This is a genomic window from Paraburkholderia sp. BR10937 (assembly GCF_040965695.1).
GTDB lineage: Bacteria > Pseudomonadota > Gammaproteobacteria > Burkholderiales > Burkholderiaceae > Paraburkholderia.
Genome location: NZ_JBFRCL010000031.1, coordinates 1 through 57,671 on the forward strand (window position 1 = coordinate 1; position 57,671 = coordinate 57,671).

Sequence of the window (57,671 nt, forward strand, 5' to 3'; positions counted from 1 at the left end):
TACGGCTGGGACATGCTGGTCGTCGCGCTGGTCTCGCTGGTGTTCTATTACTGGGGCGTGAATTCGGGCTACCGCTCGCCGTACCTCGCGGAACGCCAGGAGCACGACGAAGTCCTCGAGGGCATCGCAGTCCATTGAACGTCGATCGCCTGTCGTGCGCGCGTGGTCATCGCCAGCAGAGATATCTCTGCTGGCGCTCTGAAATGCATTACAGGCTGCGAAGACGCGGGAGCATTGCAGGGGGCGGCGTCCATTGCATGGTCGAACGCTTTGACGCTGGCACAGCTCGAAGATCGGAGGAGGAAAAGGCGCGTCACGCGGGTGGGCATGACGCGCGAAGAACTTCCCTGGGGCGTGTATCAAGCGCCAGGAAATACCGATCTCGACCAGGCACGTAAGTCCGTCGTCCAGACCTGACGAGCACTCTCGCGGCGTCGCTCGGTAGTCAAAGTCTACCCATCGTCAGCATGGGACGGACAGTACTTCTGGGCATCACTGGATGAAACGTCGTAGCTCTACCGTGGACGGGCGGCCGAAGATGTCCTCGGGCGGTCCGCTTTCCCATACGCGGCCTTCGTGCATGAACACCACGTTGTCACTGACCGCGCGCGCGAAGCGCATTTCGTGGGTAACCATGATGAGAGTCATGTTCTCGCGCGCGAGGCTTTCCACGACGCCCAACACCTCGCCCACCAGTTCGGGGTCGAGCGCGGATGTGATTTCGTCGCAGAGGAGTACGCTCGGCTTCATGGCGAGTGCGCGCGCAATGGCGACGCGCTGCTGCTGTCCACCCGAGAGTTGATTGGGATATGCGTCGAATTTGTCGCCCAGACCAACGCGCTCCAGCATTCGATGCGCGTTGGCGCGCGCTTCCTTGCGCGGCGCCTTCTTGACAACCGTCTGTGCAAGCATCACGTTTTCGCTGGCCGTGAGATGCGGAAACAGGTTGTATTGCTGGAAGACCATGCCGACCTTCAGCCGCAGTGCCCGCAGGTCCGCGTGCCGTGCATCGACGTGTTCGCCGTCGATTTCGATCGATCCCGCGTCGATACTTTCGAGCCCGTTCAGCGCCCGCAGCAATGTGCTCTTGCCGGAGCCGCTGCGCCCGATGATGCTGACGACCTGGCCGCGTTCGACCGTAAGGTCGATTCCCTTCAGTACATGATGGGCGCCGAACTGCTTTTCGACGCCCTCGGTCTTAACAAGCGGCATGCCATCTCCTTTGCAGGGCCCGCGCATACCGCGTAAGCGGGTAGCACAGGGCGAAATAGACCAGCGCAACGAGTCCGTAGACGAGAAACGGGCGAAACGTCGCGTTCGAAATTTGGGTGCCAGCCTTCGTGAGTTCGGCAAAGCCGATAATCGACACGAGCGCCGTATCCTTGATGGCCTGCACACCGAAACCCACGGTGGGACCGATGGCGATACGCGCGGCTTGCGGCAGGATCACGTGACGTAACTGCTCGAAATAGTTCATGGCGAGACTGGCGGATGCTTCCCATTGACCTTTGGGCACCGCCTCCACGCAGCCGCGCCAGATTTCTGCCAGATAGGCACTGGTGAAGAAGGTAAGGCCAAGCGTGGCCGCCATCCAGGCTGAGACGTCGACACCTAGCAGTGGCAGGCCGAAGTACACGATAAACAGTTGCAGCAGCAACGGCGTGCCCTGGAACACTTCGATATAGACACGCACGAGAGCGCGCAGCACGCGCGAGCTCGATACGCGCATCACGAGCAGCAGCAAACCGACCATGCCACCGGTAACGAACGAAACGAGTGAGAGCAGGACAGTCCATCGCGCGGCCAGGAGCAATCCTGCGACGATCTGCGCGAATGTGAACTCGATCATCGCGCACCTCGCATGTTGCGCGTGAACAGTCGTCGGCCGGCGGCGGTGAGCGCGGCGCGCAGGAGTAGCGCCATCGCAAGATAGATCCCGGCGATGAGGAAATACGTTTCGAAAGCACGGAAATTGCGCGACTGCACGTAGCTAGCCGCATACGTGAGATCCGCGACCGAGATCTGCGAGACGACGGCCGAGCCAAGCATCGTGATGACGATCTGGCTCGCCAGCGCCGGGAACACCTTCGCGAATGCTTGTGGAAGCAGCACGTGCACAAACGTTTCGCGGCGCGACATCGCGAGTGCCGCAGCGGCCTCGTGATGGCCGCGCGGCACCGCTTCAATGCCTGCGCGCAGGATTTCCACGGCGTACGCACCGAGGTTCAGCGTCATGGCGAGCACGGCCGCGGTGTATTCGCCGATGTGCACGCCAAGGGCGGGCAGACCGAAGAACACGAAGAAAAGCTGGACGAGAAACGGCGTGTTGCGAATCGCCTCCACGTAGGCGTGGACGACTGCGCGCGGCGTCGCGCGGGGGCTCTGATATGCGGCGGCGCCCGCAACGCCGAGGCTGATGCCCAGCAGCGTTGAACTCGCCGTGAGCGCAAGCGTGACTGCGGCGCCGCTCGCGAACATGGTGGCATAGGCGGCGAGGTCGCCGAACTGAAGCTGATAGCTCATGAGGAAATGAAGGTTGCGTAGCGGAACTTGCCAGACGCGCGTGGTGGCAACGCGGGCGTCACAGATTGGCGGGCAACGGTTGACCGAACCACTTTTTCGACATCGCCTGAAGTGAACCGTCTTTCTTCGCTTGCTCGATGGTTGTGTTGACCCTGGTGAGCAGTTGCGGCTCGTTCTTGTTGAGGCCCACGAAACACGGCGAGTCCTTGATGACGAACTTCATCTGCGGTTCGCGCGGCGGGTGTTTTGCGAGGATCGCCGCGGCGACGATGTTGCCCGCCGCGATCAACTGCACCTGGCCCGAGAGAAATGCCTGGATGGTCGCGTTGTTGTCGTCGAAGCGTCGGATGGTGGCGTTGGGCGCCATGTTGGTGAGCGCGACTTCTTCGAGTGCACCGCGCGTAGCGCCAACCGTTTTGCCAGTGAGGTCCGCCGCTGTGTTGACCTTGATGTCGGCTGGCCCGAAAACGCCCTGGAAGTACGGAGCATAGGCCTGCGAAAAATCGATGACCTTCTCGCGCTCCGGCGTTCTGCCGAGCGAGGAGATCACGAGGTCGACCTTGTCGGTCTGCAGGTAGGGAATCCGGTTCGCGCTGTTGACGGGCACGAGTTGAAGCTTGACCTTCATCGATTTTGCGAGCAATGCCGCCATGTCGATGTCATAGCCTTGCGGCTGCATGTCGGGACCGATAGCGCCAAACGGAGGATAGTCCTCCGGGACGGCGACGCGCAGCGTGCCGCGCTTGGCGATGGCGTCGAGCGCATCGGCGTTGGCGGCCTGTACCGTAACGAGGGCCAAGGCTGGCGCTGCCAGCAGCGCGGCGAGCCAGCAGCGACGGTGAAATGAATTGGACTTGTATTCCATGCTGGATTTCCGAGGAGATTTGCCGCTCGCCATGGGTATCAAGCGCGAGCGTGCCATGCTCCAAGCAAGGACCGCGCCAATGCCGGCGCGCCAAGCCCGTGATCCTCCAGGCAGATGAAATGACTGCGCCAGTTTTGGCTCGATGTCGGGGATATTCACCAGATCGGTGCGTGCTGGCTTTTGCGGGGAATGCATCACGAGCACGCAGGTGCGTTTCGCGCGACGCCACGCGGGTAGTTCCGATTTGCCTACCGCAAATTCAGGAAAACCTGACAGCTGTCCCGTTTCAGTCATTGCGGCGAAACACCGTAAACATGGTGGTACCACCGGCTACGAACAAGTCGCAACGGCGAACCACGTGAGCGCCGGTCGCCCGAACTATCAGGAAGTCAGCATGCACAGCTTCACACAAAGTATCAAATTCAAGATCGTTCTTGCATTCAGTGTATGTCTGGTACTCATCGCTGCAATGGGTGTCTTTGGTCAGTTCGGGCTTTCGCGGCTGAATTCGAATGTAAGCGATTCCTATGAGGGGAACCTGCTTCCGATTCTTGATCTCGAGGACATGCGAGCCGCACTGCTCGAAATGCGCCTTCAGGTTCGTCGCGCCCAGTCTCTTCACGATGTGGCACAGACGAAAGCCGGCATCGGCAGGATTCGCGCGGCTCAGGATCGCCTCAGCAAGGGCTGGAGCGACTACTACCCAAACCGCGTCTCCAGCGACAAGGAGCGCGAAATCGCCGACACCATCAAGAATTTGTTGCCGCAGTTCGAGGCAGGCATTGATGCGGAGGTCTCGGCGCTGGAAGCTGGCAACTACGACGCCGTATCGACACTCGTTGACACGTATGGCGACGTGGCCAATGCGACCAGCAAATCGCTCGACGACGACGTTGACGAAAATCGGCGCCAGGCAAAGCAGTCTGTCGACGACAGCGAAGGCACTTTTGGCACGATTCGCTGGGTATCCATTGCGCTGATTGGCCTCGGTCTCGTAGGTGCCACGGGAGCCATGTTCTATCTTTCCCGGGCTGTTACGAAGCCGCTCGGCGAAGCGGTGGGCATCGCGAACCGGATCGCCATCGGCGAACTCGAAAACCGCATCACGGTGCGCACACGCGACGAATTTGGCCAACTGCTCGAAGCGTTGAATAAAATGGACCAGCAGTTGAGCGACACCGTGCGGGGCATCAAGTCGGGCGCCGAGTCGGTCACCGTGGCAGCGCAGGAAATTGCCGCCGGCAACGCCGACCTGTCGGCCCGCACCGAAGAGCAGGCGGCGTCGCTCGAAGAAACAGCATCAAGCATGACTGAGTTGACCGAAACCGTGAAGCAGAACGCCGAGAACGCCCGGCAAGCCAATGCGCTTGCAACCCGAGCCACCGATATGGCCGATTCAGGCAACGAAGCCGTACAGGGTATGGTCGGCACGATCGAGCGGATCAGCGGCAGTTCGACGAAGATTTCGGAGATCACCGGCGTGATCGAGGGCATCGCGTTTCAGACCAACATTCTCGCGCTCAATGCCGCAGTGGAGGCAGCGCGGGCGGGTGAACAGGGTCGGGGATTCGCGGTGGTCGCCAGTGAGGTTCGCAGCCTGGCACAGCGCTCCGCGGCGGCTGCAAAGGAGATCAAGGAACTGATCGGTTCGTCTGTGGCGATGATTCGGGACGGGGCACAGCAGGCGGGCGACGTAGGTGCGACGATGGGGGAGGTCAAGCAGGCGATCAAGCAGGTGTCCGACATCGTGGGCGAAATTGCGGCGGCGTCTGAAGAGCAGAGCCGCGGCATCGAGCAAGTCAATCAGGCCGTCATGCAGATGGACGACGTGACCCAGCAAAACGCCGCGCTCGTTGAAGAGGCCGCGGCAGCGGCGCATTCGCTCGAAGAGCAGGCAATGAGTCTTGCGGGTACGGTTGCGGTGTTCAGGCTTGCCGACGCAGGTGCACCGAATTCGCGCGTACGTATACCACAGGGTCAGACGCGCACGACCGCAACCAATGCAACGGCGCGAGTGACAAGCCCGGGGGGCAAGCCGGTCGGGAAACCACCCGTTAGCCATGCTGATCATATCCTTGCGGCTGTCGCGGGCTCTGTCCGCGAAGACTGGGAAGTGTTCTGATGCCCGGACTCGTCACTGCACTTCAGATGGAGGGCGTTGAGAACCATCTGGCACTGGCAACGACATTGCAGGATACAAAGAGAGCCTGATTGGAGTAGTGGTCGGCCCACAAACTCAGGAGTATTACTGCTGACGCTCGCGGACCGCTGGTGACCCTCAAGGAACATTCATTCTTGCCGGGAGGCCGCTCGCCTGCCGGGTACAGACGAAGGCCACCGCGTCGATTGTGTTGTCGCCGGCACGGCGATACGCTCGGGCGCCGAAGGCCCTGAATGTGCAAATATCAGGGCTTTCCCGTTTCCGTAAGCCAGAAGGGCCTCAGGTGTGCCGCTTCTCGAGGATCAGGATGATATGCAATGAGTCTGTGCGAAACGAAAGCACGCGCTCGTCGACCCTGAACCTCTCTACACTACCGCCAAACTCCAGTTCGATCAGGTCGCCGCCTTGCGGAAATGGATCTCCTGTCTCGTGCACAGCAAGGATGTTCGGACCGTCATATTGCGCAGCGAGTGCTTCGTCGGAGAATTCGATTTCGATGATCACTTTCATGTGCGCCTCTCTGGTGTGAGGGTTGACGAGATCAGAAACTTGATTTTCCCACCTACGGCGGTTCACGGTCCGATGGCTGCACATGCCCATTGTGCCCACCCAGGCCAAGACCGCACGTCCGATGCGTCTATTGAGAGGCTCGCGGTACCGCCCCGGGCGCGCGAGCGCCGATGCAGGCTGGGCGCAAAGCCGTAAGAGCCGCTCGTGGCACGAGCGGGGGACGGCGCCGCCGGGGAACGTCTGCGCGAGCGCGCCCTCGAGTGTGACCGCTGCTGCCGGCTATCGGTGCCCTTGCTGCTGGTTCTCGCCGCTTGCGCGTTGCTGTCTCCCGGCGTGAACCGTACGGTGTAGATCATATGCCCGGAGCAGCGTGTCGCAGACGGCGTAGGCTACCGATCAGGATGTACGGCAATACATTTCATGCGCGCATTTACCAGCGCAAAGCAGATAGTCGAAGACCGCTCCGACACTCTGCCCGACGTCAGTACCTTCGGTGTGCAGCAAAAGATGCGGGTTTTCCGGCCGATGGAAAGCGCGAGCCTCGCGCACGGAGGGGTGCAGGTTCGCTGCTGCCTGGGAACAACGTGCGCCAGCGAACCGCGCAATCGTGAGTGAGCCGGGAAAGGGACTCGCGGCTCAAGCACACCGCCGACGAGTACGTCTTTAATCAGTGGCGCCCTGCAACTGGAACGTGTTGACGACGTCGCGCAGCATCTGCGCCTGTTCCTGCATGGACTGTGCGGCAGCGGCTGCCTGTTCGACCATTGCCGCGTTTTGCTGCGTGGTTTGGTCCATCTGGGCAATGGCAATGTTGACCTGCTCGATACCGCGACTCTGCTCGTCGGAGGCGGCCGAGATTTCGCTGATGATGTCATTGACGCGCCTGACTGCCTCGACGAGCGAAAGCATCGTTCCGCCTGCCTGCTCGACGAGCGCCTTGCCTTGGCCGACCCGATCGACCGAGTCTTCGATCAGGCTCTTGATCTCTTTCGCCGCATCCGCGCTGCGCCGCGCGAGATTGCGCACTTCGCCCGCGACCACGGCGAATCCGCGTCCTTCTTCTCCGGCGCGCGCCGCTTCGACTGCTGCGTTCAACGCGAGAATATTGGTTTGGAATGCGATGCTTTCGATCACCGAGATGATATCGACGACGCGCGCCGAACTCTGCGCGATGCTCTGCATGTTTGCGACAACGCGCTGGACGACCTCTCCGCCTTCGCCCGCGAGTTGCGTCGCGCTGCGCGCCATCTGGTTCGCCTGCAATGCGTTGTCCGCGTTCTGCTTCACGGTGGCGGTCAGCTGCTCCATGCTCGCGGCGGTCTCGCCGAGCGACGACGCCTGTTCTTCGGTTCGTGCGGAAAGATCGAGATTGCCTGAAGCGATTTGCCCCGCAGCGACCGTGATTGTTTCAGTGCCGCCCCGAATTCGCCGGATCGCGTCAGCCAGCCGGGTCTGCATGCGCTGCATCGCGAACAGCATGCTTGCCTGGTCGTCTCGGCTCAGCGTTACGGGGCGCGAAAGATCTCCGTCTGCGATGGTTTCTGCCACGAGCGCGGCATACGACGGTTCACCGCCAAGACTGCGCTTCACATTGCGGATAATCAGCACGAGCGCAAGCGTGCTCACACTCCCGATCGCAAGAATGGTGACCAGATAATGCAGGAGATTGGCGTGGAAGGCGTCGTCGATATCGTTCACATAGACGCCCGAGATCAGGTACCAGTCCCAGGCATCGAAGCGCTTGACGAAGCTGATCTTCGGGACGTGTTCGGTTTTGCCGGGCAGTCGCGCCATGTAGTCGACGTAGCCTTCGCCTTGCGACTGCGCGAGCTTCACCATTTCGACGAACAGGAGCTTCCCGTCCGTATCCGCGTAGGTGGCGACATCCTTGTTGCGCAGGTCCGGGAGCGTGGGGTGCATGATGACGACCGGCGCCGCGGTCGTGATGATCATGTAGCCATTGCCCGGATAGCGCATCGCCGAGAGTCGCGCCATCGCCTGGTGCTTCGCCTGGTCGAGCGTCAGTTCGTGCTGTTCGACGAGCTTCGCGTAGTCAGCTACGATGCCATACGCGCTGTCGACGACGTTCTGCACTGCCGCCTTACGCTCCGAAAGCATGGTTGAACGAGACTGCCAGGCGGTCCAGCCGCCGAGACCCACCAGGCCAAGCCAGGTAATCAAAAGTGCGAGCCACAGTTTGGTGTTCAGGCTAAATCGGTTCACGCCGCCGTCTCCATCGCGGGCCGCCCGGCGGCGCACGTGCCGTGGACGGTGTTCAGCCGCCGTGGCGTCCCGATGGACGCGCGAGTTCCCGGCGGATATCTGTGGTTTACGGCACTGCAGCGTGGTACCTGAGTCAGGACGCATTGGGTTAACTGCGTATTGCTGCCTCCTGCGTCAATTGCGATTCCGATCCCCCCAACAAGATTTTCCCAAACATCAATATCTGGATGTAACGCAGCGAGAGCTACATGAAGCCATCGCCGCGCTCAACCTGTCCTGGTGAATGCGTTTGGCATAAATTTGGCCGGGTTCGTCGTTCGGCTCTACAGACTCGTGCGCAGATGCCGATAAGGAAGGGTTGGGCGAGAGAGGGCAACGGATTTCGGAAATTTGCCAGTGGTACTTTTTGTATCGACCAACCGCGGAAAGAGGAAGAAAGCAAGGAGAAGACAAGAATGGATCGGGCGATTTTATCGCGGCTGCGTCAAACTATTGACGACCTGGAACGCTTATCAGTGATTCTTCCCCAAAAGAATGAGGGAGCCATATTCCTCGCTCGGATCATTCATCAGTTGCAGATCCTTCAGGACACGGTCATTGCGGGGGATGCCCGCGAAACCTTATTTGTGTGCTCAGAGCAGATTGCGTCGATCGGGCGCTCGCGTGAGACGTTCGTGCGTGTCGCTGGCCTCGTCCTGTATGCTCAGGCCGTTGAGATTTTGACGGCGCTACAGAAGGAGGCGCACGTCTTCGCCGCCATTCAGCCGCAACATCACGGACCTGGCAAGATGATTCACGGGTAATGTGCGCGGGGCATCGAAGGCGTAAGCGGGAAATGAGCAGGATGATCCGCTCGTCGAGATTGCTGCGCTTCGCTCCGAGGATGACGCTATTGCCTCGCGTTCGATCACCGTCAGCTGCTTGGGCAATTACGAAAAGTGGGTCATCGTAGCAGCCGATGTGGTTGATGGGGACGAGCTAGAGCAGGTCTGGGTGCAGCAGTTCAGATGCGGCGATAGTGAATGGCGAGTGAGAACCGCCAATGCGACGAGATTGCGGTCGACAGACCACTGATAACGGAAAACAACGCAGGAAAGCGGCAGTGCCATCGAGCGGCCGGGTTCGAAGAACGTGAGAAATGGATTGAAGAGCATCGCCGTAGTGGCACTCCTAATCATCAGCACATCGTCGCTCTTGATTGCCTGCGGAAAAAGGACTGGGGACGAGTTCGTCGGATCGTGGAAAGTCAAGGACGATATCGACTCGACAATTATCGCTCGCAGCGGCTACGATTTTGTTGTTACGAACACCGGCGATACGTCGAGCAGGATGTTTTTTCGCTACGAGCACGGAATTCTCGTAATGAAGGGTTCCGCCGGAATGCTGGAGATACGCTACGACAGCATCCACGACGCGATCGTCGCATTCACCCCCGGTTTTCCGGTGGAAATCGTATTGCCCCGGGTCAAATAGGCGGGTGAGCGTCGTCATTGCGTGCGCGAAACAAGGGAAAAGGGGGAGGGCATGAGAACGCTGATCGCAGTGGGTTGCAAAGGAACACAGTCCGCGCAGCAGTTCAAATTCCGGACATTCGACCTGTAATGTCAATAAAGTAGCGAGACTACATCGCTGGAGGTGTGCGGAATGCCTGCAGCGTCGTAGACCAACGAGCGCGCGGATGGGAGTTCCTCCGTTCGATGCAAAAGCGAATGGGTCAAAGCGACCCGATTCGGCCAGTCAAGCATGCGCAATGCGGACGCTCTCAACGACGTTGCGCTGTCTATGTCTACTCCGGCCAATGGTTCTAGAATTGCTGCTCTCACCTCGAAACTGCTCCTGATGCTTACAATCCGCCCACTCACCAGCGAGTCGCACAGCGATTGCGCGAACGTGTTGCGCATCTTTCTGGAGGCACCTTCGTACACTGAACTCGTCGAAGGTCGGCTGCCCTCCGAGGAAGATGTTGACGATTTCTTCAATGGCAAGCCAACCAGTAAGAATTTGGCGGACAAATCAGTCTTCGGATTTTACGTTGAGCCAGACATGGTCGGCTGTGCTGACGTGATTCGCTCGTATCCGAACGATGACTGCGTATGGATCGGGTTGCTGCTTTTTTCAGGAGCGCATCAGAGTCGAGGCTACGGACAAACTGCGCTGGCTTTGATCAACGAGATGGCGCGTGAGTGGGGCTACCGGAGACTGCAACTCGCCGCTATTTCGACGAATCCGCGCGCGTTAGCGTTCTGGCAACGCGAGGGCTTTGAGACCGCCTATAGCACGACCAATCCGAGATTCATCGGCAACGTCATCGTGATGGAGCGACCAATCAGATAGCGCCGTCGAATGGCTCAAACTAGCCGGAGTTCACCCTTCGCGCCGCCGTGCAACTTGCTGCAAAGCGATCGAGCCGGCATCCAATTTGGATTGCGCATGCATCATGACGACCACGCCGAGTTTTGCAAAACGATTCGGTAGCCGTCGTGATCTTCAAATGTTCTACCTGACACGTCCCAATAAGGGTTGGGCGACGTCACGCGAACAAAGCCGTTCTCGGCGAGGCGATCGCAAGTCGACTCCCACTCAGCTCGCTCCGGGGCATAAAACACCAGCAAATCCTCACATGTTGGTGTTGGCGCGACCGGATGTTTGCGGCACTGTGTGAACTCGAAGTGATAGTCCAAGCCGGAACGTCCGAGCATCACCCCGTCGAACCCCTGATGGTCTTGAAATTTTGCCAGTACAACGAGGCTGAGCGCCGCGCAATACATACTTTCTGTCCTCGAAAGGTCGCTGACAGGTCTGGCAATTCTGAGATGTGCTTGCATTGGAATTCTTGTCGGGATCGTTGGCCAAGAGTGTCGAAACGTCGATCGCTAAGGATACGTCGAACGAAAATTGTCGCCAATTCTCACTGCCTCGCTGACTGACCGAAAGTGGCCGACCTGCGTCCCACGCGGCTTTGACTTGCGTAAAGGGTTGTGAATTATGCTGCGTGTGTAGATCGACCCTCAACAGCCGCTTGGTCCGGGATCAAGCCAACGGCAGCTTCCGAGGTCTAACGGCCTTTCACGAGCCGACCGCGCCACCCTCCGTCATCGTGCTGCGGGGTGATTCACCCCGGGCGGGCGCCCAATATCGAATCGACTCTCGGGTGTGACGAGCGCATAGGCCGATGGGCCGCCTGCCCGAAGAATGATACCGGCGCCGAAGGTGTCGAAGGTGCCGTCTTTAAGCAAGTCCTGGCGAATGTGAACAGCCACGACTTCTCCCAGCACGAGCCATGTTGTAATAGGCATGCCTTTGTGATTGCGAAGCTGAATCACATCGGCCAGCTTGCATTCGAAGTTAACACCACTCTCTGCCACGCGTGGAACCGTGACTTGCCGGGACGGAGCGGGGGTCAGCCCGGCCACTTCAAACTCGTCGACTTCGTAAGACACCATTGCGCACGTTGCATTCATCTTTTCGGCGAGATCGCGTGTGGTGAGGTTCCAGACAAACTCCCCCGTTTCTTGCACGTTGCGTAGGCTGTCCTTCGCGTCGATGCTCGAGAAGCCGATGATCGGCGGATGGTAGTTGAAGGCGTTGAAAAAGCTGTATGGCGCGAGATTTAGCATGCCGTTGCTGCCGCGCGTGGAAATCCATCCGACGGGCCTTGGACCGACGATTGAATTAAATGGATCATGCGGCAATCCATGGCCTTGTGACGGTTCGTAGTAGTGGTAGCGTGCATCAGTCATGGTTTTGATCGGAGATGTGAGCAATGGCAAGTCAGTGGCCGGAACTGCGCGTCAGGCTGCGCGTGCCGCCCGGGTCGTCAGCACGATCTTGCCGATATGCGTGCCCGAGTCCATCAGCGCATGCGCGCCGCGCGCATCGTCGAGATCGAAGGTCCGATAGATCACGGGCTTCACCGCGCCACGCCGGAAGTGAGGCCCCACCCATCGCTTGAGATCCTCGATCAGCTCCGCCTTTTCCTCGTGCGAGCGCGAGCGCAGCGTCGAGCCATTGTGCGTGAGGCGTTTCGTCAGCATCGGGAACAGGTCGAGTGCTTGCGCGGACCCCTTGATCACGCCGATCTGCACGATGCGGCCGTTCATCGCGGCCGCCGCGTAATTCCGCGCGACGTAATCACCGGCAATGATATCGACGACTACGTCGACGCCGCGCCCATCCGTCGCGCGCATGACCTCCTCGACGAAATCCTCGTTGCGGTAGTCAACCGCGACATCGGCACCGAGCGCGAGGCTTGCGGTGCGGTGTGCGTCGGAGCCGACCGTCGTGATGATCTTCGAGGCGCCGAACGCCTTCGCGAGCATCGTCGCCGTGGTGCCGATCCCCGATGCGCCGCCATGGATCAGCACGCTTTCGCCAGCCTTGAACTTGCCGCGCTGGAACAGGTTCAGCCATACCGTCAGAAAGGTCTCGGGGATCGCGGCTGCCTCGACCAACGTGAGGCCAGCGGGAACCGCAAGCGTGGCGCTCTCGTGCGCGACGGCGTACTCTGCATAGCCGCCCCCCGGGACCAGCGCGCAGACGAGATCGCCTACCGCGAACCGCGTCACATCGCGCCCGACGGACACGATCTTGCCTGCGACTTCGAGCCCGGGAATGTCCGACGCGCCCGGTGGCGGATCGTACAACCCTTTGCGCTGCAGCACGTCAGGGCCGTTCACACCGGCCGCATGAATGTGGATCAGCACTTCGCCGTCGGCCGGCGCGGGAACAGAACGCTGCACGGGTGCCAGCACGTCCGGGCCGCCCGCCCTCGTAATGTCGATAGCGGTCATCGCCGCGGGAATGCCTTTAGTTTCGTGTGACACGACATCATCCCTTCTAAAATGCCGGATGCGCTGCGGATTCGAGCGACTCGCCGAATCGCCGCATCGGTTGAAAAAAGTGTAGTCGCGCAGCCTGCGCTTGACGTGCAGCGAATTGCTGGTCGTATGATGCAAATTTGCATCACGCCGGGGGGCGACATGAACTGGGACGACGCGCGCATCTTCGTCGCGCTCCATCGGGAAAGGACCTTGCGCGCCGCCGCCCGCGCGCTCGACATCGATCAGGCCACGGTGGGCCGCAGGCTTGCGGCGCTCGAGCACGCGCTCGGCGCGACGCTGTTCCTGCGTACGTCGAGCGGCTATGAGCTCACGCCGGTCGGGAGGATCGCGATCCGTGCAGCCGAGGCGATGGAGGAGTCCGCACACGATCTCGTGCGCCACACGCAAGGCGTGGACAAGCGGCTCGCCGGCGAGGTGAAGCTCTCGACGACGGATGCGCTGGCCCACGAGTTCGTGATGCCGGCCCTCGAACGCCTGCATGCGAAGCATCCGGACGTGTCGGTGATGCTCGACACGACGACCATGCTCCTCAATCTCGCGAAGCGCGAAGCCGACATCGCGATCCGGACCGTCAAGCCGCGAAATCCGGATCTGCTCGCCCGCCGCCTGGCGCACTGGGAAGTGGGGCTGTTCGCGTCGCACGACTATGTGCGGCGCCATGGCGAACCGGTGCCGGGCGAGCGGTTCGCCGGGCATGATCTCGTCGTCTACCAGCCGTATTTCGCCAAGGCGCGGGTCCCGGCGTTCGTCGGGGAACCGCTGACGGACGGCCGCATCGTCGCACGGCTGAACACGAACCTGACGTTGCGCGCGGCACTCAAGGCAGGTCTTGGCATCAGCGAGATACCCGTGCCAATGGGCGAGCGAGACAGCCTTGTGCGGATCTGGCCAGACCGTACAAACGACGCGTCGTATGAGGTTTGGCTCGTCACGCATCAGGATCTGCGGCACACGGCGCGCATCCGCGTGACGATCGAAGAGATCGTCATTGCGTTCGGCCGATAGCAGCGAATACCCCGCTCGTGGCAGTGGAGGTTGTAACTTCTTCCCCTGAACTACCGGATCAGTCCGTTATCCGGGCGGAGCGGACGCACAAGTGTCCGTCTCAGTGCAAGGCGGGATGTCCGTAGTTGGCCGACTACACCCCATTCGCAATCGCTCTCCCCAGAGACCCCCGAAGAACCAAAAAAAAAGCGCCCCCCCAAGGGGCGCCCAAACGCAAACACCGGAAAAGCGGCGAATCACGACCGCTTGCCGCGCTGCTCCACCGGCGTGAAATCGAAGCTGGCGAAACTACCGCCCTGATACCGCTGCGCAGTCGCGTCGAGCGGATTCTGCTGCGCCAGAATTTCAGCGGCCCAGTCTTCCGAATTCTGCTTCGGCTCATAGCCAAGCCGCTTCGCGTCGTCGTGCGCGCCTTCCTGAATCCAGTAGCTGCGTGTGTTGTTCGACACGCCCCAGACCACGGCAAAGCCGATCTCATCGACATTGATCACACGATCGACGAGATGGAACAGGTCCTCATGGCCGAACCACGTGCTCAATTGACGGAACTCGGTGGGCTTTGGCAGGCAACTGCCGATGCGCACGTTCACGGTTTCGATGCCGTGCTTGTCCCAGTACAGGCGCGCGAGCGATTCGCCCCATGCCTTGGAAAGACCGTAGAAACCGTCCGGGCGAAATGCGCAGTCGAGCGTGAGCTTCTCTTCCACGGGGTACATGCCGATCGCGTGATTCGAGCTCGCGAACAGCATGCGCTTCGTGCCATGGCGGCGCATGCCTTCGTAGACTTCGACGAGACCGCGCAGGTTGTTCTCGATGATCTCGGGCAGGGGGCGCTCGACGCTCGTGCCGGCCATGTGGATCAGCACATCCACGCCGTCGAGCAGGCGGTCGACCACGGCGGGGTCGCGCAGGTCGCCGTGCATCACGTCTTCGCCCGCGACGAGCGGTTCGAGCGGCTTCGAGCCGGCCGCGGAACGCAGGTTCACACCGCGTTCGAGCAGGCCCTTGCGCAACACCGTGCCGAGCTGGCCGCCCGCACCGGTCAATGCAACTTTTTTCACTGTGATTGTCCTCACGTGGAAATGCCGAAAGCCGGCACCCTCGCGGGCGCCGGCCGGTGAACAGGGCGATCAGGCCTTCACTTTATGCGAGGACTGAAGCGCGAGGTTGTCCGCATTGTCCTTCTGCTCGTTCGAGATCAGTCGCCATGCCACGCAGGCGCCGATGATGTCGAACAGCATGAGGCACACGAACAACGGGTTATAACCGATCGTGCTGGCCACTGCGCCGACGATGAGCGAGAACACCGTCGCGCCGAGGTAGCCGAACATACCCGAGAGACCCGTGGCCGTGGCGACTTCGTGCTGGCCGAACACGTCCGACGCCAGCGTGAACAGCGCGCCGGAAATCGTCTGGTGTGCGAACGTGCCGACACAGAAGAGGGCGATGGCGGCGTAGGGGCTCGCAACGAGGCCCACGCAGGCCGGACCGACCATCAGCAGCGCGCCGGTCGTGATGACGAGCTTGCGCGAGGTGATGAGCGAGCAGCCGAACCAGCGGATGAAGAGCGGCGCGAGGTAGCCGCCCACGAGGCAGCCGAGGTCGGCGGCGAGGAATGGCATCCACGCGAACAGCGCGATTTCCTTCAGGTTCATGTGACGCACGGTGACCATGTACAGCGGAATCCACGCGCCGAAGGTCTGCCATGCCGGTTCCGCGAGCATGCGCGGAATGCCGATGCCCCAGAAGCGGCGCGTGTTGAGCACTTCCTTGAACGAGGCGCGGCGGCCGCGGGTCGACTTTTGCGCTTCGGTCTGGCCTTCGCGGATGTAGTCGGCCTCTTCCTGCGAGAGCCGCGGGTGTTCCGCTGGCATTTTGAAGAACACGAGCCACAGCGCCACCCAGATCAGCGCGCCGCCGCCGGTGACCATGAACGCGAACTGCCAGTTGAACTTGAGAATGCACCACACGACGAGCGGCGGAGCCAGCATCGCGCCGATCGAGGTGCCGGTGTTGAGCCAGCCGGTCGCGACCGAGCGCTCCTTGGCCGGGAACCATGCGCTGATGGCCTTCATGCCGGCCGGGAAGATCGCGGCTTCGGTCATGCCGAGCATGCCGCGGAAAGCCGCGAGCGCGGGCCAGCTGCCGGCGAGGCCGTGCAGCATGTTGGCAACGGCCCAGCCGAACGCGAAGATCGCGAAACCGATCTTGATGCCCACGGAGTCGAGCACGAAGCCGGCGATTGGTTGCGCGAGGGCATAGCAGGCCTGGAAGGCCGTGACCACGTACGAGTACTGCTGCGTGGTCATGTGAAGCGTTTCAGTCAGCGTGGGTGCGGCCACCGCGAGCGAGCTGCGCGCGAGGTAGTTGAAGATGGTGCCGATCATGACGAGGCCGATAATCCACCACCGCACCCCCTTGATTGTCTTGCGTTGCACTGCGCGTCTCCTGCTGTTGGCGGGCTCTGGCACGAAGCTGTGCCGGAAGGTGAACCCGAATGGCTGTGTTTCTGTGCGTGGCGCCCCGTGCTGGCCTGAGTCGCTTCAGGCGACAGCGGTGCTGGTCTCCCGCTGGCCGGGATGAAGGGCCGTGTCGGTGCACATCGGGTCCTTCATGTAAGACATCATTCTATTTTGGCTAAAGTTGTAAAGCAAATATGAGGCGCTGGGGATTTCCCTGGTGCGGGATCGGGGTCGGACGCCCGGCGCGGCCGCTGGACGGGCATTCGTTGAGCCGGGTCACATTTTCATCGGCCGCATCCGCGGGATCTGACGAGCGATTTCACGCCTGTCCGAAGACTGGTCGTCATACATCCCGGGGCGGCCCGCAGCGCAATGGCGGGTTGACAATTTCTGTGTTGTATTACAACAATGCGACCCATCCGCTCGACAGTTTTTCGAGCCGCCGCCCGCGCCACGCGCACCACGACACACGACAACGGACGAGACACGATGACTTCCCCCGCCATCCCCGTGAGCGATGCCGCGCTCGAACAGCTGCGCCACGTTTCCAACGCCACGCTCACCACGCAACTTTTCAAGCGCGGCCTGCGCAACGTCTTCCTGCAGGGCGTGAAGCCGCTCGCCGCGCCGGCGCCGGGCGCTCCCAATCTGGTCGGTCCGGCCTTCACGATGCGCAACATCCCTGCGCGCGAAGACCTCGACCAGCTGAGCGCGTTCCAGAACCCCGAGCATCCGCAGCGCAAGGGCGTCGAGACCGTGCCCGCGGGGGCGGTGCTCGTGCAGGACTGCCGCGGCGTGACCGATGCCGCCTCGATGGGCTCGATCCTCGCCACGCGCATGAAGGTGCGCGGCGTGGCCGGCATGGTCTCGGACGGCCCGGTGCGCGACAGCGCGACCATCGAGGCGCTCGGCATTCCGGTGTTCTGCGCGGGCGCCTCGGCGCCGCTCAATCTCTGCAGGCACCATACGGTCGACCTGAACGTGCCGATCGGCTGCGGCGGCGTGGCCGTGTTTCCGGGCGACATCATCGTCGGCGATGCGGACGGCGTGGTCGTGATTCCGCGTCATCTGGCCGAGGAAGTCGCGCGCGACGCCACGGAGCAGGAGACGCTCGAGCGCTTCATCACCGAACGTATCGAGGCGGGCGCAGCGCTGCCGGGCACCTATCCGCCGAACGAGGCGACGCTCGTCGCGTACGAAGCCTGGAAGAAGGAGCAGCGTTGAGCACGCAGCACGATGTGACGCTCGATGCGGTGTCGACGCCGCCGGTGCGTCCACTCGAGGCGCACGACGCGCGGCGCTCGTCGGTCGGCGAGTGCCCCGTGTGGCGCGCGGAGGAAAGCGCGCTCTACTGGGTCGATATTCCCGCGCAAACGCTCGTGCGCTATGCGGTCGATACGGCGCGCCGCACCGAGCGAGCCGCCTGATCCGGGCCTTCGACTACGCCATCGACGCCGGGGTGCGCGGCCTGCCCGAGCCCGCTTTCGCGGGTTCGCTGCGCGCGACCGGCTGACCTTTGCCCTTTACGCGTTGCCGATATGCCGCGAGGGCGTGGTGCGGGAGCTTCCGCTGCATGGCTTCGCGCGCGATCTGCCGTTCGCGGCGCAGGTCGAGCCGCAAGGCGACGGCGTGCGCATGGCGCTCACCGACAGCGCGTCGACGCGCGAGATGTACCCGTTCGGGTTTCGCTTCGAGGCGGCCTACCGGCTCACCGACGAAACGACGCTCGACGTGGAACTGACCACGACGAACACGGGCGACGCGCGCATGCCGTATTACGCGGGCCATCACTTCTATTTCGCGCTGCCGCACGCGCAGCGCGGCGAGGCGAGGCGACGATCGCGCTGCCGCGCAATCTCCAGCGCCGTCAGTTGCCGGACGGCACGACGACCGGGGCCGCGCCGGGCGCGACGCACTACCGCTTCGACGACGCGCGGATCATCGACCGCTTTCATTGCCTTGACGGCGAACCGGATGTGCCCGTGCGCATCGAGATGCCGTCGCAGCAGCGCGCGATCGAAATCGATCTGCGCCGGCCCGGTTCGGCGTCATGGTATGCGGTCACGACCTGGACGCTCGCGCCCGATTCGGACTTTTACTGCGTCGAGCCGTGGCTCGGCCTGCCCGACGCGATTCACACCGGCCTCGGCCTGCGCTGGCTGGAGCCGGGAGAGACGCAGAAAGCGGTACTGTGCATCCGCGTGAGTGCGCTGCGGTAGGGCGCGGCAGCGCAAAAGTGCAAGCGGCTCTAAATTGGCCGCAAATTGGTAAAGCGGGACGGAAAGGGCGGAAACACCCGCAAAATGGGGGCTGGCCGGGGGCAGGTGGACGCTATCGGCCCGCCATATGACTTACAATTGACGACACTCCTGACAACCCAAAGTGCACCGTCCGATCATGTCTGAGCAGAAAGCGCCGAATATGCCGGCGCGGATTTACAGCGACATCCTCAATCGCATCATCGAGGGCGAATACAAGGAAGGGGAGCGCCTGCCGACCGAGCACATGCTCGCGGAGCGCTTCGCGACCTCGCGCCCCACGGTGCGCGAGGCGCTTGCCCAGCTGCGCGCGGACGGCATCATCGCCACGCGCCACGGCTCGGGCACGACGGTCATGCGGCGTCCCGATCCGGACGTGCGCCGCTTCGCGCCGCTCGAAACGCTGTCGGACATTCGCCGCTGCTACGAATACCGCGTGGTGGTCGAAGCCGGGGCGGCCTCGCTCGCCGCGCAAAAGGCCGAAGACGAAGACATCGCCGCGATCCAGCGCGAGTGGGACAACTTGCAGACCATCATCGAGACCTCGGGCATCGGCGCGAAAGACGACTTCGCGTTCCATATGGCCGTGGCGCGCGCCTCGAAGAACCAGTTCTTCATCACGGCGCTCTCGGGCATCCAGGAGCAGATGGTGTTCAGCATGAACCTGTCGCGCAACCTCTCGCTCGTGAAGTCGATCGAGCGGCAGCGCCTCGTGCAGCAGGAACACCTCGAAGTGCTCGAAGCGATCCAGGCGCGCGACCCCGAACGCGCATCGACCGCCATGCGCGCGCATCTCGAGCGCGCGGTGAACCGCATGTTCGGCTCCTGAGCCCGCCTGCGCGGCGCGTGCCTTCATGGGTCAAACGCTCTGCGCCGGCTGGCTGTTGTGACTGTGGCGATCGCGGCGAGCGCGCCGATCGTTGTGCCGGCACCCGCACAGGCGCGTGCCGTGCGGCCCGTCAGCGTGATCGCCGACGCGCGCATGCCCGTCGATACCTCGCAAGGTCACGCGCAATTTCCGCTTTATCTGAGCGCGGACTGGAACGTGCCGCAGCCCGCCATCCAGCGCGCCGTGGTCATCGTGCACGGACGGCTGCGCAACGCCGATACCTACTTTCGCGCCGCGCAGCATGCGCGCGAGCTAGCGGGCGTCGATCCCTGCGCGCCTTGATGGCCAGCGCCGCGTTGCGCCGGACCGGCCAATAGCAAACGGGCGTGGAACTCGCATTGCACGAGATCCACGCCCGTCTTCAGTCCGGCTGGCGGCAGCTGTCGCCCCCGCCAGCGGAAAGTCAAGCGTAACGCTTAGGCAGCCTGCTTGGCGGCGCGCGCCGACGCTTGCGCGACGGCCTTCGTCGCGGCCTTGCCGGCGGCGTCGAAGTTGCTTTCTGCGAATTCCACAGCCTGCTTCGCAGCCTTGTTCACCGACGCGTACGCGTTGTTGGCGGCGTTCAGCGCCGACTTGACCGCGGCGACAGCGGCTTCCGAGCCGGCCGGGGCGTTCTTCACGGCGTTGTCGACGAGCGTTTCGAGCGCACGCTGCTGCGTTTCGTACTGCGACTGGGCGGCGGTGGCGAATTCGGCTTGCGTGGCCGAAACGATGCCGTAGACGCTGCGGCCATAGGCCAGCGCCTTTTCAGCGGCGGGCTGGGCGAAGCCGGCCTGCACGGCGAAGAAGCCTTGCGGGTCCTTGGCAGAGAGTGCGCGCTGGGCTTGTTCCTGACCTTCGGCGAACGCCGAGCGGGCCGTTTCGATATTGAGTTCGGCGAGCTTGACCGCGCCTTCGAATGCCTTGCTCGTCAGGCCAAAGAGGGCCTCGAGACCGGCTTTCTGGTTGGCGGCGAACTGTTCGGGGGTCGGCAGGTTCATGTCTCTTTCCTTTTGGGGGGACGCTACGCGTCGGTTTCGGTTACGAAAACAAACTTTCGGTTCGATCACCGGTTCGCGCAGAGAAGGTTTTGTGCGATGCAGCAATCGAGTTCATGGTAACCGATCCATAAAACGTGTCAAGAACTTTTTGTGCGCCGCAACAATTATGTAAACGCCTGATTTTGGGTGGAAATTTCCAACACGGCGACAGACGCCCCGCCGGGCCGCGCGGCGCGTGAACCGCTTGAGCGCAGCGCTTCGCGTCTGCGCGCAAAATGGCCATTCCCTCGGGCGAGCGCGGGTGTCGAAGGTCGGCACCGGCGCGCAGCCCGGGTTGGCCCCCCAATCTAGCGGTGGCGGCTCCGACTGCGGCTCGAACGCCCTGCAGGAGTCGAACGGGCGCGGCGCGCGCAGCCGCCATTCGCGAATCATCAGGAGAGCGGTAATGGGTGCATCGAACGACAAGTCTCTCGGTCATTCCACGACGAGCACGGGCGCGCCGACTGTCAGCGACCGTAACTCGCTCACGATCGGCCCCGACGGCCCGATCGTGCTGCACGACGTGCATTTCCTCGAGCAGATGGCGCATTTCAACCGCGAGAAGGTGCCCGAGCGCCAGCCGCACGCGAAGGGCGCCGGCGCGTTCGGCGAATTCAAGACCACCGAGGATGTGTCGCGCTACACGAAGGCTGCCTTGTTCCAGAAGGGCGCGAGCACGGAAATGCTGGCGCGCTTTTCGACCGTCGCGGGCGAAATGGGCAGCCCCGACACCTGGCGCGACGTGCGCGGCTTTTCGCTGAAGTTCTACACGACCGAGGGCAACTACGACCTCGTCGGCAACAACACGCCGGTTTTCTTCGTGCGCGACCCGATGAAGTTCCCGCACTTCATCCGCAGCCAGAAGCGTCTGCCCGACTCGGGCCTGCGCGACGCCCAGATGCAATGGGACTTCTGGACCAACAATCCCGAGTCGGCGCACCAGGTCGCCTATCTGATGGGCGAGCGCGGCCTGCCGAAAACGTGGCGCCACATGAACGGCTACGGCTCGCACACCTTCATGTGGGTGAACGCAAAGGGCGAGAAGTTCTGGGTCAAGTACCACTTCCACACGAACCAGGGCATGCAGTTCTTCACCAACGCCGAAGCCGCGGCAATGGCGGGCGAGGACGCCGACTTCCACAGGCGCGACCTGTTCGATGCGATCAAGCGCGGCGAATTTCCGTCGTGGACGCTCTCCGTACAGGTCATGCCGTACGCGGAGGCGAAGAAGTACCGCTTCAATCCGTTCGATCTCACGAAGACGTGGTCGCACAAGGACTATCCGCTCATCAAGGTCGGCACGATGACGCTCAACCGCAACCCGGAAAACTTCTTCGCGCAGATCGAGCAGGCCGCGTTCTCGCCGGGCAACACGGTGCCGGGCATCGGCCTCTCGCCGGACAAGATGCTGCTGGGCCGCGCGTTCGCCTACAACGACGCGCAGCGCGCGCGGATCGGCACGAACTTCAACCAGCTGCCGGTGAATCGTCCGAAGGTGCCCGTGCAGACCTATATGTTCGACGGCAACATGACCTACGAACATAGCGGCAACGCACCGACTTACGTGCCGAACAGCTTCGGCCGTCCGTGGGCGGATACGACGGGCGCGGCGGACGACGGCTGGGAGGCCGATGGCGACATGGTGCGCAGCGCCTACTCGCTGCATGCGGAAGACGACGATTTCGGCCAGGCGCACGATCTCGTGCGCAACGTCTACAACGACAAGCAGCGTGAGGCGCTGATCCAGCAGGTGGTGGCGAGCCTGAGCGGTGTGGGCAGCCCCGTGCGCGAGCGCGTGTTCGACTACTGGAAGAAGATCGACGCTGAAGTGGGCTCGCAGATCGAAAAGCAGGCGGCCAACGCGAAATAAGCCGCCGAAGCCGCGAAAGAACCGGAACGGGTTGCATAGCCCGTTCCGGTTTTTCTTTTGTACGCGTCAGTTTGCGGGGCGTCGCATGACGGCCGGCCGCCGCCAAACTGGCAGAACCGCCATCTGGCGGATTCTGCAGCGTCAGGGACGAGGGGGCATAATGCGCGAGTCGCCGTGTGGGCAGCATCGCGCAATCCCGCCGGCGGACCGCGCGCGGCGGGAATAAATTTGCCGCGCCGGGCGTTATCCCTACTGATCCGCAACGGCCAAGCCCACGTGAAAATTCCCCTTTCCGCCGAATCCCCGTTTGTCGGTGCCGACGCCGGCGCGCAGAAGTACACGCGCGTTGCCGTGCTATTGCACTGGTTGATCGCGCTACTGATCCTCACGAACGTCGCACTGGGCCTGATTGCCGCGCTGCTGCCCGACGGCGCGCTTTCGGACACCGCCATCCGCTTCGTAATCGATACGCACAAGTCGATCGGCATTACCGTGCTCGGACTCGCGATCCTGCGCGTGCTGTGGCGTCTCACGCATCGCCCGCCTGCGCTGCCCGCGGAATTCCCCGGCTGGGAGCGCGCGTCGGCCCACGCCGCGCACGTCGCGCTCTACGTGCTGATCTTCGCGATGCCGCTTTCCGGCTGGCTGCACGACTCCGCATGGGTCGCCGCCGCCTCGCATCCCATGTATCTCTTCGGCCTCGTGCAATGGCCGCGCATCGGCTTCATCATGAACCTCGATGCGGCCACGAAGGAGCAGTTGCACAACCAGTTCGGCGCGCTGCACACCGCGTGCAGCTATGCGCTCTATGGCGTGCTCGCGTTGCATATTGCGGGCGCACTCAAGCATCAATGGATCGACCGTCATTCGGTGCTGCGCCGGATGATGCCGTGAGCAACACGAGAAGGGTACGACTTGAAAAACACGCTTGAAGAGGCGCTCGCCCGCACGTCGCCGCGCCTCGTGCCGCCTCCCACGCCATTCGCGAGCGTCGCGATCCACCTGGGCGTCATGGCGCTCTGGTTCGTGCTGTTTGCGCGCGCGTTCTTCCTGCAAGGCGTGGTCGCGTGGTCCACGGGCATTGCCTATGTCGTCTACGACACGGTGTTGCTGCTGTTCGTCGCCTGGAAGGCGCGCGTGCTGCTTGCGCCTGCGGCAGCGCCCGCGGCCGCAGGCGCGGCGAAGCTGCCGACGCTCGGCGTGATCGTCGCCGCGCACAACGAAGCGGCCGTGCTGCCGATTACGCTCGACGCGCTGTTCGCGCAGACCCGCGCGCCGCAGCAGATCGTGATCGCCGACGACGGCTCGACCGACGGCACGGCTGCCTTGCTCGCGCGGCGTTATGGTCTGGCCGACCCGGGCGAAGGCCAGTTGAGCGCGCCTTCGCCGCAATATCCGAATCTGCGCTGGCTGAAGCTCGCACACGGCGGCAAGGCGCGCGCGCTCAACGCGGCGTTGCTTGCGATCGCAACGGAAACGGTCATGACCGTGGACGCCGATACGCTGCTCGAACCCGACGCATGCGCCGCGATGGCGAGCGCGTTTGGCCGCGAGCCGGCGCTGGTCGCGGCGGCGGGCCTGCTCACGCCGGTTTGCGACCATACGTTGAGCGGGCGCTTTTTCCAGTGGTTCCAGACCTACGAGTACATCCGCAATTTCATCTCGCGCTTCGCGTGGATGCGCGCCGACAGCTTGCTGCTGATCTCGGGCGCGTTTGCGGGCTTTCGCCGCGATGCCGTGATGGCCGTGGGCGGCTTCGATGCGGATTGCCTCGTCGAGGACTACGAACTGATTCACCGCTTGCGCCGTTATTCGGCACGCAAGGGCCTGGGCTGGGAAGTGCGCGTGCTCGGCACCGCCCGCGCGCGCACCGACGCGCCCGGTACGCTCACGACCTTCCTGCGTCAGCGCCGCCGCTGGTTCGCGGGCTTTCTGCAAACCCAGTACTGGTATCGCGACATGACCGGCAACCGCAAGTACGGCAAGCTCGGCCTCATGATGCTGCCCGTGAAGGCGTTCGACACCGTGCAGCCCATTTACGGACTGACGGCGTTCGCGCTGTTGATCGGCTTCCTGTTCGACGGCCGCTTCACGATCGTGCTGCCGGTGCTGGGCGTGATCGTCAGCAAGATCGCGATCGACCTCGCGTTTCATCTGTACTCCGTACATCTCTACCGGCGCTGGAGCGGCGACCGCACGCACTCGAGTTTCGGCATGGCGTTTCTCGCCGCCATCTTCGAGCCGTTCTCGTTCCAGTTGATGCGCCATAGCGGCGCGGCGCTCGGCTGGCTGCATTTCCTGCTCGGGCGGCGCAAGTGGGGCGTGCAAAGCCGCACCGGGCTGGCGGCGGCGCGCAGCCGCGAGAGCGCGGCGTCTCAATGATCTGATTTCCGTGGCATTCGACTTGCTCCTGGCTTAAAAGGGCCGCGCAAGGCGCGCGGTGCCGGCCTTTAAACCGGTCAGGGAGAGTCAAATGCATCGATTCAGCGTCCTCGCTTTACTATTGCCGCTCGCACTAGCCGGCTGCCTGTCGTTCAGCAGCAGCGATCCCAACCCGCCGCCGCCGCGGACCGTCGTCGTCCCGCAGCAGCCGGCCACCGAGGCGCCGCCACCCCCGCCGGGTGCGGCTTGTGTTGCGCCGTGCTGACCGATTCACCGACTTGCGGCAGCGTTGGGCATCGCGCCGTCCGGCGCTTTCGTGTCCAGCGCATGCCGCACTTCGCGCATCAGGCTGCGCGCGAACAACACGTCCGGTACATCGTCGAGACCCGCCGAGCGCAACGCTCGCGCGGTCCACGTGTTGCAGGTATGCAAGGCGTCGTAAGTCCCTGACGCCGCGAAGTAGACGCTGCCCGTATAGGGTCCGTCGGCGAGGCGGCGCGGTGCGCCATCCGCATCGGTTTCCAGCGAAGTGCGCAGATAGCGCTGAACGCTGGCAAGCCCGGCGTCGTCCACTGGCACCTCCACGACGTTCTGCGAGCCGAAGGCCGCCTCCGGGGCCGCGCGCAGTACCGTCATCAGCACGGTGGCCTGGCTCGGCATGAGCGCGCCGATCATCGTCAGCGGATCGTGGCGGCGTTCGACCACGAACTGTCTCTCTCCAAAGCCGAAACACAGAACGGTTGCGTCGTCGAAGCCGCGCGCAAGTGCGTCGACCCAGACCTCGGCGTCGTGCACACGCAGGCAGATGTCGGTGTGCCAGTCGCGCTGCACGACGGCAACGGACGTGCGCGGTGGGCCATCATCGGCCGCCGGTTCGATCGCGGCCGGCAAGGGGCCGGCCATGTTCGTGCATGCGCCGAGTGCGAGCGCGAGCACGATCGCGCAAAGCGCTTGCCAGGCAGCAATTCTCGTTGGACGCTCGTTCACGCAGGTCGCTTCGGTCATTGGAACTCAAGGCCCTCCAGTTGCATGCTGCGCCTGCATATAGCATGCCGCGCGAGCGCGTTGCACCAGCTTGAAGCGCAAATGCGGCGCCACATTGGCATGCCCCGTTTCGACACGGCCGATCCCACCCGCGTTGCACCAATCGAGCGCATGAAACCAGGCTCAGTCGATGGCATACGCCTTGCTTTTTAGCCTGTACCGCAGCGCGCAACGCATCTCGCCTCATTCATGAGACGAAACGCGGCGGCGCCGCTGACGCAGTTGCACTCACGCGCGAGAACGAACCGATGCAAGTCCATGACGAAATGCGCGACGAGGGCGCGGTGCGCCCGCACTACGAACGCTTCCAGCGGTGGCTCGAGAGGCAGACTGGCGAGACGATGGCGCGCAAGCGTGCCGAGGCGGACCTGTTGTTCAGGCGGGTCGGGATCACGTTCGCGGTGAACGGCGACCTCTCCGGCACCGAACGGCTCATTCCTTTCGACCTCATCCCACGCATCATTCCCGCAGACGAATGGGTTCTGCTCGAGCGCGGACTGCGCCAGCGCGTGCACGCGCTAAATCTGTTCCTGCACGACGTCTATCACGAGCGCAACATCGTGCGCGCCGGCGTGATACCGGCCGAGCAGGTCTACACCAATGCGCAGTACCGGCCGGAGATGCAGGGCATCGACCTGCCGCTCGGCGTGTATGCGCATATCGCGGGCGTCGACATCGTGCGCGATGGGCGCGACGGCGCGTTCTACGTACTCGAAGACAATTTGCGCGTGCCCTCCGGCGTCTCGTACATGCTCGAAAACCGCAAGATGATGATGCGGCTCTTTCCCGAGTTGTTCGTTCAGCACAAGGTGGCGCCGGTCGCGCATTATCCCGATCTGCTGCTCGATACGCTGCGCTCGGTGGCGCCAGAAGGCGTGGACGATCCGACCGTCGTGCTGCTCACGCCCGGCATGTACAACTCCGCGTATTTCGAGCATACGTTCCTCGCGCAGCAAATGGGCGTCGAGCTGGTGGAGGGCAAGGACCTCTTCGTAGAGGATAACTACGTATTCATGCGCACGACGCAGGGGCCGCGTCGCGTGGACGTGATCTACCGGCGCGTGGACGACGATTTTCTCGACCCCCTGGCGTTTCGCCCCGACTCCGCGCTCGGCGTGCCGGGGCTGCTCACGGCGTACCGCGCGGGCCGCGTCGTACTCGCCAATGCGATGGGCACGGGCGTGGCCGACGACAAGTCGATCTATCCGTATGTGCCCGACATGATTGAGTTCTATCTCGGCGAAAAGCCGATCCTGAAGAACGTGCCGACGTGGCAATGCCGCCGGCCCGACGATCTCGCCTGGACGCTCGAACATTTGCCGGACCTCGTCGTGAAAGAAGTGCACGGCGCGGGCGGCTACGGCATGCTGGTCGGTCCCGCATCCACTCGCGAGGAAATCGAGGCGTTTCGCACCCGGCTGCTCGCGCGGCCAGGCAATTACATCGCGCAGCCCACGCTGTCGCTGTCGGCTTGCCCGACCTTCGTCGAGGCGGGCATCGCGCCGCGCCATATCGATTTGCGGCCCTTCGTGCTCTCCGGCAAGACGATCCAGATGGCGGCCGGCGGTCTCACGCGCGTCGCGCTCAAGGAAGGCTCGCTCGTCGTCAACTCGTCGCAGGGCGGCGGGACCAAGGACACGTGGGTGCTCGAATGATTTCACTGGCCATACCATACGCACACGAAGAGGTTCGACCATGCTGAGCCGCACTGCCGATCATCTGTTCTGGATGGCCCGCTACATGGAGCGCGCGGAGAATACCGCGCGCATGCTGGACATCAATCTGAAGGCGCTCCTGCTGCCCGGCAGCGCGGACGCCGAGGCGCGCACGCATCGCGCGATGCTGCGGATCTCCGAACTGGAGCCCGCCTTCGATGCGCGCCACGAGGAAACGACCAGCAGCAACGTGCTCAAGTTTCTCGTGGCGGATCCAACGAACCCGTCGAGCATCTACTCGTGTCTGCAGGCGACCCGCGAGAACGCGCGCGCGGTGCGCGGCACGCTCACCACGGAATGGTGGGAAACGATCAACGACACATGGCTGCAATTCGTCGAGCTGTTGCGCGGCAGCGAGCTGGAAGCGCGTCCCGATGCGCTGTTCGAGTGGGTGAAGTTCCGCTCGCATCTGTCGCGCGGCGTGCGCCTCGGCACGGCGTTGCAGGACGATGCACTGTTCTTCACGCAGCTCGGCACGTTCCTCGAACGCGCGGACAACACGGCGCGCATTCTCGACGTGCGTTTCGTCGACGTGGAAAATGCCGACTCGCGTTCGGCCGCGCGTCAGCTCGAGGACTTCTATTACTGGACCTCGATTCTCAGCTCGGTTTCCGCGCTCGAAATCTATCGCAAGGTTTACCGCGACGTGGTGACGCCCGCGCGCGTGGTGGAGCTGCTCATCCTCAACCAGCAAATGCCGCGCTCGCTGCTGGCGTCGCTCGACGGCGTCTGCACGAATCTCGCGATGCTGCGCACCGATAGCTCGCGCGAAGTCGAGCGCACCGCGGGCAAGCTGCGCGCCGAGCTGCTTTATGCGGACCTGCGGCAGATCTTCTCCTTGGGCGTGCATACGTTTCTCACGCAGTTTCTCGCGCGCGTGTACGAGCTGGGCAATCAGGTGGCGCGCACCTATCTGATGTTGCCGGTCGGTTAGCGCGATCCCGCGCTCATCGAACTCCCAATCGCCTCGATGGAGGATTGACGTCATGCAACTCGCGGTCCGGCACGACACGGTGTACCGCTACGAAGCGCCCGTGCATTATTCGATCCAGCAGTTGCGGCTGTCGCCGCTCACCACGCCCACGCAGATCGTCAAGCAATGGCAGGTCGAGGCGCCGGGCAAACTCGACGCATGCCGCGACGCCTACGGCAACGCGCTGATGACGCTGGTGCTCACGCGTCCGCACAAGGAAATTCGCCTGCGCGTGCGCGGCGAAGTCGAGACCGTGGCGCTGCCCGACGGCCGGCTGCCCGAAGGCGAGGGCATGGTGCCGACGCACCATTTCACTTCGCCGACGCGCCTCACCGAAGCCGACGAGGCACTCACGGAATTCGCGTTCAGCCTGGCGTCGCTGGACGATACCGCCGCCATACTCGACGCGGCCTCGCGCATCACGGAGCGCGTGCGCTACGAGCCCGGTGTCACGGATGTGACACACACCGCGGCGGACGCGCTGGCGCTAGGCCGTGGCGTGTGTCAGGATCACGCGCATGTGATGCTGGCGGTGTGCCGCGCGCGCGGCGTGCCGGCGCGCTACGTGAGCGGCTATCTCGACCCCGGCGACGTGCCTGAAATGGCGAGCCACGCATGGGTCGACGTGTGGCTCGACAACGGCTGGGTGACGGTGGACGTCACGCACGCGTGTTTCGCGAGCGAAAAATATTGCCGGATCGCGGTGGGGCGCGACTACGACGCGGCCGCGCCGGTTCGCGGCCGCCGCGTGGGCGGGGCCGGCGAAACGCTTGATGTCAGCGTGCACGTGAGCGCGCAGCAGTCGCAGCAATAGTTTTGCCGCTATAACAAAACGAGCGGCGAAGTCAGGGACGGGCAGGGAGGCGCATGACGTACTGTGTGGCAATGGCAGTGGATGAGGGGCTCGTGTTTCTTTCGGACACGCGCACGAATGCGGGTGTCGATCACATCAGCACGTCGCGCAAGATGGCCGTGTTCGAGGAGCCCGGCGAGCGCGTGCTCGTGCTGCTCGTCGCGGGCAATCTGGCCATCACGCAGGCCACGTTGCAGGTGCTGACCGAGCCGCAGGAAGCGGGGCGCGCCACGCTGTGGAACGCGCCGACCATGGTCGAGGCCGCGCGCGTGGTGGGCGAAGCCGTGCGCGAGGTGCACCGGCGCGACGCGGAGGCGCTCAAGACCTTCAACGTCGACTTCAACTGCAGTTTCATTCTCGGCGGCCAGATCGGCGGCCATGCCATGCGGCTGTTCCAGATCTACGCGGCCGGCAATTTCATCGAGACGTCGAGCGTCAATCCGTATTTCCAGATCGGCGAGTCGAAGTATGGCAAGCCGATCATCGACCGCGTGCTGACGCCGGGCACGCCGCTCGACGAGGCCGCGAAATGCGCGCTCATCTCCATGGACTCGACGCTGCGCTCGAACCTCTCGGTCGGCCTGCCGCTCGACCTGCTCGTGTACGAGCGCGACGCGCTGCGTGTCACGCGATACGCGTCGCTCGACCAGTCGAATGCGTATTTCCAGATGATCCATTCGACGTGGGGCGAGCGGCTGCGCCAGGTCTTCGGCGAGATTCCCGATCCGCTCTGGACCGACGAAGGCGATGTGCCGCGCCGCGAGCGCACGACGTTGCCCAGCGCCCCGCGCGCCGCGCACGAGGGGCACGCGAGCGAACCGCGTCCCGCGCAAACGCTCGCGCAAGCCCAGCCGCACGGCGCCGCAAGCGCGCCGCGTATGCCGCGCGACGGCTAAAAGGGCGGCTTCAGTGCAGCGCTTGTGCGCTGCCTTTTTGCCTCGCCAACTGCGGAACCGGTATCCTGCTGCGTAATATTCGCGGTACGCCGCGCAATGCGCGTCCCCTCGACAAAGGAGGCAGGCTGATGAAGCAGAACGACGAACCCAGGAACGGGCGCCCAGACGAACCTTCCATTCCCGCCGGTCCGGACGACCCCGCGCGCCGCCGTGTGCTCGGCGGGCTGGCGGCGGTCGGCGTGGGCCTCGCGCTCGGCGGCTGCGAGACGCCGGCGCAGAGCGCGGCGGGCGCGCCGCGCAGCGCCGCCGACGCGCGCGTCGATGCCGCGTTGCGCGACCAGGTGCGCCAGATCGTGGTGATCTACGCGGAGAATCGCAGCTTCGTCAATCTGTACGGCAACTATCCCGGCGTGCAAACGCCGCTCGCGAATGTGGGCGCCGAGCGCTACGCGCAGCTCGATCGCGACGGCAAGACGCCCTTGCCGCAGCTGCCGAAGATCTGGGGCGGCCTCGTGCCCCAGGCGCAGGAGCTGGACGGCAAGCGCTACATGATCGCGGAGCACCAGATCACGGGGCTGTCCAACCGTCCGTTCCGTATCGTGGATGCGCACGGCAATCCGCTGCCGAACGGCATCATCACGCGGGACCTGATCCATCGGTTTTATCAGAACCAGATGCAGATCAATGCGGGGCGCAACGACCAGTTCGCCGCGTGGGGCGACTCGGGCGGCCTCGTCATGGGCTTCTACGAGAACTCCGCGCAGACGCTGCGGCTCTGGAATATCGCGCAGCAGTACACGCTCTGCGACAACTTCTTCATGGCCGCGTTTGGCGGCTCGTGGCTCAACCACATCTTCCTGATCTCGGCGCAGGTGCCGCAATACGCCGATATCCAGACGAGCGCCGCGAAGCATCTCGCCTCCGTCGTGGAGGGCGACGATCCCACCGGCACGCGCCTGAAGGTCGCGCCGAACTCGCCGGCCTCGGCGCTCGACGGGCCGCCGAAGTTCGTGAACGACGGCCTCTTCACGCCCGACGGCTATGCCGTCAACACAATGGCGCCGCCGTATCAGCCGAGCAACGTGCGCCCTTCGGTAGACGGCAACCCGGCGCTCGCCGATCCGTCCAATCCGCGCGTGTTGCGCCCGCAGACCTACGCGACGATCGGCGACCGGCTCTCGGCGAAGGGCGTCGACTGGGCCTGGTATAGCGGCGCCTGGCAGTTTGCGCTGGACCATCAGGACACGGGCGCGGTGCCCGACTTCCAGTATCACCACCAGCCGTTCAACTACTTTGCCAACTTCGCGCCGGGCACGTCCGCACGCGCGCGTCACCTGCGCGATGCGGGCCTCGGCGACGATCCGTCGACCAACCGTCTGCTCGCGGACATCGACGCAGGCCGCTTGCCTGCCGTGACGTTCTACAAGCCGCAGGGCAACCTGAACATGCACGCCGGCTATGCGGACGTCGAGTCGGGCGACCGCCACGTCGCGGCCGTGATCGCGCACATCCAGCGCGGGCCGCAATGGGCGAACACGATGATCGTCGTGACGCACGACGAGAACGGCGGCTGGTGGGACCCGGTCGCGCCGCCCGTGGGCGACCGCTGGGGTCCGGGCTCGCGCGTCCCCGCGCTCGTGATCGCGCCGTTCGCGAAGAAGGGCTACGTCGATCACACGTTCTACGACACGGTCTCGATCCTGCGCTTCATCAGCCGCGTGCATGGACTCGCGCCGCTCGACGGCGTGACTGCGCGCGATCAGACGTTCCTCTCGCGGGAGCAGACGCCGCCCGGCGATCTCACGGCGGCACTCGATCTGGCCTGAGTGCTGCACGCATGGATGCATCGAGGGAGAGCGGGCGGCGGCCGTCGCGAAACGTTTGCGCCGCCGCTCCCGGTTGCCCATCCGGAACGCAATTTGATGCATCCGCGACACAAGCGACGAACTCTCTATCCGATCAAGGAGTTGGCGCGCTCGCCAGGCGGTTATCAACAGGTTTGTCACCAAAAACTGTGGACAACTTTGCTGCGCAAAAAACATGCATTTTTCATGTCGTTTGCGAGCTTCCCGTTTCCATTCAAGGACTTGATGCGGATGTCCAGAAGTTGCTAACAGGGCTCTCAACAAAAACTGTGGGTAACTCTCGCCCGCAATGCATCAGGTCTTCGCTATACCGATCGTGGCTCGTTGATTGAGCCAGGGCGCTTCGGCGATCGGATACGCGGGCACCGAAGCATTACATCAGTCATCCCCTGTGATTTTTTCAGACGCGTCCGAGTGCCGGTTTCACCTGTTCGGGTGAAACTTGGCTCGCGACTCGCATTGGCTACCGCGGCTCATGCGCGATGGTGCTCCGGCGGTGTGTGCCGATGGTGCGCCATCTGGTCAGGACTACAGAACAGGGAATCCCCATGGCGGAATCGGACAAACCGGTGAGACTGGTGACGGGACGCCAGTCTGCCCATCTGGACATCATCCTCAAGGCTCGCAGGTACGAGCGCGATGAACGCAGCGAGCGGCGCGCGCCCGGGTTGTCGGTGGTCGAGTGGGACGTTCGCGAGGAGAGTTGCCAGCCGTACCGGATCAGGGCGCTGGTCTCGACTGCCGGGCCGGTGGCGCGCCGGGATATCCTGGGCCAGCTGGCCAGGTTCAGGTTCCAGGTTGACGAGGGGGCGGTGGTCCGGAAGTTCGCGGGATTCGTCTCGCGTTTCGAGTCGGTGTCGAACTCGCGTGATGGCTGCACCTATCGTGTCGAAATCCGCCAGCATCTTGCGGTGCTGGACGGCCCCAGCAACTGCGCGACATACCAGGGTAAAACGTCCGCAGACATCATCCAGGAAGTCATCGAGCGCAATGCCGTGCGGCCCTGGATTCGCGTGGTGCAGCGTCTGCGCCGGCAGCATCCGCAACACGCGTTCCGCTTCCAGTACAACATGGGCGACTGGGCGTATTGCCGGCTGGAGATGGAGCAGGCCGGGCTGTTCACCTTCACCGAGGAGGACCGGCACGGCGAGGTGGTGGTCATTGCCGACGACATCGACGGTTACACGCGCCCGTCCCTCTCGCTGAAGGACCGCCCTCCATCGGGGCTGCATACGTTCGAGGAGTCGATCTACTCGCTGAAGGTGCGCACTCGCACCATTCCCGCGTCGTTCATCGTCGCGGACTATGACGCCGACAACCACGCGATGATTTTCCGCGAGGAGGGACGCGCGCGCGACGAGTTCGGCACGGAGCAGCATGACGACACGACCATGGGCACGCCCATGGTGTGGGGCACGCATCACGGCGACGAGGCAGGGGCGAAGCGCGAGGCGACACTGCGGCATGAGGCGGCGCGTGCGCAGCAGGTCACCTGCAGGGGGAAGTCGACGATGCCCTCGATCCGGCCGGGTTGCATCGTGCAGCCCGATACGCTGGCCGGAACCGCGGACGGCACGCTTGACGCGAAGGAGGGCCTGTTCGTCTCGAAGGTCGTGCATCGAGGGGCGCGCAATGAGAATTACCGCAATACCTTCCAGGCGATTCCTGCCAGCCGGCCCTACCGGTTACCCATCGACGAATCGAAGTGGCCGCGCGTGCATACGCTGGGGTTCACGGTGACGTCACCGAATCACTACACATACCCCTACCTGGACGCGGAAGGACGTATTGTCGTGCGCTTTCACTGTGACTTCGGCAACTGGCCGAAGGGCGGCGAAAGTATCCCGCTGCGCATGGCCAGGCCCTTCGCGAGCCGAGACCACTCGGGCATGAACCTGCCACCGGTGGATGGCGACTTCGGTATCGCGGGATTCTTCGAAGGCAATCCCAACAAGCCGGTCGCCGTGGCCTTCATTCCGAATGCCCAAAACCCGGACCTCATCAACAGTTCACGCCGCCGCATGTCGCGCAGCGAGATACGCACGCGCTCGGGCAACAAGCTGTGGTTTGACGACTGGGAGCAGCAGCAGGGCATCGAGTTGAGTACGGAGCATTCGGGCCGCTCGCAGCTCAACCTGGGCTTCATTCCCGACCACGACCTGAACGAGCGGGGCATCGGGGCGGAGCTTCGCACGGGGGAGCATGTGGTCAATCGCGGTGGCGCTGGCGTGATGGTGACCGCCTACAACCAGCCAGGCGGTAGCGGGAAGGTGCTCGCCATGGATGAGACCAACGCGCTGTTCAAGGACCACCAGGCATTCGCCAGTACGCTCGCGCAGTCTGCCGAAGCGTCGAAGGCCACGCCCGCTGACCTCGACGCACAGAAGGGCATCAACGCTGGTCTGCATGAACTGAAGAAACCCGGTGTGCTCATGACCGGGCCTGGGCCGGTCGCAGTGGCGTCGGGCGATGGCGTGCAGCTTGCCGCCGATGGCTCGATCATCGGCACGGCGAAGAAGGGTATCCACTTCAGCACGCTCCGGCGGTTCACGGTGGCGGCAGGTGACTTGCTGTCGTTGTTCACGCAGAAGGGCCTGAGCCTCATCACGGCGGCGGCCGACTTCGTCGCGCAGGCCCAGCGTGGCAGGATGCAGCTCGCCTCGCAGGAAGGCATGACGATCGAGTCAGTCAGCGGCGCGGTTCACGTGAAGGCGGCGAAGGAGATCATCCTCAACGTGAACGGCACCTACGTGAAACTGAGCGGGGAAGGCGTCGAGATCGGCTCGCGCGGCGGGGTGCTGTACCGGACAAACGGCGTGAAGGGCACCGGTCCCGCGCAGATGGACCTGGGTGGCATGGCGTTCGCGCCGAAGTTCGTGCCGTACACGACCGACTGCGAGGTGTGGCGGACCAATCCGAAGTTCGTGGTGCCACCGCCGGCACCTGCGCCACTCCCGGCGCAATGGGAGGCACTGGCGAATACGGGAGCAGTCGCGCCTGCGCCTGAGTCCCGGCTAAACGACTTCTCGCCCTTCGATGGCAAGCCGTCGAATGTGGACTCAGGAGTGCGTAAGGCAAAGGTCACCTTGAACAGCGCTGATGATCAGCAGCAATCGTTTGTTGCGCCTGATCCCATCAAGTTGGTGAGCGCAGTTCCATGCGACTGGAAAATCTCGGACCTGAAGGCTGACGTAATGCAGCATGTTGAAGCGAGGTCGTATTGGGGTAGGTTGAATAACCGGACACCCTGGAAAAGTACGGACGGCACAGTGTGGTATCGGGGCGGTGGCACGCGAGATTCGCATTTTGAATTTGCGTACAGCGAGAAAGACAAGGCGATTACCTGCACGGTTCGCGTGATGCTGGTTCCGATGGACCTGTTTCCCGTCGATAGAAAAGGCGCACGTGATACGTCGGTCTCTGCTGACGAAGCAACGGTTCCATACGAGTTTTCCACCCATTCACAGATGACGCCCGGAATGGTGTTGCAGGGTGTAAAGATGGACTACCGCGATGCGGTCGGGCCTAAATTTGACGTCAGGGCGTTAGTCAGCCGTATCGAGGCGGTGCTAAATCAGGGCGGTTACAAGCTGATCCTGGACGGCTGTTCCAGGGGCGCGGCGTGCGGTTGCCGGGTAAGCGTCAGTTTTAAGGTCGATCTGCGCGTTTCTATCAAGGGTGCGCCGATTGACGGATTCAACTCGCACGTGTCGTTGAACCTGTTTCCGTTCGTGCTACGGGCGGATACGGGGGCATGGGGAGAGAAGCATAAATATAAAGAAGACTCGAAAATCTTTGACTACCCGGATGCAAATGTCGAGGCACATGAATGCGGGCACTATTTCAACTTTCCCGATGAATATTACGATCAAGGCGGCTGGCTTCACGAATCCTATATAGACGATAAGGAGCAGATCGATTTTTCGCTGGTGGATGCGAAAGCGGGTGCAATGGTTTGGCAAGGGCATTCGCAGACCGACGCAACCTACGTTGGTGCGAATGTCATGGGCGATGGTGCCAATGCGGCATTAGAAAATGGCCGCGTTACGGCGGCTGTCAAGCCATATTACCTGGAGTATGTGCGGAGGCAGTTTTCGCTCGCAACGAACAAGTTGTGGAGGGTTGGCTATGGCTCGTAATCCATGGATCAACCGGTTGAGATATGTAGCCGTCTACTTGTCTCTGATTGGGAGCTATGCACATGCCGAAGCTGTAAACATGGAGGATCAGGCCATGCAATTTGCCTATACGACAAACGGCGCCGTTGGCAGCATCAATAGATATGGAAACAATGAAGTGTCGGTTTCTGGAGATGTCATGACGGTCCAGATTGGTGATTCTGATGGAAACCGGAATATTAGTGGCGTTGGCATATATCAGTTAAAACTCTCAAACCAGAATCTGGAAGCCGCCACGCAGCTTGCGAAGTTGCTGTGTACTCCCAAGGACCCGAGTAGTGACGTAACGCTTCCCAATCTCTATGGTGCGAGATGCGGCGGGGAGATGCGGAGTAGCTACATCACGGATTTCAGTCGTCCTGTGGTAACCCAGATAGTTCAACTGGTTGACTCGCTCACGAACGCTGGGGTTCAGGATGGGCGGAAGTTGGTGAAGCTAGACCTTTCGCTGGTTTCAATTGACCGCGAAGGGGATGGGTTTCTGGTGTCCGTCAGGTTTAGCAATAGCGGCGAGTATCCGATCAAGTTCAAGACGCCGGATAGGTGGGACACCGGAATGGGTAAGGATAGCCTGGGTGTAAGTGACACGAAGAGTGGCATGTCGGCAAAGTTCGGCCTTGGCCTGGCTGGGCAGACTTTGGTCGATCCCGCACAGTTTCCCGATGGTGAGGTCAATCTTGCGCCGCATAGTTTCGTGGTGTTGAAGGTCAAGACGAACAAAGTCGATAAATTCTCTGCCGGCACCTACGATTTATATGCGGGTGCATTCATGCGTATGGAAGCCGTCGGAATCCGGTCCAGTCTGCTCTATGTCGATTTCCATTCGGACTACAAGAACCCCACCCGTATCACGTTCGACCGCGACTACCCCTCGACACCCCAGGAGCGCGAGCAGTGGGAAGCGATGCACAAGGCAGAGATGTCGTGGCAACCGGTCAAGCCGGGGCAGACCTTCGCCGAGGACGGCCTGTACCGCGCCGTGCGTACTGGCAACGGCCATCGCGGTCTGTTGCTCAAGCCGTTCAAGGCCGGGGAGGTGGCGACCACCGGGCGCGTGACGATGCCGATGCAGGAGCTGCCAGGCGTCAACATCGACGGGCCGGTGCAGTGGGTGTGGGAGGCGATCGCGCCAACGCCCGTCAAGCCATGGTCATTCGACATGATCGCGGACACCGTGCAGTTCTGCGAGCCTGGTGTCGAGTGTCCACGCAGCGGGCGCTGGGTCAGACGCATCCAGTCGGATGACCTGTACGGGAGGGCTCCCACCCGGTACGACATCGCCAGCATCGTGACGCGACGCCGGGGCGAGCGCATGCCCAAGGCAGACCAAGACACGGGCAGCACCGATTGGGAATGGGTGGGAGCCTGACATGAGCGAACGCACCCACATCTATGAAGGCGACCATACGACCACAGGCGGGACGGTAATCGATGGCATCGATGGCACCGGGTACAACGGACGCAGGATGGCCTACCTCGGCGCAGCGGTACGCTGCCCCGCGTGCGGCACCACCGGCAGGATCGAGCGCAACGGCGCGCGCTTCGAGCAGGAGTTCTACGGCAAGGTGCCCGCGCTGGAGAACGACTATTGCGCATGTGCCTGCAATCCGAAACCCCTGCTGCGTGCATCGCGAAGCGGTTGGGTTGTTGAAGCTTGACGGAGGCTGGATGAGTTTTCGCTGGGATCAGCGCATGCCGGAAGAATGGCCTGCTGTGAAGCCGCCGCCCGTATGGCTCTATATCTGCCTATTCATCGTCGTTCATGGCGCCGCCCTGGTCATCGTGTTGGCGGACTGGCCGAAAGGCGTGCCCATTTGGTCGGAAAAGCTTTTTCACGGGGCGTTTGCGGTTCCGCTTACGCTTTCGATGGCAATCTGCTTCATGCTGCACATGGTTCTGTATGACGGGCCGGCAATGCAGGCAGCAGATCACAACACGAAACGCTGGCACCAGATAGACAACTGGCAGCGGCAAGTCCGCTCGGGTGTCGCCGTGCTCGATAGCGTGGTACTCGCTCCGGAACCGGACCTCGCCGTGCGCATGCTGGGGCTCGAGGGAAAGCCACCGGAGAATCCGGGCAAGCTCAAGGCGCTGGATCTCGGCGCTGGCGAGGAGGGCACGCCGCGCCTTCACAGTGTCCTCACACAACTTCTGATACCCCTGTTGCCACGTCTTGCGACGGCGATGCGCAGCGACTCCTTCGAAATCGTGATGCAGTGCGACCAGCCAGAACTCTCGCTTGACGTCCAGCAGGTCTGGAGGCAGATGGAACTGCCTGGGGTGCCCCGCGTCAGGTCGCTGGACAACAGCATGGACGTCGGGTTTGCGGATCACTGGTTCAAGGACTATGTGCAGCCTGCCTACCCCTATGCCTCATACAACGTTGACCGCACGCCGAAATACCGGCTGCTGCTCGCGTGGCATCTGAACAAGGAGGGGCTGGACGCTGCGCCGGCCCATTCAGAGGCGGCGGTGGCGCTCTTGCTGGGTTCGCCCGCGCTCATGCGGGAGAAGAAGGACCTCAGACAGCAAGCGTGGCTGTTACGCCAGATGACCAGCGACGCCGACCAGGTGGACAGGTCGCTCTCCCTGCTGCTCGACGCGGGGCAGGTGCCACGCGAGCGCATTCATCACTTCTGGCATAGCCGCCTCAAGGGCATTGCCCAGCACGGGACGATGGGCGCGGTACGCGAAAGCGGTCAGACACTCGAAGAACATGCTCTAGAGCAGGCGGTCGGCCCGCAGGCACCCGTGGCGCGCTGGCTGCTCCAGGCGCTCGCCGCGAAGATGGCGCACTTCGGGCAGGGGCCGCAACTCATCGCACTGCCTCATGAACAAGGCGTTGCACTCAATCTGGTCGCAAAGGAACCCGCTCCGGTGAACGTGCCGTGGAAAGAGGAGTACGACTACTGCCCGGTGTTCGGCCCCGCTCTCGGCATGATCATTTCACTCTGGACGTTTGCGATGCTGGTTTCTCGGAACAAGCTGTGGGACACCTTCGAGACGGTTGTCACCTGTGGGGCCGTTTTCCTGGTGATTGCGGTTTTCGTCGTGCGCCATCCCCGGCTCGTCGCGTCGATGGCGAGATCGACCGGGGAATATGTGGCGGGCGCTATCGGGTTCTGAAAAAGGGGCAACGATTTTTGCGGGCACGCGAGAAAACAAGCCATTCCCCATGCGCCGCCGGAAAACCTTTGTACGACAAGGACTTGACGCGGATGTCCAGGAGTTGCTCACAGGGCTCTCAACAAAATCTGTGGAAAACCCTCCGCGCCTTTCCCCGCAAAACGCCGCCGCTGCAACAAACGGCAACGCTGCGCACAATCCGAATCGCATCAAACACTTGGCGAAGTCGCCCCAGGGTTACGCACAAGGCTGTCCACCAAAGCTGTGGATAGCGCACCCAGATGTTGATCGCGGCCGGTTCAACCTTGCACAGTGTGGGAGTTCGGCCCGATAATCGCCGTCGATATGGCCGTCGCGTGACCGCGCATGCACGGGCAACTCTCTTCTCGCCACTACCCGCCGCGCCGTGCTCAAAAACTCGCGCTTTGCCGGTCTTCTGCGTATTCCTGGTTTCCTGCCACTCGCCGGCGCCACCCTGATGCTCGGCGTGGCGATGTCCTTCACCGCGCCTTATCTTTCGCTGTTCGGCGTCGAGCGCGCCGGCATGACGCCGTTCCGGCTCGGCGTGTTCATGACCGCCATCGCCACGAGCGGCGTGATCGCGAGCACCGCGGCGGGCCGCTGGAGCGACGCCACCGGCAAGCATCGAACCCTGCTCCTCGTCTCGCTGTGCGCCGCCACGCTCGGCTATCTCTGCCTGTGCGTCGTGCGCGACTACCGGCTGCTGCTGCTCGTAGGCGTTGCGTTCATCGGCGCGGGCGGTTGCGCGCTCTCGCTCGTGTTCTCGTTCAGCCGCGCGGCGCTGCCCGCGCGCGACGACGCGGAGCGAACCTTCGCGAGCGCGACGCTGCGCACGATCCTCTCCGCCGCGTGGGTGTTCGGGCCCGCGGTCGGCGCGCTCGTGCTGGCCGCCACGAACTTCTACGGGCTCTTCCTGTTTGCGGCGGCGAGCTTCGCGGCTTGCGGCACGATCGTCTGGCGCATGCGCGAGCCGCACCACGACGAACACGCCACGCAGCATCTAATGGCGCGTCCCACCGCCGGCGAAGTCGCGCAGGAGATCGATGCGGAAAGCGAGGCCCAGTACGAGGGCCAGCCGCTCACGCAGGCCGAAGTGCAGCCGGGCGCGCCACGCGATCCCGCGACGCTTCCGGCGGCTAAGGCAACGGCAAAAGCGAAGACGAGGCCCACGCGCGCGCCGGTGCCCGCCGCGGAGGGTTCGCAGAAAGACATCATGCGCGCGATCGTTGCGCTCACACTGATCGGCCTGGCCGCCAACGCGACGATGATCGTGCTGCCGCTCTACATCGTCCATGGCCTGCAGGGCACGCGCATCGACGTGTCGATCATGCTCGGCCTCGGCGCGCTCATGGAGATCCCGATGATGCTCGCGCTCGGCGCGCGCGCCTCGGTGCTGGACAAGTCATGGTGGCTGGCCGCCTGCGCCGTGGTGCATGCCGTCTACTTCGTCGCGATGTCGCTGGCGCCGGGCGTGCACGCGCTGATCCCGATGCAGATCCTCAACGCCTTCGTGGTGGCCGTCACGTCGTGTCTCGGCATGACGTTCGTGCAGGATCTGATGCCGTCGTCGCCGGGGCGGGCAACGGCGCTGTTCTTCAACGCGGCGCGGCTCGGCTCGATATTGTCGGGCGTACTTTCCGGCATGCTGGTGCAGGCGTTCGGCTATCGCGGCACGTTTCTGTTTTGCGGCGCGCTCGCGCTGTGCGCGCTCGTGTTGTTTGCCGTACCCGGCGAGCAGTATCCGAAGATCGCGCGTGCCGTGCGGCGTTACCTGCGTGAGCGTTCAGGCAAACGGGATTGATGCCTGGCATGACTTCGGATGACCAGGCAACTTCATTCGAAGCAAAGGGCACAGCTGCAAACGCACCGCCCTTCATCGACATTTACTGCACCGTTTCGGCGTCCCGCCTGGCGAGCACTTGCGCCGGCGTGGCGGCGTCGAAGTCTTCCGCATCGACGTCATAGCCCGAAGGCTCCCAGCGAATCGAGAGCAGCGCGGTGAGCCCCACGAGCGGCGCGACCGCGATGATCCAGAACACGCGCGTGCCGAGCGCGGCGGCGAGCACCGGAAACAGGAACAGCGAGACGGTGGAGCTGGCGCGCATGAGCGTCTGGTTGAAACCGACGCCCACGCCGCGCAGCGAGGTCGGGTAGCCGAGCGAGGCAAACGTCATGCTGTGTGAACCGGGGCCGATGCCCTGGCCGAACAGGAACGCGGCGAGCAGGGCGACCGCGCTGACGACTTCGGGTGCCGTCGACGGCTTGCCGACGACCGCGAGGCCGACGAGCGCCACGAACTGGATCGCATAGCCCCAGACGGTGAGCTTCCACGCGCCGAAGCGCGGCACGATACTCACGGCGATCAGCCCGCCCACGAAGGCGAAGCCGAGATTGAGCACGAGCGAGGCGAGGATCGTCGTGAGCATGGACTGCGCGAGAAAGCTCGAGATGATCACGGGCAGGCCGAACGCGACCGCGTTGTACGCGAACGACGAGGCCACGCCGATGACCGTGGCGAGCGTCGTGCGCCGCGTGTAGACGCCGCGCAGCAGCGCGCCGTAGTTCTTCCACGACGCCACACGCGCCGGCCTGGCCGCGGCGCTGGCGGCGGCTTCGGGCGCGACCTGCGCGTCGATGCCGTATGAGCGCTTGAGGATGCGCGCCGCGCCTGCGAGATCGCCCTGATTCGCGGCCCACACCGGCGACTCGCTGATATAGCGGCTGCGGATCGCGATGATGACGAGCGCCGGCACGGCGCCGAAGCCGAGCGTGAGGCGCCAGAGCAGATGCGAGTGCGAGGCGGGCAAGCCCGCGTAGAACGCCAGCACGAGCAGATACGACACGCTGATCGCCGCGTACCAGACGGGGCACCACATCGCCACGCGCGCGGCCTTGTTGCCGCGGCCCTTGAGCCGCGAGAACTCGGCGAGAAAGGCCATGGCCACGGGCAGGTCGATGCCGACGCCCAGCCCCATCACGAAGCGCGCGCCGCCGAGCACCCAGGCGTTGGGCGCGAGCGCGCACGCGAGCGCAGCCACGACGAAGAAGAACATGTCGGCCATGAACACGCGGTAGCGTCCGATGCGATCGGTCAGGAAGCCGCCGAGAAACGCGCCGACGATGGCGCCGAACGTGATGGCCGAAGCGACGAAGCCGGTGCCCGCGGGCGAGAGCGAGAACTCGCGCGCCACGTCCTTGAGGCCGAAGGCGAGGGCGCCGAGGTCGTAGGCATCGAGGAACACGCCCCCCAGCGCGATCGCCACGACGATGCGCGCGTTGCTGCCGGTGGCGGCCCCCGCGTTGACGAGCTGCGAGACGTCGGCGGCGCTGCGGATCAGCGGGCGGCCGGAAGGGCTAATCGAAGAGGGGGAAGCCGAAACGGACATGCGAGGCGACGCGAGCGGGCGCGCAAATAGCGACAAAGCGCGTGATGCTACCGCCCGCGCGGTGCGCGCCCAAATCGTTTTTGGTTATGAGCTCATGCCGTGCGGGCCAGTCGGTGCCTTTATCAGTGCATGTAGGTGACGCGGCGCGAGCGGTCCCTCAACCGCACTCCCGCGTCGAGCAGCGCGATGGCGAACCAGCGCGCGGTCTTGAGCATGCCGCTTACGCTCGGCGTCGGCAGCCAGTCGTTGAGCAGTTGCACGGCGGCCTCGCTGCGTGTGGACTGCAGCAGCGCGATCACCTGCAGCAGCGAGCCTTCGTCCTTCGCGAGTTCGGAGGCGCAGCGGCAGCGCGTGTCGAGCGGGCGGCAAGAGGCGCGGCACAGGGTGCCCATCAGCAGATCGAAGTAGCCGAAGCCTTCCGCGCCGAGTCCCGCGTCGGCGAGCACGCCGCGCCAGCTTTCGGCCTTGGCGTAGGCGTCGCAATGCGGGCGCAGCCAGGTGCGCACGGCGCGCAGGACGGTCTGCTCGGCGGTGTCGGGGTGATGGACGAAGGTGTCGTCGATCAGCGTGTCATTTCTCGCGAAAGGGGCGGTGTAGTTCATGGAGCCTCCGGTCCCGCACAAATCATTCGGGTAGCGCCGGGTCGTCCGGCATGGGCTCCATTCTGGGACAAATTTCGTCTAAATGCAAATGATTCTCATTTGTGAAAAGAGGAGCGGCTGCGGAAAGGCGGCCTCGCATAATCGGGAAGGGACTGTTCCAGCCAGCGCCCTTAATTAGGGGGACACAAGTCGCTAAAGTGCCGGCCATGCGTATTCCAGTGTTCTGGCGCAACGTGAGAGTTGGCCCCGGCCCCATGAAGGCCGGGGCTTTTTTTTGCACCGCGAAAGGGCGCGCGGGGCGGGCCTGGCACGCGTTTTGGCGGCCGCCGGGGGTCATAGCCCGATGCATAAGTCATTGAACCGAAAGAAACAAGTAAGGTATTATTTCGGCCGCGCAGCGTGACAGCCTGCCGCGCGTCATGGCGCCCCGGAGGTCGAAAGCGCTGCTTTCGCGATCAAAAATGGGCTGTAACAGCCCGTTTGTTGTTTTTTCTCTTAGTACGTTATTGAATAAAAACAATGACTTGCGTCAATCTTCGATCCGGCCCGTGTTGTTGCGCTGCAAAACTTCCGTATTCCGTTTACCCTCGTTAACCCTTGAACGTGTGTTGCATTTCGCCTCGTCGCTGACAAATACATTACAGCCAGCCTGGTTCGATTTTCACCCCGCGTCAATCTTTCAAGTTGCTTGCGCGCCTGAACGTGCGCCGTGGAAGCTATTTGCTCCGCATTTTTGAGGTCCTGTTGAAATGCAATCCGTTCCATTCCTGAGTCTGGCGATCTGGATTCCCATCCTGTTCGGCGTGGCCGTGCTGCGCCTCGGGTCGGATCGTCATCCGCAGCGTGCCCGTTGGCTGTCGCTGGTTGGTGCCGTCGTCGGTCTGCTGCTGACCCTCCCGCTCATCTCCGGCTTCGACAACCATGCGGCCGGCATGCAGTTCGTCGAATTCCGCGACTGGCTGCCTGAGTTCGGCGTGGCGTGGCGACTCGGGATCGATGGTATTTCGATGTGGCTCGTGGTGCTCACCGCGTTCACGACGCTCGTGATCGTGATCGCCTCGTGGGAATCGATCACGGTGCGCGTCGCGCAGTACTTCGGCGCGTTCCTGATTCTCTCGGGCCTGATGGTCGGCACCTTCGCCGCGACCGACGGCATGCTGTTCTTCGTGTTCTTCGAAGCCACGCTGATCCCGCTGTACCTGCTGATCGGCACGTGGGGCAATGCCCGCCGCACCTACGCCGCGGTCAAGTTCTTCTTCTTCTCGCTCGCCGGCTCGCTGCTGATGCTGGTGTCGATGCTGTACCTCTACAGCCAGTCGCACACCTTCGACATGTCGGTGTGGCACAACCTCACGCTCGGTTTCATCCCGCAGATCCTCGTGTTCATCGGCTTCTTCGCGGCATTCGCGGTGAAGGTCCCGATGTGGCCGTTCCACACGTGGCTGCCCGACGTCCACCTCGAAGCGCCGACCGGCGCGACCGTGATGCTGGCCATGCTCAAGCTCGGCGGCTACGGCTTCCTGCGCTTCACGCTGCCGATCACGCCTGACGCTGCGCACTTCTTCGCGCCGGCGATCATCACGCTCTCGCTCGTGGCCGTGGTCTACTCGAGCCTGCTCGCGCTCGCGCAGACCGACATGACCAAGCTGCTCGCGTACTCGACGGTCGCTCACATGGGCCTCGTTACGCTCGGCCTGTTCCTCTTCAACCAGATCGGCACCGAAGGCGCGATCGTGCAGATGATCTCGTACGGCTTCGTCTCGGGCGCGATGCTGCTCTCGATCGGCGTGCTGTTCGACCGCACCAGGACGCGCACGATCTCGGCCTACGGCGGCGTCGTCAACGTGATGCCGCGCTACGCCACCTTCATGATGCTGTTCTGCATGGCCAACCTCGGCCTGCCGGGCACGTCGGGCTTCGTGGGCGAGTTCATGGTCATCATGGGCGCGATCCGCGTGAACTTCTGGGTCGGCGCGATCGCCGCGACGACCGTCATTCTGAGCGCTGCGTACACCCTGTGGATGTACAAGCGCGTGATCTTCGGCGCTGTGGCCAACAAGGGCGTTGCGAAACTGGCCGACATCGGCCGCCGCGAAACGCTGATCTTCGCTTCGCTCGCAGCGTTCGTGCTCGCAATCGGCCTCTACCCGAAGCCGATGACCGACGCGATCGAACTCTCGGCGGCGAACCTCGTCACCCAGGCCGGTCGCAGCAAGCAACCCGTCGGCGATGGAGCGCCTGCTGACGCAGTGCGCGCTGGCACGGACGTTCGTGCTCAGCACTCGCCGACGTGATCACTGAAGATTGACGGCGCAACCAACGCGCCGCATCGCCTCCGGGCGCTGCGGCGCGTTGTTGCGTCCAAGGGTTTTCGAATTTTGAGATTCGAGAAGTAGCCGCGGCGGGCCGCTGTCAAGGGCAGAGCAGGGCGCGAAGTGCGTGTGTTTCCGAGGCGCGACAAACCTCGCGAACACATGCGACAAAGTGTCTCAATCTTCTTTTGACAAAGGTCATTTTCCACATTCATTGATTGCGAAATATCAAAGCGGCTGTATGATGCGGGCGCGCTTCCTTTGTCGGATGTCAGGGGACGCGTCCGGAACTATTCAATGAATGAATTTCAGGCAAACGTGATGAAAAGAACGACCTTTCAAAGGTTACTGCTTCCCATCAGCGCCGGATTGGCCTTGTGTCTTTCCGGATGCAACATGGAGCTCCTTGACCCCAAGGGAAGTGTGGGCGTGGCGGAAAAGCAGCTGATTGCGACCTCCACCTGGGCCATGCTGATTGTTGTGATCCCCGTGATCGTCCTCACGCTGTGGTTTGCGTATCGCTACCGCGCGTCGAACCGTAGCGCCACGTACGACCCGAAGTGGTCGCACTCGACGGCGATCGAAGTCGTCGTCTGGACCATTCCGACGCTGATCATTCTGTTCCTCGCCGTGCTCACGTGGAAAACCACGCACGAGCTCGACCCCTACAAGCCGCTCGAATCGAACGTCAAGCCGATCAACGTCGAAGTTGTCGCGCTCGACTGGAAGTGGCTGTTCATCTACCCGGATCTGGGCATCGCGACGGTGAACCAGCTGGCCGTGCCCGTTGGCACGCCGGTGAACTTCAGCATCACGTCGGATTCGGTGATGAACTCGTTCTTCATCCCGCAGCTTGGCACCCAGGTTTATGCGATGGCTGGCATGCAGACGCGTCTGCACCTGATCGCCGACCACGCCGGCGACTACGCCGGCCTCTCGGCGAACTTCAGCGGCAAGGGCTTCTCGGACATGAAGTTCCGCACCCTCGCCACCAGCCAGCAAGACTTCGACGCGTGGGTCCAGAAGGTGAAGGCGTCGCAGACGCAGCTTTCCATGGATCAATACGCGACGGTCGCACAGCCGAGCGAGAAGGCTCCGGTTGAGTACTTCTCGACGGTCGACCCGAAGCTCTTCAACAACATCATCGCGAAGTACAACAACGGCCACGTCACGAATTTCAGTGACCCGTCGTGCGTGACCAAGGGGTAAACCAGGCATGTTCGGAAAACTTACACTGGACGCCATTCCGTATCACGAGCCGATTATTCTCGGCACGATGATCGGTATGGCAGTCATCGGCGCATTCGTGCTCGGTGGCATCACTTACCTCGGTAAGTGGAAATATCTTTGGACGGAGTGGCTGACGAGCGTCGACCACAAGCGTCTGGGCGTGATGTACATCGTGCTCGCCCTCATCATGCTGCTGCGCGGCTTCGCCGACGCGATCATGATGCGTACCCAGCTCGCGCTCGCGTACAACGCGCCGGGCTACCTCCCGCCGCACCACTACGACCAGATCTTCACGGCTCACGGCGTGATCATGATCTTCTTCATGGCCATGGCTTTCATGGTTGGCCTGATGAACATCATCGTTCCGCTGCAGATCGGCGCACGCGACGTCGCGTTCCCGTTCCTGAACTCGCTGTCGTTCTGGATGACCGCAGTCGGCGCCATCCTGCTGATGATCTCGCTCGTCGTGGGTGAGTTCGCAATGACGGGTTGGCTCGCGTATCCGCCGCTTTCGGAGCTTGCGTACAGTCCAGGGGTAGGGGTGGATTACTACCTGTGGGCGCTGCAGATCTCCGGTGTCGGCACGCTGCTGACCGGCGTGAACTTCTTCGTCACCATCATCAAGATGCGTGCCCCCGGCATGACGATGATGAAGATGCCGGTGTTCACGTGGACGGCGCTGTGCACGAACGTGCTGATCATGGCCGCGTTCCCGATCCTGACCGTGACGCTCGCGCTGCTCGGCCTCGACCGCTACATCGGCACGCACTTCTTCACGAATGACGGCGGCGGCAACGCCATGCTGTACCTGAACCTGATCTGGGCCTGGGGTCACCCTGAGGTGTACATCCTGATCCTGCCGGCGTTCGGTATCTTCTCGGAAGTTGTCGCGACGTATGCCAGGAAGCCGCTGTTCGGCTACAAGGCAATGGTGTACGCGACCTGCGCGATCATGGTTCTGGCGTTCGTCGTGTGGCTGCACCACTTCTTCACGATGGGTTCGGGCGCCGATGTGAACGCGTTCTTCGGTATCGCCACGATGATCATTTCGATCCCGACGGGCGTGAAGATCTTCAACTGGCTGTTCACGATCTACCGCGGCCGCCTCGAGTTCAACTCGGCGGTGCTGTGGACGATCGGCTTCATGGTCACCTTCACCATCGGCGGCATGACCGGCGTGATGATGGCGATCCCGGGCGCGGACTTCGTGCTCCACAACTCGCTGTTCCTGATCGCGCACTTCCACAACGTGATCATCGGCGGTGTGGTGTTCGGCTATCTCGCCGGCATGAACTACTGGTTCCCGAAGGCGTTCGGCTTCAAGCTCAACGAAAAGCTCGGCAAGCGCGCGTTCTGGTTCTGGCTCTCGGGCTTCTATGTCGCCTTCACGCCGCTGTACGTGCTGGGCTTCATGGGCGCAACCCGCCGTCTGAACCACTACGACAATCCGGCATGGCATCCGTGGATGATCATCGCGTGGGTTGGCGCCGTGCTCGTGGCAATCGGTATCGCACATCAGCTGATGCAGCTGTACGTCTCGATCCGCGACCGCAACCTGCCGGAAAACCGCGACCTGACGGGCGATCCGTGGGGTGGCCGTACGCTGGAGTGGGCGATCTCGTCGCCGCCGCCGTCGTATAACTTCGCGATCATTCCGCACGTGAGCGAACTCGACGAGTTCCAGCACCTGAAGGAAACCGGCCGCGAAACCGTGGACGTCGCGAACACGAAGTACACCGACATCCACATGCCCTCGAATACGAGCGCGGGTCTGTTCATCGGTCTCTTCAGCCTGGTGCTCGGCTTCGCTGGCATCTGGCACATCTGGTGGCTCATGATCGTTGGCTTCGTCGGCATTCTCGGCACGGCCATCGCATACAGCTTCCAGAAGAACGAAGGCTATTACATCCCGGCCGCCAAGGTCCGGGCAGACGAAGAAGCGCGTAGCCGCGCACTGGTCAAGGCGTTCGAAGACAAGCAACGCCGTGGCAAGGTTGAAGCAGCACTGGAGGCCAACTGATGTTGACGAAAACTAGTGCGGCCGCACTCGCGGAGCACGATCACCACGATCACCCGCCGTCACATTCGGTGTTCGGCTTCTGGCTGTACCTGATGACGGACTGTATTCTGTTCGGCTCGCTGTTCGCAGTGTTCGCCGTGATGCAGAACCAGTTCGCAGGCGGCCCGACGGGCAAGGACCTGTTCGACATTCAGGGCGTGGCCATGGAAACGGCAGTGCTGCTGCTGTCGTCCATTACGTACGGCTTCGCGATGATCGGCGCGCACAAGCAGCGCAAGGGTCAAGTGTTCGTCTGGCTGGCGATCACGTTCCTGCTCGGCGCAACGTTCCTGTATTTCGAATTGCATGAATTCGCGAACATGATCGCCGAGGGCAACGGCCCGCAGCGCAGCGCGTTCCTCTCGTCGTTCTTCACGCTGGTTGCCACCCACGGTATCCACGTGACGATGGGCATGATCTGGATGGTCGTCCTGATGGTTCAGGCCTTGAAGGCGCCGGTTCTGGGCGAGCGTGAAATTCGCCGCCTGACCTGCCTGAGCCTTTTCTGGCACTTTCTGGACATCGTCTGGATCTGCGTGTTCTCCTTTGTTTATCTTGCGAGCGTGATCTAAATGAGTGCTCATCCTATCCATGAAGAAGAAAGCCACGGCAGCGTAGGCAGCTACCTGGTTGGTTTCGTCCTGGCGGTGGTGCTCACGGCCGCTTCGTTCTGGCTCGTGCTGCATGGCGGCTTCTCGCGCGAAACCGCGCTGCTCGGCCTCGCCGTGCTGGCAGTCGTGCAGATCCTGGTTCACCTCGTGTTCTTCCTGCACATGAACACGTCGTCGGGCCAGCGCTGGAACGTGACGGCATTTGGCTTCACGGTGTTGACGGTCCTGATCGTGGTCGTCGGCACGCTGTGGGTCATGCACAACGTCAGCATGAACATGATGTCGCGTTAAGCGCGCCTCGTTGCTGGACTTGCGCTTCGCCCGCTTCGGGTGAAGCGCAAATGGAAACGCCGCCTGGCCTTCGGGCCCGGCGGCGTTTTTCTTTTTGCGACTCTTTCGCTCGCGAATTCGTTTATGCGCCGAAGCGCTGACGCACGACTTCCGCGACGGCCTTGCCGAGCCGGTGGTGTTGCGAGGCTTCGTAGTGAATGCCATCGGTGGGGCTAACGGTGGCGAACTCGCCCGCGTCGAGAAACGCCGAGCCGTACTTCACGGCCACGCGCTCGTAGAGCGGCGCAAGCAGGCGCGATTTCGCGGCGCCGCCCGTGAAGATCTCGCCGAGAAAGCCGATCTCTTCGATCGGCGCCGGCGACATGAGCAACACGTGCGGCGTGGAGCCGCCCGGACCCGCGCGGCACGCGACGAGCGTTTCGAGCAGCACATCGACCGAGTTCGCAATGTCGGTGGGCGTGACGGAAAAGCGTGTCTTGAGGTCGTTGGTGCCGAGCATCAGCGCGACCACGTCGACGGGCAACTGGCTTTCGAGGCATGGGCGCAGATAGGCGTGCCCGTTCTTGTGGCGGCCTTCGATGGGATCGTCGTGAACCGTGGTGCGCGCGGGCAGGCCTTCCTCGATGATCGCCCAGCCCGGCCCCAGCGCCTCGCGCAGCACGCCGGGCCAGCGGTCGGCGGGGCCGAATCGCTCGGACACGCCGGGCACGGTCAGCGGCTTCGTGCCGTGCGTATTGGAATCGCCGTAACAAAGCAGGGTGCGTGACGTCATGGGTTGCCTCTTCCTGGTTACCTGGTTGCGGGGTGCGATGCAATGCCATTACTCATCATGGGAGATTACTAGACGACTGGTCTAATCGCTTTGTACCATGTCACCTCATGAATGCAGCGGCAGCCGTCGAAGTGCGGCAACACATCCTCGATACCGCCATGCCCATTCTGCTGGGCAAGGGCTTTTCCGCAGTCGGTCTCAATGAGATCCTCGCGGCCGCCGGTGTGCCTAAAGGGTCGTTCTATCACTATTTCGGCTCGAAGGAAGCGTTCGGCGAAGCGTTGCTCACGTCGTATTTCGCCGAGTATGCGGAGCGTCTCGACGATCTGCTGGTGCGTGCGCCGGGCACGGCGGCCGAGAAGCTGATGCGCTACTGGGACGACTGGCGCCTGATCCAGTGCGCCGACGATCCTGTGGGCAAATGTCTCGCAGTGAAGCTGGGCGCGGAGGTCAGCGACCTTTCCGAGGCGATGCGCGAGGCCCTGCGTCTCGGCACCGACGCGACGATCTCGCGCATTGCAGCGTGTCTCGACGCAGGGCGCGCGGATGGCTCGCTCGCGGGCGTGAACGACGCCGCGACGATGGCGGTGACGCTCTATGAACTGTGGCTCGGTGCGACGCTGCTCGAGAAGATCCACCGCGACCGCAAGCCGCTCGATGCGGCGATGGCGACCACGCGCATCCTGTTGAATCTGCCTGCGGGCAACTAAGCGAACGCAAAGCAGCGGCAGCGCGTGAAGTGCGCGCAATTGTCGCGCATTGCGCGGAATTACTAGACGACCGGTCTAATAGTGCGTGATAAGCCCGGTTTCCAAAGGGCGCGCGAGCGCCCGAACCCAACCCAAAAAGGAACGCCGATGAAGGTACTGATCGTTTTGACCTCGCACGAGGACCTCGGCAACACGGGCAAGAAGACGGGCTTCTGGCTCGAGGAATTCGCCGCGCCGTACTACGCGCTGCGCGACGCTGGCGCGGAACTGACGCTCGCATCGCCGAAGGGCGGCCAGCCGCCGCTCGATCCGAAGAGCAGCGATCCCTCCGCGCAGACCGATGCGACGCGGCGTTTCGCATCCGATACCGCGGCGCAAACGGCGCTTGCCAATACGAAACGCCTCGCCGATATCGACGCGAGCGCGTTCGACGCCGTGTTTTACCCGGGCGGCCACGGCCCGCTCTGGGACCTGGCCGAAGATCCGGTTTCGATCGCGCTGATCGAAAAGACGATCGCCGCGGGCAAGCCTGTCGCTGCCGTCTGCCACGCGCCGGGCGTGCTGCGTCAGGTGAAGCGGGCGGACGGCCAGCCGCTCGTGGCCGGCAAGTCGGTCACCGGTTTTTCGAACGACGAAGAAGCCGCCGTGCAGTTGACCGACGTCGTGCCGTTCCTCGTCGAGGACATGCTGAAGGCCAACGGCGGCCAGTACTCGAAGGCCGCCGACTGGCAGCCGCACGTCGCAATCGACGGCCTGCTCATCACGGGCCAGAACCCGGCTTCGTCGGAGCCGGTCGCTGAAGCCCTGCTCGCGGCGCTGCGCCGCGCGTGATGTTGCGCGAACGCGCGCGTCTTTGGCGGGCGCGTTCGCTTCCCTCGATTTCCTTTCGGCAACGCTGCGAGGCGCGCTCGCAGCGCGTGTCCGGCTGCGCGTCGCCGCAAGGAAATCCCGTTTTTGCCAACCGGCGCAGGTGCCGCGCGAGGCGCGACCTGTGCCAAGAAAGGAGTTGTAGATGTCCGCATTGTTCGAACCGTTCAAGCTCAAGGGCGTGTCCCTGCGCAACCGCATCGCCGTGCCGCCGATGTGCCAGTACATGGCTGTCGATGGCGTGATCAACGACTGGCACCACGTCCACTACGCGCAGATCGCGCGCGGCGGCGCGGGCCTCGTGATCGTCGAGGCGACGGCGGTTTCGCCCGAAGGCCGCATCACGCCGGGCTGCACGGGCCTGTGGAACGACGCGCAGATGGAGGCGTTCAAGCCCACCGTCGCGGCGATCAAGGCAGCGGGCGCCGTGCCCGGCATCCAGATTGCGCACGCGGGCCGCAAGGCGAGCGCGAACCGCCCGTGGGAAGGCGACGACCACATCGCCGAAGGTGACGCGCGCGGCTGGCAGACCATCGCGCCCTCGGCAACGGCGTTCGGCGCGCATTTGCCGAAGGTGCCGAAGGCGATGACGCTCGACGATATCGCACGCGTGCGCGAGGACTTCGTGGCCGCGGCGAAGCGCGCGCTCGAAGCCGGCTTCCAATGGCTCGAACTGCACTTTGCGCACGGCTATCTCGCGCAGAGCTTTTTCTCGACGCATTCGAACCAGCGCGACGATAGTTATGGCGGCAGCCTCGAAAACCGCAGCCGTTTCCTGCTGGAAACGCTGGCCGCGGTGCGCAAGGTCTGGCCGGAGCACCTGCCGCTGACGGCGCGCTTCGGTGTGATCGAGTACGATGGCCGCGACGAGGAAACGCTCGCCGAATCGATCGAACTGGCCAAGGGCTTCAAGCGCGAAGGCCTCGACATGCTGGGCGTGAGCGTCGGTTTCTCGACGCCCGCCGCGCAGATTCCGTGGGCGCCCGCGTTCCTCGCGCCGATTGCACAAAAGGTGCGTCGCGCAGCCGGTCTGCCGGTGTCGTCGGCATGGGGTATCGGCACGCCGGAACTGGCCGAGCGCTCGGTGGCGAAGGAGCAACTCGACGTCGTGATGGTCGGGCGCGCGCATCTCGCGAATCCGCACTGGCCGTATTTCGCGGCTCAGGAACTGGGCGTCGAACGTGCCGCGTGGACCTTGCCCGCGCCGTACGCGCACTGGCTCGAGCGCTACAAGGTCGGCTGATATTGGCCGACCGGTTCAACCGTTGACGATGAGGGAATGACGATGACCGTCTATCTATTCGCGAGCATCACGCCCAAGCCCGAGCATGTCGCCGATGTGGAGGCACTCATGCGCGACATGGTTTCGCACACGCGCAAGGAGCCGGGCAATTTGCGCTACGACCTGCTGCGCCGCGCCGATGGCGCACCGGGCTTTTACCTTTATGAAACCTATGTCGACGAGGCCGCGTTGCAGGCGCATCGCGATAGCGCGCACTTCGTGGCGTACCGCGCGAAGATTGGTGCGTGGGTGACGGAGCCGCCCGAAGTGAAGCTGCTGAAGGGTGTGGACGTCGCGGACTGAAGCCGCACTATGTGCCGCAATCGTTGCGGCGATCCATTGACGCGCCGGACATCGCTTTGCAGCGGTGTCCGGCGCGTTGTTCATTGAGCGGCCGCGCGCCGCCTAGCCCGCCATATCGAGCACGACGCGGCCTTCGATCGCGCCGCGCTCCATGCGTGCGAACACGTCGTTGATGTTCTCCAGTTTTTCCGTGGAGACGGTCGCCTTGACCTTGCCTTCCTGTGCGAACATCAGCGACTCTTCGAGGTCGAGACGCGTGCCGACGATCGAACCGCGCACCGTCACGCCGCCCAGCACCATGTCGAAGATCGGCAGCGGAAAGTCGCCGGGCGGCAGGCCGTTCAGTGACACCGTGCCGCCCCGGCGCACCATGCCGAGCGCCTGCGAAAACGCAATGGGCGAGACCGCGGTCACGAGCACGCCGTGCGCGCCGCCAATTTCCTTCTTCAGATACGCAGCGGGATCGGTCGTTTTCGCGTTGACCGTCACGGTCGCGCCGAGGCGTTTTGCCAGTTCGAGTTTCGTATCGTCGACATCGACGGCGGCGACGTTGAGTCCCATCGCACGCGCGTATTGCACGGCCATGTGGCCGAGGCCGCCCACGCCGGAAATCACGACCCAGTTGCCAGGGCGCGTGTCGGTGACTTTCAGGCCCTTGTAGACCGTCACGCCGGCACAGAGCACGGGTGCGATTTCGATGAAGTCGATATTTTTCGGCAGCAGGCCGACGTAATTCGCGTCGGCTTTCGCGTATTGCGCAAACCCGCCGTTGACCGAATAGCCGGTGTTTTGCTGCTGCTCGCAAAGCGTTTCCCAACCACCGAGGCAATGTTCGCAATGGCCGCATGCCGAGTAGAGCCAAGGAATGCCCACGCGATCGCCTTCCTTCACGTGCGTGACGCCCGCACCCACACCCACGACATAGCCCACGCCCTCGTGACCGGGAATGAACGGCGGCTGCGGCTTCACGGGCCAGTCGCCGTGCGCGGCGTGCAGGTCCGTGTGGCACACGCCGCACGCTTCGATTTTCACGAGCAGCTCGCCTGGCCCCGGAGTGGGGACGGCCACTTCCTCCAGCACGAGGGGTTTGCCAAATGCGCGGACTACCGCGGCTTGCATCGTCTTGTTCATCGTTGGGCTCCTGTCGAAGCTGAGTGGCGGCGCGCGGCCGGATGCGTTGCGCATCGCGGTGTCGCCGCACGTCCGCTTGCCTTTCGAGTTTGAAGGAAAGAATTGTCGTGTGCGATGAACTTGCTCAATAGTTGGTAATAAAACGGCTGAGAAGATTTCGAAAGAAAGTGCCGTTAATATTGAATAAGGTTTGGTAACGAATTCAATGAGCCCGATGCAGAACGACTCCCTTTACGAGCGCGCCAGTGAGAGCCATTTCGCCGGCGACCTGCTGCGCGCGCGTCAGTTGTACATCCAACTGCTCGAAGCCGACGCAACGCACGCGGGTGCGATGTTTCGTCTCGGCGTGATCGGTTTGCAGGAAGGCGCGCCGGGTGAGGCGATCGGCTGGTTGCAGCGCGCGCTCGCTGTCGACACCGGTCAGCGGCGCTATCGCGAAGCGTTGGGGCAGGCGTATGCCATGGCCGCACGCCATGCCGAAGCGGCGGAGGTCTATCGCGGTCTGTTGGCGGACGACGCGTCGTCCGCCGATCTCTGGTGCGGGCTCGGCTCGGCGCTGCAGGCGCAGGGTGCGCTGGCGGAAGCGGTGGAGGCGTGGCGCACTGCGCTGGAGCGCGAAGCGAACCGGGCCGACGCCTGGAACAACCTCGGCAATTGTCTGCGTCTGCTGGGCGACTCCGGCGAGGCTCAGGCCGCGTATCGCCGCGCGCTCGCCTTGCAGCCGGGCGATGTCAACGCGTTGACGAACCTCGGCACGCTGCTGCAGGAAGCGGGTCGGGACGAGGAAGCACTCGACAGCTTGCGCGCCGCATTGGCGGCCGCGCCGGGCACGGCAGTCGCGATGATCAACCTCGGCGTGCTGCTGACGCGTCTGGAGCGTCTGGACGAGGCATTGCCCCTGCTCGAACGCGCGGTGGCCATCGAACCGCATATGGCGCATGCGGCCTACAACTATGGCGTCGCGCTGCAGGCGCGCGGCCGTTTGCGTGAGGCCGAAGCGCAATATCGCCGAGCGCTGGCGCTCGACGCGGCGCATGCGGAAGCGGCGAACAACCTTGGGAATGTCTGCCGCGATCTCGGCGATTACCCGGCTGCACGTGTAGCGTACGAAACGGCCATCCGCGCCCGGCCGGATTTCGTCGACGCGTTCAACAACGCCGCCAACCTGATGCGCACGCTCGGCAGCCTCGACGAGGCGCAAGCGCTGTTGCGCCAGGCCCTCGACCTCGATCCGTCGCGCTCGGCCACGCTCAACAATCTCGGCAACGTGCTGAAGGACTGCGGGGACCTGGACGAAGGCATCGAATGCTTTCGCCGGGCCGTGGCGGGTGAACCCGGCAACCTCATCGCGCACAGCAATCTTCTGTACGCGTTGTCGTTCCAGGCCGAAGACCCGCAGGCGATTCTCGACGAGGCGAGACGCTGGTCCGCGCAGCACGAAGCGCCGCTCGGCGTGCAACGCACGCAGGCGCCTGTCGAACCCGCTGCGGGAAGGCGCTTGCGCATCGGTTACGTATCGGGCGATTTTCGTGAGCATTGCCAGGCATTGTTCATGACGCCGCTGTTCGCCCATCACGACCGCACGCGCTACGAGATTCACGCGTATTCGAGCGTGGTCAGGCCCGATGCGAGGACTGCACGACTTGCCGCGCACGTCGACGAGTGGCACGACGTGCGCACGTTGAGCGACGCGGCACTGGCGGACCAGATCCGTGCGGACGGCATCGATATCCTCGTCGATCTCACGATGCACATGTCCAATGGCCGGCCTCTGCTGTTCGCTCGCAAGCCGGCGCCGGTGCAGGTCGCCTGGCTCGCTTATCCGGGCACGACGGGAATCGGCGCGATGGACTGGCGGCTCACCGATCCCTGGCTCGATCCGCCCGCGCACGATAACCACTACAGCGAAAAGTCGTGGCGTTTGCCGCACACGTTCTGGTGTTATGACCCGCTTGCTTCGGAACCCGAAGTGAATGCGCTGCCGGCATCGAGCGCGGGATACGTCACGTTCGGCAGCCTGAACAACCCGTGCAAGCTCACCAATACGACGCTGAACCAGTGGGCCCGTGTATTCGCCCGCTTGCCTGAGGCGCGCCTCGTGCTCATGGCCGCCGAGGGCGAAGCGAGGCGCCACCTCGCGCTTCGGATCGCGCGGGCCGGCATCGACCCGGCGCGCGTGCGCTTCCTGCCGTTCCGGCCGCGCGCCGATTATCTGCGCAGCTATCACGAGGTCGATCTCGGGCTCGACACGTTGCCGTACAACGGCCATACCACCTCGCTCGACGCGCTGTGGATGGGGGTGCCCGTCGTCACCCGGATCGGGGCGACCGTGGCGGGGCGCGCGGGATTGAGCCAGCTCGCGAACCTGGGGCTTGCCGAACTGGCCGCCGATTCAGACGACGCCTTCGTGGAGACGGCGGTGAGTCTCGCGAACGA

The 57,671-nt window shown here is 63.3% G+C and carries 48 protein-coding genes and 2 pseudogenes (1 of these 50 running past the window's edge); 33 read left to right on the forward strand and 17 right to left on the reverse strand.

The window, feature by feature from the left end:
• Positions 1-492: 492 nt before the first annotated feature.
• The 4 genes from AB4Y44_RS24335 to AB4Y44_RS24350 are packed head-to-tail and all read right to left on the reverse strand — an operon-like array spanning position 493 to position 3,388.
• Complete coding sequence (locus AB4Y44_RS24335; RefSeq protein ID WP_342923875.1) at positions 493-1,212, reverse strand: amino acid ABC transporter ATP-binding protein; 720 nt, start codon at positions 1,210-1,212, stop codon at positions 493-495.
• Positions 1,199-1,849: an amino acid ABC transporter permease gene (locus tag AB4Y44_RS24340; protein WP_368701111.1), complete on the reverse strand. Its 651-nt coding sequence runs from the start codon at positions 1,847-1,849 to the stop codon at positions 1,199-1,201. The genes AB4Y44_RS24335 and AB4Y44_RS24340 overlap by 14 nt, the downstream gene beginning before the upstream one ends.
• Positions 1,846-2,523 (reverse strand): amino acid ABC transporter permease, encoded by a 678-nt coding sequence (locus AB4Y44_RS24345; protein WP_342923874.1) that lies wholly within the window; start codon positions 2,521-2,523, stop codon positions 1,846-1,848. The genes AB4Y44_RS24340 and AB4Y44_RS24345 overlap by 4 nt, the downstream gene beginning before the upstream one ends.
• A 58-nt stretch (positions 2,524-2,581) precedes the next feature.
• The gene (locus AB4Y44_RS24350) at positions 2,582-3,388 is read right to left on the reverse strand and encodes a transporter substrate-binding domain-containing protein (RefSeq protein ID WP_368701112.1); all 807 of its coding nucleotides are present in this window, start codon (positions 3,386-3,388) and stop codon (positions 2,582-2,584) included.
• 394 nt (positions 3,389-3,782) lie between these two features.
• On the opposite strand from AB4Y44_RS24350, the gene AB4Y44_RS24355 reads away from it, so the two are divergent.
• Positions 3,783-5,510 (forward strand): methyl-accepting chemotaxis protein, encoded by a 1,728-nt coding sequence (locus AB4Y44_RS24355; RefSeq protein WP_368701113.1) that lies wholly within the window; start codon positions 3,783-3,785, stop codon positions 5,508-5,510.
• 318 nt (positions 5,511-5,828) lie between these two features.
• Here the strand turns inward: AB4Y44_RS24355 and AB4Y44_RS24360 are convergent, their stop codons facing one another.
• A complete protein-coding gene (locus AB4Y44_RS24360) occupies positions 5,829-6,059 on the reverse strand; it encodes a hypothetical protein (protein WP_342923872.1) in 231 nt (76 codons plus the stop codon).
• 663 nt (positions 6,060-6,722) lie between these two features.
• Positions 6,723-8,282, reverse strand: coding sequence for a methyl-accepting chemotaxis protein (locus tag AB4Y44_RS24365; RefSeq protein WP_342923871.1), 1,560 nt, complete (start codon positions 8,280-8,282; stop codon positions 6,723-6,725).
• 248 nt (positions 8,283-8,530) lie between these two features.
• On the opposite strand from AB4Y44_RS24365, the gene AB4Y44_RS24370 reads away from it, so the two are divergent.
• The 3 genes from AB4Y44_RS24370 (at position 8,531) to AB4Y44_RS24380 (ending at position 10,616) form a co-directional block, all read left to right on the forward strand.
• Positions 8,531-9,085 (forward strand): hypothetical protein, encoded by a 555-nt coding sequence (locus AB4Y44_RS24370; protein ID WP_368701114.1) that lies wholly within the window; start codon positions 8,531-8,533, stop codon positions 9,083-9,085.
• Positions 9,086-9,425: 340 nt separating this feature from the next.
• A complete protein-coding gene (locus AB4Y44_RS24375; RefSeq protein ID WP_368701115.1) occupies positions 9,426-9,755 on the forward strand; it encodes a hypothetical protein in 330 nt (109 codons plus the stop codon).
• Between the two features lie 309 nt (positions 9,756-10,064).
• The gene (locus AB4Y44_RS24380; RefSeq protein WP_368701116.1) at positions 10,065-10,616 is read left to right on the forward strand and encodes an N-acetyltransferase family protein; all 552 of its coding nucleotides are present in this window, start codon (positions 10,065-10,067) and stop codon (positions 10,614-10,616) included.
• Between the two features lie 101 nt (positions 10,617-10,717).
• Here AB4Y44_RS24380 and AB4Y44_RS24385 read toward each other — a convergent pair whose 3' ends face one another.
• From AB4Y44_RS24385 to AB4Y44_RS24395, 3 genes are all read right to left on the reverse strand, one after another.
• On the reverse strand, positions 10,718-11,107 hold the full coding sequence (locus AB4Y44_RS24385) for a VOC family protein (RefSeq protein ID WP_368701117.1): 390 nt from the start codon (positions 11,105-11,107) through the stop codon (positions 10,718-10,720).
• 267 nt (positions 11,108-11,374) lie between these two features.
• Positions 11,375-12,022, reverse strand: coding sequence for a flavin reductase family protein (locus AB4Y44_RS24390; protein WP_368701118.1), 648 nt, complete (start codon positions 12,020-12,022; stop codon positions 11,375-11,377).
• Between the two features lie 51 nt (positions 12,023-12,073).
• Positions 12,074-13,105 (reverse strand): NAD(P)H-quinone oxidoreductase, encoded by a 1,032-nt coding sequence (locus AB4Y44_RS24395; RefSeq protein WP_368701119.1) that lies wholly within the window; start codon positions 13,103-13,105, stop codon positions 12,074-12,076.
• A gap of 156 nt (positions 13,106-13,261) precedes the next feature.
• Between AB4Y44_RS24395 and AB4Y44_RS24400 the strand changes: the two genes are divergently transcribed.
• Positions 13,262-14,128: a LysR family transcriptional regulator gene (locus AB4Y44_RS24400; RefSeq protein ID WP_368701154.1), complete on the forward strand. Its 867-nt coding sequence runs from the start codon at positions 13,262-13,264 to the stop codon at positions 14,126-14,128.
• A 236-nt stretch (positions 14,129-14,364) separates the two neighbouring features.
• Here the strand turns inward: AB4Y44_RS24400 and AB4Y44_RS24405 are convergent, their stop codons facing one another.
• Together AB4Y44_RS24405 and AB4Y44_RS24410 are read right to left on the reverse strand one after the other, a co-directional pair.
• Entirely contained in the window at positions 14,365-15,189 is an 825-nt protein-coding gene (locus AB4Y44_RS24405; protein WP_342923857.1) for an NAD(P)-dependent oxidoreductase, read from the reverse strand.
• A 69-nt stretch (positions 15,190-15,258) separates the two neighbouring features.
• On the reverse strand, positions 15,259-16,515 hold the full coding sequence (locus AB4Y44_RS24410) for an MFS transporter (protein ID WP_368701155.1): 1,257 nt from the start codon (positions 16,513-16,515) through the stop codon (positions 15,259-15,261).
• Between the two features lie 564 nt (positions 16,516-17,079).
• On the opposite strand from AB4Y44_RS24410, the gene AB4Y44_RS24415 reads away from it, so the two are divergent.
• From AB4Y44_RS24415 to AB4Y44_RS24435, 5 genes and pseudogenes are all read left to right on the forward strand, one after another.
• Positions 17,080-17,814, forward strand: a complete 735-nt coding sequence (locus AB4Y44_RS24415; protein WP_368701120.1) for a ribonuclease activity regulator RraA — start codon at positions 17,080-17,082, stop codon at positions 17,812-17,814.
• Positions 17,815-17,843: 29 nt separating this feature from the next.
• Positions 17,844-18,005: pseudogene (locus tag AB4Y44_RS24420) on the forward strand (SMP-30/gluconolactonase/LRE family protein); the annotation flags it as partial.
• Between the two features lie 130 nt (positions 18,006-18,135).
• Positions 18,136-18,809, forward strand: a pseudogene (locus AB4Y44_RS24425) (aldose epimerase); the annotation flags it as partial.
• A 178-nt stretch (positions 18,810-18,987) separates the two neighbouring features.
• The gene (locus AB4Y44_RS24430; protein ID WP_069267343.1) at positions 18,988-19,677 is read left to right on the forward strand and encodes a FadR/GntR family transcriptional regulator; all 690 of its coding nucleotides are present in this window, start codon (positions 18,988-18,990) and stop codon (positions 19,675-19,677) included.
• Positions 19,678-19,734: 57 nt separating this feature from the next.
• Positions 19,735-20,019 (forward strand): hypothetical protein, encoded by a 285-nt coding sequence (locus tag AB4Y44_RS24435; protein ID WP_342923855.1) that lies wholly within the window; start codon positions 19,735-19,737, stop codon positions 20,017-20,019.
• 134 nt (positions 20,020-20,153) lie between these two features.
• On the opposite strand, the gene phaP is transcribed toward AB4Y44_RS24435, so the two are convergent.
• Entirely contained in the window at positions 20,154-20,717 is a 564-nt protein-coding gene (gene phaP, locus AB4Y44_RS24440; RefSeq protein ID WP_368701121.1) for a TIGR01841 family phasin, read from the reverse strand.
• A gap of 445 nt (positions 20,718-21,162) precedes the next feature.
• Here phaP and AB4Y44_RS24445 point away from each other — a divergent pair, with 445 nt between their 5' ends.
• The 3 genes from AB4Y44_RS24445 to AB4Y44_RS24455 all read left to right on the forward strand — a co-directional run bounded on the left by AB4Y44_RS24445 (position 21,163) and on the right by AB4Y44_RS24455 (position 25,008).
• Positions 21,163-22,626, forward strand: a complete 1,464-nt coding sequence (locus AB4Y44_RS24445; RefSeq protein WP_342923853.1) for a catalase — start codon at positions 21,163-21,165, stop codon at positions 22,624-22,626.
• A gap of 282 nt (positions 22,627-22,908) precedes the next feature.
• Entirely contained in the window at positions 22,909-23,520 is a 612-nt protein-coding gene (locus AB4Y44_RS24450) for a cytochrome b (protein ID WP_368701156.1), read from the forward strand.
• A gap of 21 nt (positions 23,521-23,541) precedes the next feature.
• The gene (locus tag AB4Y44_RS24455) at positions 23,542-25,008 is read left to right on the forward strand and encodes a glycosyltransferase (protein WP_368701122.1); all 1,467 of its coding nucleotides are present in this window, start codon (positions 23,542-23,544) and stop codon (positions 25,006-25,008) included.
• A gap of 270 nt (positions 25,009-25,278) precedes the next feature.
• On the opposite strand, the gene AB4Y44_RS24460 is transcribed toward AB4Y44_RS24455, so the two are convergent.
• Positions 25,279-26,013, reverse strand: a complete 735-nt coding sequence (locus AB4Y44_RS24460; RefSeq protein WP_368701123.1) for a DUF2459 domain-containing protein — start codon at positions 26,011-26,013, stop codon at positions 25,279-25,281.
• Between the two features lie 287 nt (positions 26,014-26,300).
• On the opposite strand from AB4Y44_RS24460, the gene AB4Y44_RS24465 reads away from it, so the two are divergent.
• The 10 genes from AB4Y44_RS24465 to AB4Y44_RS24510 all read left to right on the forward strand — a co-directional run bounded on the left by AB4Y44_RS24465 (position 26,301) and on the right by AB4Y44_RS24510 (position 41,480).
• On the forward strand, positions 26,301-27,707 hold the full coding sequence (locus tag AB4Y44_RS24465; protein ID WP_368701124.1) for a circularly permuted type 2 ATP-grasp protein: 1,407 nt from the start codon (positions 26,301-26,303) through the stop codon (positions 27,705-27,707).
• Between the two features lie 40 nt (positions 27,708-27,747).
• Positions 27,748-28,701: an alpha-E domain-containing protein gene (locus AB4Y44_RS24470; RefSeq protein ID WP_324160191.1), complete on the forward strand. Its 954-nt coding sequence runs from the start codon at positions 27,748-27,750 to the stop codon at positions 28,699-28,701.
• A gap of 52 nt (positions 28,702-28,753) precedes the next feature.
• Complete coding sequence (locus AB4Y44_RS24475) at positions 28,754-29,554, forward strand: transglutaminase domain-containing protein (RefSeq protein ID WP_368701125.1); 801 nt, start codon at positions 28,754-28,756, stop codon at positions 29,552-29,554.
• 53 nt (positions 29,555-29,607) lie between these two features.
• Complete coding sequence (locus tag AB4Y44_RS24480) at positions 29,608-30,489, forward strand: peptidase (protein WP_368701126.1); 882 nt, start codon at positions 29,608-29,610, stop codon at positions 30,487-30,489.
• Between the two features lie 128 nt (positions 30,490-30,617).
• A complete protein-coding gene (locus tag AB4Y44_RS24485) occupies positions 30,618-32,315 on the forward strand; it encodes an acid phosphatase (RefSeq protein WP_342923847.1) in 1,698 nt (565 codons plus the stop codon).
• A 587-nt stretch (positions 32,316-32,902) separates the two neighbouring features.
• Entirely contained in the window at positions 32,903-36,493 is a 3,591-nt protein-coding gene (locus AB4Y44_RS24490) for a type VI secretion system Vgr family protein (RefSeq protein WP_368701127.1), read from the forward strand.
• Positions 36,483-37,901, forward strand: a complete 1,419-nt coding sequence (locus AB4Y44_RS24495) for a hypothetical protein (RefSeq protein ID WP_368701128.1) — start codon at positions 36,483-36,485, stop codon at positions 37,899-37,901. The genes AB4Y44_RS24490 and AB4Y44_RS24495 overlap by 11 nt, the downstream gene beginning before the upstream one ends.
• A 1-nt stretch (position 37,902) precedes the next feature.
• On the forward strand, positions 37,903-38,190 hold the full coding sequence (locus AB4Y44_RS24500; protein WP_342923843.1) for a PAAR domain-containing protein: 288 nt from the start codon (positions 37,903-37,905) through the stop codon (positions 38,188-38,190).
• A 10-nt stretch (positions 38,191-38,200) separates the two neighbouring features.
• A complete protein-coding gene (locus AB4Y44_RS24505; protein WP_368701129.1) occupies positions 38,201-39,658 on the forward strand; it encodes a hypothetical protein in 1,458 nt (485 codons plus the stop codon).
• Positions 39,659-40,064: 406 nt separating this feature from the next.
• Positions 40,065-41,480, forward strand: coding sequence for a sugar efflux transporter (locus tag AB4Y44_RS24510; protein WP_368701130.1), 1,416 nt, complete (start codon positions 40,065-40,067; stop codon positions 41,478-41,480).
• A gap of 82 nt (positions 41,481-41,562) precedes the next feature.
• Here AB4Y44_RS24510 and AB4Y44_RS24515 read toward each other — a convergent pair whose 3' ends face one another.
• The gene (locus AB4Y44_RS24515) at positions 41,563-43,065 is read right to left on the reverse strand and encodes an MFS transporter (RefSeq protein ID WP_368701131.1); all 1,503 of its coding nucleotides are present in this window, start codon (positions 43,063-43,065) and stop codon (positions 41,563-41,565) included.
• Positions 43,066-43,187: 122 nt separating this feature from the next.
• Positions 43,188-43,667, reverse strand: a complete 480-nt coding sequence (locus AB4Y44_RS24520) for a hypothetical protein (protein ID WP_342923839.1) — start codon at positions 43,665-43,667, stop codon at positions 43,188-43,190.
• Positions 43,668-44,416: 749 nt separating this feature from the next.
• Here AB4Y44_RS24520 and AB4Y44_RS24525 point away from each other — a divergent pair.
• The 5 genes from AB4Y44_RS24525 (at position 44,417) to cyoD (ending at position 50,170) form a co-directional block, all read left to right on the forward strand.
• Complete coding sequence (locus tag AB4Y44_RS24525; RefSeq protein WP_342923838.1) at positions 44,417-45,961, forward strand: NADH-quinone oxidoreductase subunit M; 1,545 nt, start codon at positions 44,417-44,419, stop codon at positions 45,959-45,961.
• Between the two features lie 339 nt (positions 45,962-46,300).
• Positions 46,301-47,188 carry a ubiquinol oxidase subunit II gene (gene cyoA / locus AB4Y44_RS24530; protein WP_069267482.1) on the forward strand — a complete coding sequence of 296 codons (888 nt, stop codon included), beginning with the start codon at positions 46,301-46,303 and terminating at the stop codon, positions 47,186-47,188.
• A 7-nt stretch (positions 47,189-47,195) separates the two neighbouring features.
• Positions 47,196-49,229: a cytochrome o ubiquinol oxidase subunit I gene (gene cyoB, locus AB4Y44_RS24535; RefSeq protein WP_342923837.1), complete on the forward strand. Its 2,034-nt coding sequence runs from the start codon at positions 47,196-47,198 to the stop codon at positions 49,227-49,229.
• On the forward strand, positions 49,229-49,840 hold the full coding sequence (cyoC, locus tag AB4Y44_RS24540; protein WP_342923836.1) for a cytochrome o ubiquinol oxidase subunit III: 612 nt from the start codon (positions 49,229-49,231) through the stop codon (positions 49,838-49,840). The genes cyoB and cyoC overlap by 1 nt, the downstream gene beginning before the upstream one ends.
• On the forward strand, positions 49,841-50,170 hold the full coding sequence (gene cyoD, locus AB4Y44_RS24545) for a cytochrome o ubiquinol oxidase subunit IV (protein WP_069267358.1): 330 nt from the start codon (positions 49,841-49,843) through the stop codon (positions 50,168-50,170). It begins immediately after the preceding gene.
• Between the two features lie 121 nt (positions 50,171-50,291).
• Here cyoD and AB4Y44_RS24550 read toward each other — a convergent pair whose 3' ends face one another.
• A complete protein-coding gene (locus tag AB4Y44_RS24550) occupies positions 50,292-50,942 on the reverse strand; it encodes an SGNH/GDSL hydrolase family protein (RefSeq protein WP_368701132.1) in 651 nt (216 codons plus the stop codon).
• Positions 50,943-51,049: 107 nt separating this feature from the next.
• Here AB4Y44_RS24550 and AB4Y44_RS24555 point away from each other — a divergent pair, with 107 nt between their 5' ends.
• From AB4Y44_RS24555 to AB4Y44_RS24570, 4 genes are all read left to right on the forward strand, one after another.
• On the forward strand, positions 51,050-51,652 hold the full coding sequence (locus AB4Y44_RS24555) for a TetR/AcrR family transcriptional regulator (protein WP_342923834.1): 603 nt from the start codon (positions 51,050-51,052) through the stop codon (positions 51,650-51,652).
• Positions 51,653-51,799: 147 nt separating this feature from the next.
• A complete protein-coding gene (locus AB4Y44_RS24560; RefSeq protein WP_342923833.1) occupies positions 51,800-52,483 on the forward strand; it encodes a type 1 glutamine amidotransferase domain-containing protein in 684 nt (227 codons plus the stop codon).
• A 181-nt stretch (positions 52,484-52,664) separates the two neighbouring features.
• Positions 52,665-53,762: an NADH:flavin oxidoreductase/NADH oxidase gene (locus AB4Y44_RS24565; protein ID WP_342923832.1), complete on the forward strand. Its 1,098-nt coding sequence runs from the start codon at positions 52,665-52,667 to the stop codon at positions 53,760-53,762.
• Between the two features lie 42 nt (positions 53,763-53,804).
• Complete coding sequence (locus tag AB4Y44_RS24570; RefSeq protein WP_368701133.1) at positions 53,805-54,104, forward strand: putative quinol monooxygenase; 300 nt, start codon at positions 53,805-53,807, stop codon at positions 54,102-54,104.
• 102 nt (positions 54,105-54,206) lie between these two features.
• Here the strand turns inward: AB4Y44_RS24570 and adhP are convergent, their stop codons facing one another.
• Positions 54,207-55,235 (reverse strand): alcohol dehydrogenase AdhP, encoded by a 1,029-nt coding sequence (gene adhP / locus AB4Y44_RS24575; protein ID WP_342923830.1) that lies wholly within the window; start codon positions 55,233-55,235, stop codon positions 54,207-54,209.
• Positions 55,236-55,449: 214 nt separating this feature from the next.
• Here adhP and AB4Y44_RS24580 point away from each other — a divergent pair, with 214 nt between their 5' ends.
• Positions 55,450-57,671 carry the 5' portion of a tetratricopeptide repeat protein gene (locus AB4Y44_RS24580; RefSeq protein WP_368701134.1) on the forward strand. It continues 133 nt past the right edge of the window, so 2,222 of the gene's 2,355 nt are visible here — the first part of the coding sequence; it begins with the start codon at positions 55,450-55,452; its stop codon lies off the right edge, out of view.

Bases quoted from the DNA above. Each gene is read 5' to 3' on its own strand.
- AB4Y44_RS24480 (WP_368701126.1), top strand. From the start codon at position 29,608: ATGACGTACTGTGTGGCAATGGCAGTGGATGAGGGGCTCGTGTTTCTT.
- AB4Y44_RS24525 (WP_342923838.1), top strand. From the start codon at position 44,417: ATGCAATCCGTTCCATTCCTGAGTCTGGCGATCTGGATTCCCATCCTG.
- cyoA (WP_069267482.1), top strand. From the start codon at position 46,301: ATGAAAAGAACGACCTTTCAAAGGTTACTGCTTCCCATCAGCGCCGGA.
- AB4Y44_RS24345 (WP_342923874.1), bottom strand. From the start codon at position 2,523: ATGAGCTATCAGCTTCAGTTCGGCGACCTCGCCGCCTATGCCACCATG.
- AB4Y44_RS24555 (WP_342923834.1), top strand. From the start codon at position 51,050: ATGAATGCAGCGGCAGCCGTCGAAGTGCGGCAACACATCCTCGATACC.
- AB4Y44_RS24335 (WP_342923875.1), bottom strand. From the start codon at position 1,212: ATGCCGCTTGTTAAGACCGAGGGCGTCGAAAAGCAGTTCGGCGCCCAT.
- AB4Y44_RS24400 (WP_368701154.1), top strand. From the start codon at position 13,262: ATGAACTGGGACGACGCGCGCATCTTCGTCGCGCTCCATCGGGAAAGG.
- adhP (WP_342923830.1), bottom strand. From the start codon at position 55,235: ATGAACAAGACGATGCAAGCCGCGGTAGTCCGCGCATTTGGCAAACCC.
- AB4Y44_RS24520 (WP_342923839.1), bottom strand. From the start codon at position 43,667: ATGAACTACACCGCCCCTTTCGCGAGAAATGACACGCTGATCGACGAC.
- cyoC (WP_342923836.1), top strand. From the start codon at position 49,229: ATGTTGACGAAAACTAGTGCGGCCGCACTCGCGGAGCACGATCACCAC.
- AB4Y44_RS24560 (WP_342923833.1), top strand. From the start codon at position 51,800: ATGAAGGTACTGATCGTTTTGACCTCGCACGAGGACCTCGGCAACACG.
- AB4Y44_RS24550 (WP_368701132.1), bottom strand. From the start codon at position 50,942: ATGACGTCACGCACCCTGCTTTGTTACGGCGATTCCAATACGCACGGC.
- cyoB (WP_342923837.1), top strand. From the start codon at position 47,196: ATGTTCGGAAAACTTACACTGGACGCCATTCCGTATCACGAGCCGATT.
- AB4Y44_RS24415 (WP_368701120.1), top strand. From the start codon at position 17,080: ATGACTTCCCCCGCCATCCCCGTGAGCGATGCCGCGCTCGAACAGCTG.
- AB4Y44_RS24470 (WP_324160191.1), top strand. From the start codon at position 27,748: ATGCTGAGCCGCACTGCCGATCATCTGTTCTGGATGGCCCGCTACATG.
- AB4Y44_RS24495 (WP_368701128.1), top strand. From the start codon at position 36,483: ATGGCTCGTAATCCATGGATCAACCGGTTGAGATATGTAGCCGTCTAC.
- phaP (WP_368701121.1), bottom strand. From the start codon at position 20,717: ATGAACCTGCCGACCCCCGAACAGTTCGCCGCCAACCAGAAAGCCGGT.
- AB4Y44_RS24390 (WP_368701118.1), bottom strand. From the start codon at position 12,022: ATGACTGATGCACGCTACCACTACTACGAACCGTCACAAGGCCATGGA.
- AB4Y44_RS24385 (WP_368701117.1), bottom strand. From the start codon at position 11,107: ATGCAAGCACATCTCAGAATTGCCAGACCTGTCAGCGACCTTTCGAGG.
- AB4Y44_RS24445 (WP_342923853.1), top strand. From the start codon at position 21,163: ATGGGTGCATCGAACGACAAGTCTCTCGGTCATTCCACGACGAGCACG.
- AB4Y44_RS24340 (WP_368701111.1), bottom strand. From the start codon at position 1,849: ATGATCGAGTTCACATTCGCGCAGATCGTCGCAGGATTGCTCCTGGCC.
- AB4Y44_RS24500 (WP_342923843.1), top strand. From the start codon at position 37,903: ATGAGCGAACGCACCCACATCTATGAAGGCGACCATACGACCACAGGC.
- AB4Y44_RS24380 (WP_368701116.1), top strand. From the start codon at position 10,065: ATGTCTACTCCGGCCAATGGTTCTAGAATTGCTGCTCTCACCTCGAAA.
- AB4Y44_RS24350 (WP_368701112.1), bottom strand. From the start codon at position 3,388: ATGGAATACAAGTCCAATTCATTTCACCGTCGCTGCTGGCTCGCCGCG.
- AB4Y44_RS24505 (WP_368701129.1), top strand. From the start codon at position 38,201: ATGAGTTTTCGCTGGGATCAGCGCATGCCGGAAGAATGGCCTGCTGTG.
- AB4Y44_RS24515 (WP_368701131.1), bottom strand. From the start codon at position 43,065: ATGTCCGTTTCGGCTTCCCCCTCTTCGATTAGCCCTTCCGGCCGCCCG.
- AB4Y44_RS24465 (WP_368701124.1), top strand. From the start codon at position 26,301: ATGCAAGTCCATGACGAAATGCGCGACGAGGGCGCGGTGCGCCCGCAC.
- AB4Y44_RS24410 (WP_368701155.1), bottom strand. From the start codon at position 16,515: ATGATCGGCACCATCTTCAACTACCTCGCGCGCAGCTCGCTCGCGGTG.
- AB4Y44_RS24460 (WP_368701123.1), bottom strand. From the start codon at position 26,013: ATGACCGAAGCGACCTGCGTGAACGAGCGTCCAACGAGAATTGCTGCC.
- AB4Y44_RS24490 (WP_368701127.1), top strand. From the start codon at position 32,903: ATGGCGGAATCGGACAAACCGGTGAGACTGGTGACGGGACGCCAGTCT.
- AB4Y44_RS24485 (WP_342923847.1), top strand. From the start codon at position 30,618: ATGAAGCAGAACGACGAACCCAGGAACGGGCGCCCAGACGAACCTTCC.
- AB4Y44_RS24475 (WP_368701125.1), top strand. From the start codon at position 28,754: ATGCAACTCGCGGTCCGGCACGACACGGTGTACCGCTACGAAGCGCCC.
- AB4Y44_RS24565 (WP_342923832.1), top strand. From the start codon at position 52,665: ATGTCCGCATTGTTCGAACCGTTCAAGCTCAAGGGCGTGTCCCTGCGC.
- cyoD (WP_069267358.1), top strand. From the start codon at position 49,841: ATGAGTGCTCATCCTATCCATGAAGAAGAAAGCCACGGCAGCGTAGGC.
- AB4Y44_RS24430 (WP_069267343.1), top strand. From the start codon at position 18,988: ATGTCTGAGCAGAAAGCGCCGAATATGCCGGCGCGGATTTACAGCGAC.
- AB4Y44_RS24355 (WP_368701113.1), top strand. From the start codon at position 3,783: ATGCACAGCTTCACACAAAGTATCAAATTCAAGATCGTTCTTGCATTC.
- AB4Y44_RS24360 (WP_342923872.1), bottom strand. From the start codon at position 6,059: ATGAAAGTGATCATCGAAATCGAATTCTCCGACGAAGCACTCGCTGCG.
- AB4Y44_RS24370 (WP_368701114.1), top strand. From the start codon at position 8,531: ATGAAGCCATCGCCGCGCTCAACCTGTCCTGGTGAATGCGTTTGGCAT.
- AB4Y44_RS24570 (WP_368701133.1), top strand. From the start codon at position 53,805: ATGACCGTCTATCTATTCGCGAGCATCACGCCCAAGCCCGAGCATGTC.